The sequence below is a fragment of the Streptomyces diversicolor genome, from assembly GCF_057537855.1.
In genome coordinates this window covers 1-57,503 of the sequence record NZ_BAAJXA010000032.1, presented here as the reverse complement: position 1 = coordinate 57,503, position 57,503 = coordinate 1, and the positions used below count along the sequence as shown (strand labels likewise).

Genomic DNA, 57,503 nt, shown 5'->3' with positions numbered 1-57,503 from the left:
CGCCAACCGCATCCGGTCGGACGCGGCGACGCAGGCGGACACGCTGATCACCGAGGCGCGCAGCGAGGCCGAGCGGCTTCAGGCGGAGACCGTCGCCGAGGCCGACCGGCTGCGCGCGGACACGGCCGCGGAGGCCGAGCGGGTGCGGGCCGAGTCCGTCGCCAGGGCGGAGAAGCTGATCGCGGACGCGAGCGGGGACGCGGAGCGGCTGCGCGCCGAGGCCGCCGAGACCGTCGGCTCCGCGCAGCAGCACGCCGAGCGGATCCGCTCCGAGTCCGAGCGGGTCAGGGCGCGGGCGGAGGCGGAGGCCGAGCGGCTGGTGTCCACGGCGCGCGAGGAGGCCGACCGGACGCTGGACGAGGCCCGCAAGGACGCCAACAAGCGGCGGTCCGAGGCGGCCGAGCAGGTCGACACGCTCATCACGGAGACCACGGCGGAGGCCGACAAGCTGCTCACCGAGGCGCAGCAGCAGGCCCACAAGACCACCGCGGACGCCGAGGCGCAGGCCGACACGATGGTGGGCGCGGCCCGTCAGGAGGCCGACCGGCTGGTGTCGGAGGCGACGGTCGAGGGCAACTCGATGGTGGAGAAGGCCCGTACGGACGCGGACGAGCTGCTGGTCGGCGCCCGCCGGGACGCCACCGCGATCCGGGAGCGCGCGGAGGAGCTGCGCGTGCGTCTGACCAACGAGATCGAAGAGCTGCACGAGCGGGCCCGCCGCGAGGCCGCCGAGACGATGAAGTCGACCGGTGACCGCTGCGACGCGCTCATCAAGGCCGCCGAGGAGCAGCTGGCCAAGGCGCAGGCGAAGGCCAAGGAGATCGTCTCGGAGGCCAACTCCGAGGCGGGCAAGGTCCGTATCGCCGCCGTCAAGAAGGCCGAGGGGCTGCTCAAGGAGGCCGAGCAGAAGAAGGCCACGCTCGTCAAGGAGGCCGAGGAGCTGAAGGCCGAGGCGATCCGCGAGGCCCGGCGCACGGTCGAGGAGGGCAAGCGCGAACTTGAGATCCTGGTGCGCCGCCGCGAGGACATCAATGCGGAGATCTCCCGTGTCCAGGACGTCCTGGAGGCGTTGGAGTCCTTCGAGGCCCCGTCGTCCGGCAAGGACTCAGGGGTCAAGGCGGGCGCCACGGTCGGCGCTCCCCGATCGGGTGGCAAGTCGTCAGAAGGCTAGCGGGCCAGGAGCGTTCCGGTATGTTGTGGGCTCTTTGCCCAGGTCTTTGGCAAGCCGTCTGCCGGTTCGCCACTCAAAAGGGGTGTCATTCTCCAGATCAAACACGCATCCGCTCGATGACACACCGCTTCGGCCCCTAGGATTCCCCCTATCACCTCACCGGTCTCTTTCGACAGGAACCCCATGAGCGACACTTCCCCCTACGGCTTCGAGCTTGTGCGGCGTGGGTACGACCGCGCTCAGGTGGACGAACGGATCTCCAAACTCGTCTCCGACCGTGACAGCGCGCTCGCCCGCATCACCGCTCTGGAAAAGCGCATCGAGGAACTTCACCTCGAAACGCAGAACGCCCAGGCACAGGTCAGCGACGCCGAGCCGTCGTACGCAGGTCTCGGCGCGCGGGTCGAGAAGATCCTCCGCCTCGCCGAGGAAGAGGCCAAGGATCTGCGCGAGGAGGCCCGCCGGGCGGCCGAGCAGCACCGCGAGCTGGCCGAGTCGGCGGCCCAGCAGGTGCGCAACGACGCGGAGTCGTTCGCGGCCGAGCGCAAGGCCAAGGCCGAGGACGAGGGCGTCCGGATCGTCGAGAAGGCCAAGAGTGACGCCTCGCAGCTGCGTGCCGACGCGCAGAAGGACGCGCAGTCCAAGCGCGAGGAGGCGGACGCCCTCTTCGAGGAGACCCGTGCGAAGGCCGCGCAGGCCGCCGCCGACTTCGAGACGAACCTGGCCAAGCGCCGCGAGCAGTCCGAGCGGGACCTGGCGTCGCGTCAGCAGAAGGCCGAGAAGCGCCTCGCCGAGATCGAGCACCGGGCGGAGCAGCTGCGCCTGGAGGCCGAGAAGCTGCGCACGGACGCCGAGCGCCGCGCCCGCCAGACGGTGGAGACGGCCCAGCGCCAGGCCGAGGACATCGTGGCCGACGCCAACGCCAAGGCCGACCGCATCCGCTCGGAATCCGAGCGCGAGCTGGCGGCGCTCACCAACCGCCGCGACAGCATCAACGCCCAGCTGACGAACGTCCGCGAGATGCTGGCCACGCTCACGGGCGCCGCGGTGGCCGCGGCCGGCTCCCCCACCGAGGACGAGCCGATCTCCCGCGGTGTGCCGGCCCAGCAGTCCCGGTAACGCACGGCATACACCGGCTGAACAACGCGAAGCCCTCTGTCACTGCGGTGGCGGAGGGCTTCGTCCCGTCTTAGCGTGTCCGCATGATCGAGCTGGAGGGGTTGACCAAACGGTACGGCGACAAGGCCGCGGTGCAGGACCTCACCTTCACCGTGCGGCCGGGGATCGTCACGGGTTTCCTCGGGCCCAACGGCGCCGGCAAGTCCACGACGATGCGGATGATCCTGGGGCTCGACCACCCCACCGCGGGCGACGTCAGGATCGACGGCAAGCACTACGACCAGCTGAAGGATCCGCTGACGTACATAGGGGCGCTGCTGGACGCGAAGGCCCTGCACGGCGGGCGGAGCGCCTACCACCATCTGCTGTGTCTGGCGCAGAGCAACGGGATCCCCACGCGCCGGGTGACCGAGGTGCTGGACACGGTGGGGCTCACGGCGGTGGCCCGGAAGAAGGCCAAGGGGTTCTCGCTCGGCATGGGGCAGCGGCTCGGGATCGCGGGCGCGCTGCTCGGCGATCCGCGGATCCTGATGTTCGACGAGCCGGTCAACGGGCTCGACCCCGAGGGCATCCACTGGATCCGGAACCTGATGAAGTCCCTGGCCGCGCAGGGCCGGACGGTGTTCGTCTCCAGTCATCTGATGAGCGAGATGGCGCTGACGGCCGATCACCTCGTGGTCATCGGACAGGGGCGGCTGCTCGCCGACACCTCCATGGCGGGTTTCATCCAGGAGAACTCGCGCTCCTACGTCCGGATCCGCACCCCGCAGCGCGAACGGCTGCTGGACGTGCTGCACGAGGCAGGGATCGCGGTCGTGCAGGCCGGTGGCGGGGCGCTGGAGGTGGAGGGCGGCAAGGCCGAGCGGATCGGCGAGCTGGCCGCCCGGCACGGGGTCGTGCTGCACGAGCTGAGCCCGCAGCAGGCCTCCCTTGAGGAGGCGTTCATGCAGTTGACGGCGGAGTCGGTGGAGTACCACGCGCACTCCGACGCCACCCCGGTCCCGCGGGACTGGGGTGCCGACTGGAAGGGAGCCTGAGCCATGACGACCGCACAGGTCATCCGGTCCGAGTGGACGAAGATCCGGTCCGTGGCGTCGACGGTGTGGACGCTGTCCCTCGCCGTGGTCGTCACGCTCGCTCTCGGCATGCTGATCTCCGCGCTGTCGCGCAGCCAGTTCGACGACATGTCCGCCCGGGACCGGCTGTCGTTCGACCCGACCTATGTGAGCTTCGCCGGCATGAGCCTCGGTCAGCTCGCGATGATCGTGTTCGGGGTGCTGGTGGTGTCGAACGAGTACAGCACCGGGATGATCCGGGTCTCGCTGGCCGCGGTGCCGCGGCGCGGCACGTTCCTGTTCAGCAAGATCGCGGTGGCCGCCGGTCTTGCGCTCGTGGTGGGCCTGGCGACCAGCTTCGCCGCGTTCTTCCTCGGCCAGGCGATGCTCGGCTCCCACCGGACGCAGCTCGGCGAACCCGGAGTGCTGCGGGCCGTGATCGGCGGCGGGCTCTACATGACCCTGATCGCGGTGTTCTCGATGGGTGTCACCGCGATGCTGCGCTCGCCGATGCTGTCGCTCGGCATCCTGATGCCGTTCTTCTTCCTGATCTCGAACATCCTCGGCAGCGTCAACGCGACGAAGAAGGTCGGCCGGTTCCTGCCCGACCAGGCCGGCAGCCGGATCATGCAGGTGGTCCCCGGGGTCGACGACGACACCCCGTACGGGCCCTGGGGCGGTCTCGGCATCATGGTGCTGTGGGTGCTCGCGGCCGTGATCGGCGGTTACGTCCTGCTGAAGCGGCGGGACGCCTAGTGACCGGTGTCCTTTACCGGGCCATGGGCGGAACCGTCAGCGCCCGGATAAGCTCCTAACTCTTACGGGGGCGTGTGCCCCGCTGTCCTGAAGTGTTCGAGGCATACCTTCCGATGAGGACCGGAGCATGATCGAGGCTGTCGGCCTGACCAAGCGCTACGGCGACAAGACCGCCGTCCACAATCTTTCCTTCCAGGTGCGGCCGGGAGCCGTCACCGGCTTCCTCGGGCCGAACGGCTCGGGCAAGTCGACGACCATGCGGATGATCCTGGGTCTGGACAACCCCACCGCGGGCTCGGTGACGATCGGCGGCTACCCCTACCGCAAGCTGCCCAACGCCGCCCGTCAGGTGGGCGCGCTGCTCGACGCGAAGGCGGTGCACGGCGGCCGGCACGCCCGCAACCATCTGCTGAGCCTGGCCCAGCTGTCCGGTATCCCGGCCCGCCGCGTGGACGAGGTGCTCGGTGTCGTCGGCCTCCAGGACGTGGCCAGAAGGCGCTCCAAGGGCTTCTCGCTCGGCATGGGGCAGCGGCTCGGCATCGCGGGGGCGCTGCTCGGCGACCCGCAGGTGCTGCTGTTCGACGAGCCGGTCAACGGGCTCGACCCCGAGGGCATCCTGTGGGTGCGCAATCTGATGAAGGCGCTCGCCGCGGAGGGGCGGACGGTGTTCGTCTCCAGCCACCTCATGAGCGAGATGGCGCTGACCGCCGACCATCTGATCGTCATCGGGCGGGGGCAGTTGCTCGCCGACATGAGTGTGACGGACTTCATCTCGGCCAACTCGGCCGACTTCGCGCGTGTGCGGACCCCGGACACCGAACCGCAGCTGCGCGAGAAGCTGACCTCCGCGCTCACCGAGGCGGGCGGGCACGTGCTGCCGGAGCAGGACGGCGCGCTGCGCGTGACGGGGCTGCCGCTGCCCCGCATCAGCGAGCTGGCGCACGAGGCCGATGTGCGGCTGTGGGAGCTGTCGCCGCACCAGGCGTCGCTGGAGGAGGCGTACATGCGGATGACGCAGGGCGCCGTGGACTACCGCTCCACCATCGACCAGAAGGCCGGGCTGCAGCAGCCGCTGCCGCCGGGCGCGCAGCCGCCGATGCCGGTGCCGGGCCAGGGCCAGCCGGGCTGGTACGCCCCGCCGCCGCCCCAGCAGGGCGGTCAGCCGTTCGCGGTGCCGCCGGGGCAGCCGGCGCCGGGCGGTGCGCCCGCGGGGCCCTACGGCGGGCAGCAGGCGGGGGCGTACGGCGCCCCGGCGGGCGCGCCGAACCCGTACGGCGCCCCGGCCGCGGTGGCGCCCGGCACGGGGCAGCCCAACCCGTACGCCCAGCCGGCCCCGCAGCCGCCCCAGGCGCCGCCCGCCGCGGGCGCACCGGCCCAGCCGGCCGGCACGCCCGCCCCGGCGGCCGGGGCGCCCGCCCAGCCCGCGGCGCCGGCCGCCGAGCCGGTGCAGTCCGCGGCGCCCGCCGCCGCTCCCGTCTCCGCCGACCCGACCAAGCCCGAGGACGCCCGATGAGCACCCACCAGCCCCCGATGCCCCAGGCGCCGCAGGCGGCCATGGACGCGACCGACTGGCGGCCGGCCCCGGGCGGTTCGTTCCCCGGCTACACCTCGCCGATCCCGGTGGTGCGCACCCATCTCGGACACGCGGTCGCCTCCGAGTGGACGAAGATCAAGTCGGTGCGTTCGACGATGTGGACGCTCGGTGTGTTCGTCCTTCTCGTGATCGGCGTCGGCCTGCTGGCCGGGGCGCTGGTCAGCAGCATGTCCTCGAACATGTCCGGCGAGAACCCGCTGGCGCTCGGCTTCTTCGGGCTGCTGCTCGGCAGCATGTGCATCATCACGCTGGGCGTGCTGACCACCGCGTCGGAGTACGGCACCGGCATGATCCGTACGACGACGACGGCCTGCCCCTCGCGGGTGCGGGTGCTGACGGCGAAGGCGCTCGTGTTCTTCGTCGTCGCCTTCGTCGTCACGCTGGTGGCCACGTCCGTCGTCGCCCTGGCGCAGACGTCCATGCTGGACGGCGTCCCCGGCGCCCGGACCCCGTCCGGCGGGGAGTGGCTGAAGGGCACGGTGGGCGTCAGCCTGTACATCGCGCTGCTCGGGCTGCTCTCGCTGCTCGTCGGCTCGATGATCCGGCACTCGGCGGGCGCGATCACCATCATGATCGGCGCCCTGCTCGCGCCGCTGGTGATCGCCCTGTTCATGTTCTCGTCGTCGCTGGACAAGGTGCGCGAGGCGCTGTTCGAGTACTCGATCCCGAACCAGCTGAGCGTCTTCTACGCCAACTCGCTGAGCAATTCGGGCCCCTCGGGCTGGGACCCGCTGTGGATCGCCCTGGGCGTGACGGCGGTCGCGTTCGGCGCGGCCTGCCTGCTCCTGGAGAAGCGCGACGTCTGACCCCGCTCGCCGCCGCCCGGCACGGATCGTCGTACGCCCTGCCACGACCTCCGGCCGGGAGGCACCCCGGCCCCGCGCCTCGGGCGGAGCACGCGCGTGGGCGACGGGGCCCAGGCGCTCCGCTGGACATGCCGCGCTGTGCCGTCGGTCGTCTACGGCGCCGTCGTGGCTGGTCGCTCCCGCACGTTCTCGGCTTCGCTCGAAGAGGCGGGACCCCCAGCGCGGCTAAGCCGCGTATCAAAACGGCCCCGCGCCCCTTCCGGGCGCTGTCGTACCGCGGCGGACCTCGCTGGACCTGCTTAGAACCGCGGTGCGTTACGGGACCGCTGCGCCCGAGTGGTGCGGCGGTCCTTCGCGTTCCAGCAGGCCTTGTGCCAGTGGCGGCGGTCGTCGACGCCCGCGTGCTCCGGCCAGGCCACCACGTGCGGCAGGCCGGAGGGGATGACCTGGTCGCAGCCGGGGCAGCGGTAGGTCTTGCCCTCGGCGCTGGCCCCGGCGACATGGCGCACGCTCCAGTCCTCGCCCTGCCACTGCTCCGTGGACTGCCAGCCGCCGTAGCGGCCGGCGCGGTCGTCCTCGGCGCTCCGGCCGGAGGAGGTCGCGCCCTTGGGGTCCTTGGGCCGGTTGCGACGCGGGGACACGGGACACCTCACGGGGCTATACAAGATGCAGGGGCTGTGTCCAGCCTACGCGGCCCGCACGGGGGTACGCGAAGGGTTGCCAAAGCACACAAGTCGCCCACCACAGCCCTGCATTCTGCAGACAATCGGCAAATCCCGTCGCCAGGCCGTGTCCTCGGCACGTGTCAGCGGGTTATGCCGGGTGGGGGAGCTCCGCGTCGGAGCCAGGAAAGCAGGAAACACAATGCAGGTTGGAAGTTTTGTGCTGGCCGCCCAGTTCCCTGGGCAGGGCCAGGGGGAGGCGCTGCACCGGGCCGTTCGCTCGACGCAGGTCGCCGAGGAAGCGGGGCTCGACGCGGTCTGGCTGGCCGAGCACCACTTCGTGCCGTACGGCACCTGCCCGTCCGCGATCACCCTGGCGGCGCTGCTGCTGGGCCGCACCAGCCGCCTCCGGGTCGGCACGGCGGTCAGCGTGCTGCCCACGGTCCATCCGGTCGCGCTCGGCGAACAGGCCGCGCTGCTGCACGTGACGAGCGGCGGGCGCTTCACGCTGGGCGTCGGCCGCGGCGGCCCCTGGGTGGACCTGGAGGTGTTCGGCTCGGGGCTCGCCGCGTACGAGCACGGCTTCCCGGAGTCACTCGATCTGCTGGTGCGCTGGCTGCGCGAACCGGCGGTCGCGGCCTCGGGCGAGCGGTTCGCCTTCCGTGAGGTCCCGGTCGTGCCGCGCCCCGCGGAGGCGCTGACGGACGCGCCCGGCCCCGAGGTCGTGGTGGCCTGCACCTCCCCGGCGAGCGTACGGCTGGCGGCCGAGCGCGGGCTGTCGATGCTGCTGGGGATGCACGTCGGGGACGAGGAGAAGGCCGACATGGTCGCCCTGTGGCGGCGGCACGCGCGCGCGGCGGGGCGGTCCGCCGACGAGATCGCCGGTGCCGCCCATGTGTCGGCGGGTGTCTGCCAGATCGCCGACCGGCGCACCGAGGCGGTGGAGACGCTGCTGAAGGCGATGCCCGGTTGGCTGAAACAGGGGCTGGAAGCACATGTGACGGTGGACGGCCGGGTGCGCGCGATGCGCGATCCCCTCGCCTACACCGAACTGCTCTGCGGGCTGCACCCGGTGGGCTCCCCTCAGCTGTGCGCGGACCGGCTCGCGGCGACGGCGGAACGGACGGGCATCTCCCGCTTCGCCCTGCTCGTCGAGGGCTCGGGCGACCTCGCGACGACCGAGGAGAACGTACGGCGGCTGGGCACCGAGGTACTGCCGCGACTGCGCTGACGCGCCGCGCACCCCGTGCCGCGCGCACTCCGCGGGGAGCGGGGAGCCCGCCGAGCGGGGAGCTTGCCGCCCCAGTACTGATGGCACCTCCCGCGGACGGGGCGGCAAGCAGGCGGCTCACACCGTCAGCAGTCCCGGAGTTCGGGCGACTGGTTGAGCAACTGGCTGCGCACCGAGGTGAAACGGGCCAACGTCTCGTCGACCGCGGCGTCCAGCGGGAACACCGCCACCCGATGGCAGTTCTGGAAGGCCAGCCGCACACCGAAGTGCCGCTGCAGCGCGCCGCGTATCGCGTCACTCGCGAGCGCACGCAGCAGCTGACCGCGTGCCTGCTCGTCCGGCGGGGGCGTCTGGTTGTCGGCGAACTCTCCGCCGTCCACCTTCAGCTGGGCCACCAGGGAGCTGATCATCTCCCATGCGTAGGGCAGGGAGGTCCGGACGCAGTCGACGAAATCGGCTTCGTCGACCTCGCCTCGCTCGGCCTGTTCCAGTAGGGCCGGTGAGACGTCGAGCGACATGGGTTCTCCTCTCGCACCCCTGCTGTGCGGGGGTTGCCGGACAGGTCAGGGAGTTCGCGATGACGGACACGCTGAGTACACATGCAGCGACCTCCCGTTCACTACCGTAGGCAACGGTCGGTGACGGCACCAGCAGAATGCGTACATGGGCCGATCGTATTGAGCACACAATCGGCCAGGGATGAACAACTCTTTACACGGCAAGCGGGACGACCCGCCCCGGAGGCGGCCGGCGGGGGCGAGGCGGGGCCGGCGGGCGGATCGCGGGCATCGGGGCGCGTCGAGTAGCGTTGCCGACCATGCGTCTCGTCATTGCCCGGTGCTCCGTCGACTACGCCGGACGGCTCACCGCCCACCTTCCCTCCGCTCCCCGTCTGATCCTGGTCAAGGCGGACGGCAGCGTCTCGATCCACGCGGACGACCGGGCCTACAAGCCCCTCAACTGGATGTCTCCGCCCTGCACGCTCAAGGAGGAGACGGGGGACTCCGACGGCTCCGCGGGCGTCTGGACCGTCATCAACAAGGCGGGCGAGAAGCTGATCATCACGATGGAGGAGGTGCTGCACGACTCCTCGCACGAACTCGGCGTGGACCCCGGCCTGATCAAGGACGGCGTGGAGGCACACCTCCAGGAACTGCTCGCCGACCGCATCGAGACGCTCGGCGAGGGCTACACGCTGATCCGCCGCGAGTACATGACCGCCATCGGGCCGGTCGACATCCTGTGCCGGGACGCGGCGGGACAGACCGTCGCCGTCGAGATCAAGCGGCGCGGCGAGATCGACGGCGTGGAGCAACTAACGCGCTATCTGGAGCTGTTGAACCGCGATCCGCATCTCGCCCCGGTCCGTGGCATCTTCGCCGCCCAGGAGATCAAGCCCCAGGCCCGGGTCCTCGCCACCGACCGCGGCATCGGCTGCCAGGTGCTGGACTACGACGCCCTGCGGGGCATCGAGGACGACAAGCTGCGGCTGTTCTGACGGGCACGCGCGAGCGTGCGGCGGGCCGGATCCGGGGCGGCGGATCCGGCCCGCGGCACGTCAGATGACCGACCCCGGGCCACCCGGCGACCCCGTACCGCCCGGGGCGCTCGCCGAACTACGCGCCCCCGCCGGCGCACCGGGGGCAACACCACCCACCGCATCGGACGCCGACGGCAAGCACTCCGACAACTCCCAAGCCCACCACTCGAAAGGCAACACGGTCACACAACAGCGCACGACAGACCGAACCCGGCCCGCCGCGCCTCAGATGACCGACCCCGGGCCACCCGGCGACCCCGTACCGTCCGGGGCGCTCGCCGAACTGCTCGCCGAGGCCGGCGCGCTGGAGGCGGGACCGCTGGCCGAGTCGGAGGTGGACGGCGAGGACTCCGGCGGCTGTGAGGTCGGCGACTCGGAGGGCGGCGGCTGCGAGGCCGACGGTGTCGTGGGCGGTGTGGACGCCGGCGGCCTGGACGTCGGCGGTTTCGACGTCGACGGCTCACCGGCGGGCGGCTTGGACGGGGAACCCGACGCGCCGTCATCGCCCGGCCGCCGCGTCCCGGTCGGGTCGTCCGACGGCCCGGTCGTGGCCGCGGACGAGGGCGGTGTCGGGTCGTCGGAGGTGCCGAACGTGCCGTCGGGGCCCGGGTCGGTGGGCCTGCTGGTCGCCGTGCCGGTGTCGCCGCTGTCGATCTTGGGCGTGTCCACGCCCGGAGCGCCGTCGTCGGCGCCCTGCCCGGCCGACGGGTTGACGTCGGCCTTGCCGGACGGGTCGTCGGCGCTGTCGTGGGACGTCATGCCGAGCGTCACCACCGTGCCGAGCACGGCTGCGAGCAGCGCGCCGGAACCGGCGGCCACCAGGTTGCGCCGGGCCAGCCGGCGCAGCCCGCCCCGCGGCCCCGGCGCGAACGCCGGACCCGGGGCGGCGATCCGGCGGGTGACGACCGTGTCACCCGCCGGCGGGAGAGCGGCGGCGAAGCCCGCGGGGACACCGCCGCGCGGCGGGGCGGGCTCGTCGCGGCGGCCGGCAGATGCCTCCTCGCCCGGACCGGAACCGCCCCCGAGCGCACCGCCCCCGGACGCACCGCCCCCGGGTGCATCGCCCGCGCGGTCGGCGACCAGGGCGAGGGCGCGGCGGCCGGCCACGGCGCCCCGCTTGTCGGCGAGGGCGCCGTGCAGACCGATGGACGCCTCCAGTTCGGCGCGGGCCCGGTCCAGTTGACCGCCGCACAGCGCGAGGACGCCCAACTCATGGTGGAAGTACGCCTGTTCGGCCACGTCCCCGGCGATCCTGGCGGCCTCGGCGCCGGATCGCAGCGCCCGTTCCCAGGCGCCCCAGTGCAGCCCTGAGGCGAAGGCGGGCGCGGCCGTGCGGGCGAGCCCGACGGCGGGGCTCTCCTCGTCCTCGGCGTCCGGCGGGGTCCGCGGCACGAGAACGGCCAGGGCGGCGAGCACGGCGTCGGCCTCGGCGCACACCCGCTCGGGCGTGACGGAGGGGTGACCGGCCCACCACGCGTAGTGCCGGGCGGCCGTCAGGGCCTCGGCGGCCAGGTCGTCGGCGTACCCGGCGGCCTCCAACTGGGTCTGGACGCCCGCCGCGAGGCGGTAGCGGGAGCCGACCGGTGAGACCAGTCCGCAGGTCGCGAGTTCACCGAGCGCGGCGTCCGCGTGGGTGTCGCCGACCAGGGCGGGCAGATGCGCCTGGTGCGGCACCTCGCCGCCGAGGGCGACGGCGAGCCGCAGGGTGGCGCGTGCCGAAGCGCTCAGCCGGGAGGCGAGCAGCGGCGCGGGCGCCGCCGCCTCGCCGAGCGACGGCAGGGGCACCTCCTCGCCGTCCTCGGCGTCCGCGTCGAAGGACGCGGGACCGCCGCCCGGTTCGGAGGACGCCGCAGCCGCGGACGCGGGCCGTACGTCCTCGAAGACCCCGAACTCGTCCACGGCGCCCGCGCTGGCCCGCAGCCGGTCGCGCTGTCGCAGCAGGGCGCCGGCCTGGACGAAGCGCAGGGGCAGCCCTTCGGACTCGAACCAGAGGTCGCCCGCCCAGTTGGCCTCCTCCTCGGTGAGGACCCGGCCCGCGGCGCGCTCCAGCAGCTGGACGCCGCCGGCCCGGTCCAGGCCGCCGAGGAAGACCTCCTCGACGGTGGAGTCGGCGGACGGCGCGGGCACCTCGGGGGTGGCGCCGATCAGGAACGCGCACTCGGGGGTGGCCGCGATCAGCTCGTCGAGGGCGGCACCGCCGAACTCGATGTCGTCGAGGACGACGACGGCGCCGATCTCGGCGACCAGGCCGAGCAGTTCGTCCCGCTCGGGCCGGTGCCCGGGCGCGTCGTACACGGCGTGGAAGAGGTCGTACAGCACCTCGCCCGCCGTGCGGTGGAAGCCGCTCAGCCGGACCACGCCGTCGGGGGCGAGGTCCGCGCAGTCCTCGGCGACGAGGTCGAGCAGAGCGGTACGGCCGGACCCGGAGGGCCCGGTGAGGCGTACGGAGCGGCCGCGGGCGAGCAGCCGCACCAGGCGGTCGCGCTCGTCCTGCCGTTCCAGCAGCGGCAGCGCGGGCCCCGCGGGTCCCGGCGGCACGGGCGGCCGTGCGGCGCGCTCGGACTCGGCGCGCTCGGCCGCGGTGAACTTCACGGGCCGGCCGGGCCGCTGTCCGGGCGGGCAGGGCTCTATCTCGCTGCCGTCGACGGGATTGACCGTGAGCAGGAGGTCACCGGAGACGAGCCGCACCGTGCGGGCGAGTGCGGGTGTGCTCTGGCCGAAGTCCGGTGTGAGGGATTCCCGGGGCGGACGCGGGCGCGGCGGGTGGCCGGTGCCTTCGTGGCCGTGGTCCTCGGGTCCCGGGTTGATCGGGTCCATGGGTTCAAGCCCCCCAAAAGCGTCGTGTGCCCCTGTCCGGCCCCTGCCGGCCTGCTGCACACCGCGCTGTCGCCTCTGGTCCGGGCCCGCTTGAGGGTCGCATGGCAGCGGGCGACCGAACCTTAAACCTTGGCACAGTATCTACGACAGGCCGGGGTACCGGTGGGCCCGAGACGTCACGGTCCAGTGAGGATTGCGCACGACGTGCGGTTCCAGGGGCTGCGCCCCGGTCTTTCCCCCGCCCGGTGCACGCCGGGTCGCGGTGTCACACCCGGGGCGTGGACTCGACGCCGATGCCGCCCTCGATGGCCAGGATCCGGTGCAGCCGGGTGGCGACGAGCAGCCGCTGCATCTGGGGCGGTACGCAGCGCAGCACCAGGCGGCGACCGCAGCGGCCGGCCCGCCGGTGCACCCCCATGATCACCCCGAGCCCGGTGGCGTCCCAGGAGTCGAGTTCGGACAGGTCGAGGACCAGGTCGCCGACGCCGTCGTCGACGGCCGAGTGCAGGACCGTACGGGCGTCCGCCGCGCTGCGGACGTCGAGGCGGCCCCCGACGACCAGCTCGGCGTGGTCGCCCCTGATGTGCATATTGCGCTCCCCGTGAGTGCTGCGGCGTACTCCGTGACGGTGCTGTGCACCGTCTGACTGCTTCAGCGGCGACCAGGTTGCCGTCTGTCAGCGAACCGAGACCGAATTCACCCCTGAGGGTGATACCTCAGGGGTCGGTGCGGTCTCGGCGGGGCTGCCCGATCCGAGGTCGGCCGGACGGTCAGCCGGAGGTCGGCCGGAAGGTCAGTAGGTGTAGAAGCCCTGCCCGCTCTTGCGTCCGATGTCACCGGCGTCAACCATCCGGCGCATCAGCTCCGGCGGCGCGAACTTCTCGTCCTGCGACTCGGTGTAGATGTTGCTGGTGGCGTGCAGCAGGATGTCGACGCCGGTGAGGTCCGCCGTGGCGAGCGGGCCCATGGCGTGGCCGAAGCCCAGCTTGCAGGCCAGGTCGATGTCCTCGGCGGTGGCGACGCCCGACTCGTAGAGCTTGGTCGCCTCGACGACGAGCGCCGAGATCAGCCGGGTGGTGACAAAGCCGGCCACGTCCCGGTTGACGACGATGCAGGTCTTGCCCACGGACTCGGCGAACTCCCGTGCGGTGGCGAGGGTTTCGTCGCTGGTCTTGTAACCGCGGACGAGTTCGACGAGTTGCATCATCGGCACGGGTGAGAAGAAGTGCACGCCGACGACCCGTTCCGGGCGTTCGGTCACCGCCGCGATCTTGGTGATGGGGATGGCGGAGGTGTTGGAGGCGAGCACGGTCTGCGGGCGCACCAGCTTGTCGAGCGCACGGAAGATCTCGTGCTTGACGTCCAGCTTCTCGAAGACGGCCTCGACGACGACGTCGGCGTCGGCCGCGGCGTCCAGGTCGGTGGTGGCGGTGATGCGGGCGAGCGCGGCGTCGGCGTCGTGCGCCTCCATCGTGCCCTTGCCCACGAACTTGTCGTACGAGGCCCTGATCGCGTCGGTGCCACGCCGCACCGCCTCGTCGGTGACGTCACGCAGGACCACGTCCCAGCCCGCCTGCGCGGAGACCTGGGCGATGCCGGACCCCATGAGACCGGCCCCGATGACGGCGAGCTTCCCTGCCACTCCGACTCCCCTTACGCGCTGTTCGGATTGCCTCTTCGGCGGACCCTAGCAGTGCCCGTACGGGGCTGTGCGGCCGGTGATCGGCGATCCTCCTCACAGTCCGGAACGGGACGATTCCGGCTCCCGCGCCTCCCGCACGTCCGTGCCGGAGAGAGGCCGGCGGGCCCGGGGCCGTCCGCCGCGCGCCAGGCACGCCCTCGGCACGCCCTCGGCATGCGCGGTGGCAGCGTCTAGATTGGCCACATGGTCAATCTGACGCGCATCTACACCAGGACCGGCGACCAGGGCACCACGAACCTCGGTGACATGAGCCGGGTCGCCAAGACCGACCTGAGGATCGCCGCGTACGCCGACGCCAACGAGGCGAACGCGGTGCTGGGCACGGCGATCGCGCTGGGCGGTCTCGACGCGGAGGTCGTCGAGGTCCTGACCCGGGTGCAGAACGACCTGTTCGACGTGGGCGCCGACCTGTCGACCCCGGTGGTGGACAAGCCCGAGTTCCCGCCGCTGCGGATCGAGCAGTTCTACGTCGACCGGCTGGAGGCCGACTGCGACCGCTTCAACGAGCGGCTGACGAAACTGCGCTCCTTCATCCTGCCCGGCGGCACCCCCGGCGCCGCCCTCCTCCACCATGCCTGCACGGTCGTCCGCCGCGCGGAGCGCTCGACCTGGGCGGCCCTTGAGGCGCACGGCGACACCATGAACCCGCTCACCGCGACCTATCTCAACCGGCTGTCCGACCTGCTGTTCATCCTGGCCCGCACGGCGAACCAGGAGACCGGCGACGTGCTGTGGGTGCCGGGCGGGGAACGCTGAGCGCTCCGCTGGGTGCGCCGCGCTGTGCCGCGTGTGCCGCTGTGCCGCGTGTGCCGCGCTGTGCCGTCGGTCGTCTGCGGCACCGTCGTGGCTGGTCGCGCAGTTCCCCGCGCCCCTTCGGGGCGCTGATTCAGCGCGGCTCGGCGGGTGCCCGCTTGGGGAACAGGGTGTAGCTGGCGGCGATCACCACGTTGATGCCGATCAGCCACACCATCCTCAGCTGCCAGTCCCGCAGCGATCCGGTCCCGCCGTCGGAGCCGACGTACCAGATCGCGGCCTGCAACAGCGCGATGGCGACCGCGGAGGCGAGGATCCAGCGGCCCGCGGTCCGCCACTCGTGGACGGCGCGCGCCATGCCGTACCTGGGCGGCTTCACCGGCGGCGGCCCGCCCGCGAAGCGATGGGCGACCCGGGCGTCGACCCACTTGATCGTGGCGTGCCCGAGGCCCACCGTGAAGCCGATGTAGACGGCCGCGAGACCGTGCCGCCAGTCCGGTTCCGCCCCGTTCTTGAGGTCGATCGCCGTGACGGTGAACAGCACGACCTCCAGCAGCGGCTCGCACAGCAGCAGTGCCAGGCCGGTGCGCGGCATCCGCAGCAGGTACCGGAAGGCCAGCCCGGCCGCCAGCAGCACCCAGAACGCCACCTCACAGGCGATGATCAATCCGACGATCACGGTTCGCTCCCCTCGCTCACCGCTCCAGGATCCCGTCCGGGGCCGCCCGTTTCGTCGTCGCCTGCGATGAACTCGCGGTACATCGAAAGATGCAGTCACGGACCCTTCCCCGGGAGCAGGCGGGCCGCCCGCGGGCCGTGTTGGATGGAGCCATGGCTCCGACCCCGCCCCTGCCGCACCGCGACGACCTGCGCATCGCGGTGGGCGGTTGGCTGGGCGGGCTGCTGCTGTGGGCGGTGGGCATCTTCCCCAGGACCGTCTCGGACGACCTGGTGGTGTGGCCCGGGCACTGGGCGCCCCTGGTACCGCTGGCCGTGACGGCGGCCTGCGAGCCGCTGCGCCGCACCCGGCCCGGCCTGGGCCTGCTGATCGGCACGGCCGCGGTGGTCGCGGACCTGCTGACCCGGGGCAGCGTCGCCACAATCGTGCTCTACACGGACCTGGTGTACGCGGCGGTCCTGTACGGCACGCCCGCCGCCGCCCGCCGCATCCCCTGGATCACCGGACTCCTGACGGTGCTCGGCGGTGTGGTGCCGACGGCGCTCTGGCGCGATCCGCAGGGGATGCTCATCGGCGTCGGTGTGGGCGTCGTCGCCTTCGCGCCGGCCGCGACCGGCTGGGTGGTGCGCAACCACCGGGACGCGGCCGAGGCGGCGCGGCTGCGCGCCGAACAGACCGCGCTGCTCGCCGAGATGGACCGCGCCCAGGCCGTGACCGCGGAACGGGCGCGGATGGCACGCGAGTTGCACGACCTGGTGGCCAACCATCTGTCCGCCATCGCCATCCACTCCACCGCCGCGCTGTCGATCGACGACCCCGGCACCTCCAGGGAGGCGCTGGGGGTGATCCGGGAGAACAGCGTCGAGGGTCTCGCCGAGATGCGCCGGCTGATCCGGATCCTGCGGGACCACGACGACGGCGAGCCGTTCGCCACCCCCACGCTGGACGGCCTGGGCACCCTGGTCGACGGGGCCCGCGCCAACGGCCTCGACGTCACGCTGGACACCGGCCACGGCCGGGTCCCGGCCCCCGTGGAACTGGCCGCCTACCGGATCGTGCAGGAGTCCCTGACCAACGCGCTCAAGCACGCGGGTCCCGGCCGGGTCACGGTCCGCCTCGTCCAGCAGGGCGGCGTCCTGGACGTGCGGGTGAGCAGCCCGTACGGCCGTCCACAGGGCCCGCGGGCGCCCGGCTCCGGCGCCGGACTGATCGGAATGCGGGAACGGGCCGTGCTGCTGGGCGGCGGCTTCGATGCCGGACCCGAGGGCGCCGTGTGGACCGTGCGCGCCACCCTTCCCCTGACCGAAGGAGACCTCGAATGATCCGTGTTCTGGTCGCCGAGGACCAGTCGGCCGTCCGCGCCGGGCTGGTGCTCATCCTGCGCAGCGCGCCCGACATCGAGGTGGTGGGCGAGGCGGCGGACGGCGAGCGGGCGGTGGAGCTGGCCCGGGAGCTGCGGCCCGACCTGGTGCTGATGGACGTTCAGATGCCCCGCAAGGACGGGGTGTCGGCGACCCGTGAGGTCGTCGGGGAGCGACTGGCCGATGTGCTGGTGCTGACCACGTTCGACCTCGACGAGTATGTGTTCGGGGCGCTGCGGGCCGGGGCCGCCGGGTTCCTGCTGAAGAACACCGAGGCGAGGGATCTGCTGACGGCGGTGCGCACGGTGGCGCGCGGGGAGGGGATCGTCGCTCCCGCGGTCACCCGGCGGCTGATCGCCGAGTTCGCCGCAGGACCGGTGCGCGGTTCGACGGCCGATCCGGCGGTGCTTGAGGCGCTGACGCGGCGGGAACGTGAGGTCCTGTCGTGCCTGGGTGAGGGGCTGTCCAACGCGGCGATCGCGGAGCGGCTGGCCATGGCCGAGGCGACCGTGAAGACCCACGTCAGCCGTCTGCTGGCCAAGCTTGAGCTGCGCAGCCGGGTGCAAGCCGCGGTGCTGGCGCAGGAGTTGGGGATCTGACCGACCGCACGCGTAGTGGTCCAGACCTATTGACCCGTGGTCCAGACCTTTCTATTCTCGCGGCACTGTGGGCGTGAAGGCTCAGTCACACCCCGACACCCCGGTCACCGGTTCTGGCGCCCTGGTGGCCGACAACAGAAGAGGAGGCGCGCGATGCGCTTCAGACACAGAGCCGCGGCAGGGTTCGCGACCCTGTTGCTCCCCCTCGCCGGACTGGTCGGCCTCGCCGGTCCCGCCCAGGCGGCCGACACCGCCACGGCCACCTACACCAAGACCCAGGACTGGGGAACCGGTTTCGAGGGCAAGTGGACCGTCAAGAACACCGGTACCACGACCATCAACTCCTGGACCGTCGAGTGGGACTTCCCCTCCGGTACGTCCGTCACCTCCGCCTGGGACGCGGACGTCACATCGTCCGGCACCCACTGGACCGCCAAGAACAAGTCGTACAACGGCACCCTCGCCCCGGGCGCCTCGGTCTCCTTCGGCTTCAACGGCGCGGGCTCCGGCTCCCCCGCCAACTGCAAGCTGAACGGTGGCAGTTGTGACGGCACCACGGTACCGGGCGACAACCCGCCGTCCGCACCGGGCACCCCGACGGCCTCCGGCATCACCGACACCTCGGTGAAGCTGTCCTGGTCGGCGGCCACCGACGACAAGGGCATCAAGAACTACGACGTCCTGCGCGACGGCGCCAAGGTCGCCACCGTGACGACCCCCTCGTACACGGACACCGGCCTGAGCGCGGGCACCGACTACTCGTACACCGTCCGGGCCCGCGACACCGCCGACCAGACCGGCCCGGTCAGCGGCGCGGTCGCCGTGCGCACCACCGGCGGCACCACTCCCCCGCCCACCGGCGACAAGGTCAAGCTCGGCTACTTCACCGAGTGGGGCATCTACGGCCGCAACTACCAGGTCAAGAACCTGGTGACATCCGGCTCCGCGGCCAAGATCACGCACATCAACTACGCCTTCGGCAACGTCACCGGCGGCAAGTGCGCGATCGGCGACTCCTTCGCCGACTACGAGAAGGCCTTCACCGCCGACCAGTCGGTCAGCGGCGTCGCCGACACCTGGGACCAGCCGCTGCGCGGCAACTTCAACCAGCTGCGGCAGCTGAAGGCCAAGTACCCGAACCTCAAGGTGCTGTGGTCCTTCGGCGGCTGGACCTGGTCCGGCGGCTTCACCGAGGCCGCCAAGAACCCGGCGGCCTTCGCGCAGTCCTGCTACGACCTGGTCGAGGACCCGCGCTGGGCCGACGTCTTCGACGGCATCGACATCGACTGGGAGTACCCGAACGCCTGCGGCCTGAGCTGCGACAGCAGCGGGCGTGACGCCTTCAAGAACCTGATGTCGGCGGTGCGGGCCAAGTTCGGCGCCAAGAACCTGGTCACCGCGGCCACCACGGCCGACGGCTCCTCCGGCGGCAAGATCGACGCCACCGACTACGCGGGCGCCGCGCAGTACGTCGACTGGTACAACGTGATGACGTACGACTTCTTCGGCGCCTGGGCGGCGCAGGGCCCGACGGCCCCGCACTCCCCGCTCACCTCCTACAGCGGCATCCCGACCGCCGGCTTCACCGCCGCCGACGCGATGGCCAAGTACAAGGCGCAGGGCGTACCCGCGAAGAAGCTGCTCCTCGGCATCGGCTTCTACGGACGCGGCTGGACCGGGGTCACCCAGGACGCCCCCGGCGGCACGGCCACCGGACCGGCGGCCGGCACCTATGAACAGGGCATCGAGGACTACAAGGTGCTCAAGACGTCCTGCCCGGCCACCGGCACCGTCGCGGGCACGGCGTACGCGAAGTGCGGCAGCAACTGGTGGTCGTACGACACCCCGGCGACCATCGCCACGAAGATGGCGTGGGTCAAGACACAGGGTCTCGGCGGCACGTTCATGTGGGAGTTCAGCGGTGACACCGGCAACGGTGAGCTGGTGAGCGCCATCAACAGCGGCCTGTCGTAAGGCCGCTCGCACGAAGATTCGCCGGAACAGGGGGCAGTGAGCGGCATTGACGCTCTCCCGGGACCCCGGGAGCCGGGCCCCCACCGAAGCCCCACCCGACGGGTGAATGCGGCTAGGCCACATTCACCCGTTGGCCGGGCGGTGCCGCCTCAAGCCAGGCGAGGAAACCGGTCAGCGCGTCTTCGCTCATGGCCAGTTCCAGGCGGGTGCCGCGATGGGCACAGGCCAGGATCACCGCGTCGGAGAGCAGGGCCAGTTCCTCCTCGCCCTCCGGGACCCGGCGGCCGGCCACCTCGATCGCGGAACGCTCCAGGACCCGCCGCGGGCGGTAGGCGTAGGAGAAGACGCGGTACCACTCGATGCGGTCGCCGTTGTAGCGGGCGACGCCGTAGCTCCATCCCTTGCCGCTGGTGTCGGGTTTCTCCGGCACGTCCCAGCGCAGCGAACAGTCGAACGTCCCCCCGGAGCGCTGGATGAGCCGGCGGCGCAGTCCGAACAGGAACAGCCCCACCACCACGAGCGCTACCACGACTCCGCACACAGTCAGAGCGAGGACCATCGGCACCGACCTCCTCGTCTCCTAGGTAACGGAACGGAAAAATCACCCACATCTGCCTCAGCCGCGGCCGGTACCGGATTGCTCCGGTACCGGCCGCGGCTGAGTGACGTCATCGCACGACGCTCCCCCAGAGCCTAGAGGACTGGGAGGCGTCCTCGGTCAGCGCGTCGTCGCCGCACGCAGGCGGACGTCCGCACGCCGCTCGGCGACGGCATCGCCTTCCGCCTTGGCGCGCTCCAGCTCCCGCTCCACGCGCTGGACATCGATCTCGTCCGACAGTTCGGCGATCTCGGCAAGCAGCGACAGCTTGTCGTCCGCGAACGAGATGAAACCGCCGTGCACCGCGGCGACGACCGTTCCACCATCACTCGTACGGATGGTCACCGGGCCCGACTCCAGCACACCGAGCAGCGGCTGGTGACCGGGCATGACGCCGATGTCGCCGGACGTGGTGCGCGCGACGACCAGGGTGGCCTCACCGGACCAGACCTTACGGTCGGCGGCGACCAGCTCGACGTGCAGCTCAGCAGCCAAGGGGGGCTCCTCGGGTCACCACCCGGCCAGGGCGCCGGGTGTGGGGTCAATTCTAATGGGCTCTCATGGGCGTGGAGAGAGGGGCTGGACCCCACCCCCGCAAGGGTTGGATCCGCGCCCCTCTCGGACGAGCACGGGGCTCAGGAGACGCCCAGCTCCTTGGCGTTGGCCTTCAGGTCCTCCAGGCCACCGCACATGAAGAACGCCTGCTCGGGGAAGTGGTCGTACTCACCGTCGCAGATCGCGTTGAACGCGGCGATCGACTCGTCGAGCGGCACGTCCGAACCGTCCACGCCGGTGAACTGCTTGGCGACGTGGGTGTTCTGGGACAGGAAGCGCTCCACCCGGCGGGCCCGGTGGACGACCAGCTTGTCCTCCTCGCCCAGCTCGTCGATGCCGAGGATCGCGATGATGTCCTGGAGGTCCTTGTACTTCTGCAGGATCGTCTTGACGCGCATCGCGGCGCCGTAGTGGTCCTGCGAGATGTAGCGCGGGTCCAGGATCCGGGACGTGGAGTCCAGCGGGTCCACGGCCGGGTAGATGCCCTTCTCGGAGATCGGACGGGAGAGCACCGTCGTCGCGTCGAGGTGGGCGAAGGTGGTGGCCGGGGCCGGGTCGGTCAGGTCGTCGGCGGGGACGTAGATCGCCTGCATCGAGGTGATCGAGTGACCGCGGGTCGAGGTGATGCGCTCCTGCAGGAGACCCATCTCGTCGGCCAGGTTCGGCTGGTAGCCCACCGCGGACGGCATGCGGCCGAGCAGCGTGGAGACCTCGGAACCGGCCTGCGTGAAGCGGAAGATGTTGTCGATGAAGAACAGCACGTCCTGCTTCTGGACGTCACGGAAGTACTCGGCCATGGTGAGGCCGGCCAGCGCGACGCGCAGACGGGTGCCCGGGGGCTCGTCCATCTGACCGAAGACCAGGGCGGTCTTGTCGATGACGCCCGAGTCGGTCATCTCCTCGATGAGGTCGTTGCCCTCACGGGTGCGCTCACCGACACCGGCGAACACGGAGACACCGTCGTGGTTGTTGGCGACACGGTAGATCATCTCCTGGATGAGCACCGTCTTGCCGACGCCGGCGCCGCCGAACAGGCCGATCTTGCCGCCCTTGACGTACGGGGTGAGCAGGTCGATGACCTTGACGCCCGTCTCGAACATCTCGGTCTTCGACTCAAGCTCGTCGAAGTTCGGGGCCTTGCGGTGGATCGGCCAGCGCTCGCCGTCGTAGGTCTCGTCGACGTTCAGCACCTCACCGAGGGTGTTGAACACCTTGCCCTTGGTGAAGTCGCCGACCGGCACGGTGATCGGCGCGCCGGTGTCGACGACCGGGGACTGGCGGACCAGGCCGTCGGTGGGCTGCATGGAGATCGCGCGGACCAGGCCGTCACCCAGGTGCTGGGCGACCTCCAGGGTCAGCGTCTTCTTCTCGCCGGCGTTGGCCGGGTCGGCCACCTCGACGTGCAGGGCCTGGTAGATGTCCGGCATCGCGTCGACGGGGAACTCCACGTCGACGACCGGGCCGATGACCCGGGCGACGCGGCCCGTAGCCGTCGCGGTCTCAACAGTGGTGGTCATTTATCGGTCACTCCCCGCGGTCGCGTCGGCCAGGGCGCTGGCGCCACCGACGATCTCGCTGATTTCCTGGGTGATTTCGGCCTGGCGGGCCTGGTTGGCAAGCCGGGTGAGGTTCTCGATGAGCTCGCCCGCGTTGTCGGTGGCCGACTTCATCGCGCGCCGCGTGGCGGCGTGCTTCGAAGCGGCCGACTGGAGGAGCGCGTTGTAGATACGGCTCTCCACGTAGCGCGGCAGCAGGGCGTCGAGGACGTCCTCCGCCGAGGGCTCGAAGTCGTACAGCGGAAGGATCTCGCCCGTGGGCCGCTGCTCCGCCACCTCGTCGAGGCGCAGCGGCAGCAGCCGGGCGTCCAGCGCCGTCTGCGTCATCATCGACACGAACTCGGTGAAGACCATGTGGAGTTCATCCACACCGCCGTTCGCCGTGTCCTGCTCGATGGCCTTGATCAGGGGCTCCGCGACCTTCTTGGCGTCCGCGTACGTCGGCTCGTCGGTGAAGCCGGTCCACGACTCCGCGACCTTGCGCTCACGGAAGTTGTAGTGGGCCAGCCCGCGACGGCCGACGATGTACGTGTCGACCTGCTTGCCCTCGCGCTCCAGGCGCTCGGTCAGCTGCTCCGCCGCCTTGATGGCGTTGGAGTTGAAGGCGCCGGCCAGGCCGCGGTCGCTCGTCAGGAGCAGGACCGCGGCACGGCTCGGGTTCTCCGCCTCCGTGGTGAGCGGGTGCTTGGTGTTCGAACCGGTGCCGACCGCCGTGACCGCGCGGGTCAGTTCCTGCGCGTACGGCGTGGAGGCCGCCACCTTGCGCTGCGCCTTGACGACGCGCGAGGCGGCGATCATCTCCATCGCCTTGGTGATCTTCTTGGTCGCGGTGACGGATCGGATGCGACGCTTGTAGACCCGGAGCTGGGCTCCCATGAGTCAGGTCCCTTCCTTACGTCACTTGGCGGCAGCGGCCGGAGCGTCCTCGCCGAGCAGCTTGCCGTCGGAGGTCTCGAACTGCTTCTTGAAGTCCGCGATCGCGTCGGCCACGGCCGTCAGCGTGTCGTCGGACATCTTGCCGCCCTCCTTGATGGAGGTCATGAGGCCCTGCTCCTTGCGGTGCAGGTACTCAAGCAGCTCCTTCTCGAAGCGGCGGATGTCGGCGACCGGCACGTCGTCCATCCGGCCGGTGGTGCCGGCCCAGACGGAGACGACCTGGTCCTCGGTGGCCATCGGCTGGTACTGGTCCTGCTTCAGCAGCTCGACCATGCGCTGACCGCGCTCCAGCTGGGCCTTGGACGCGGCGTCCAGGTCGGAACCGAAGGCGGCGAACGCCTCCAGCTCACGGAACTGGGCGAGGTCCACGCGGAGCCGGCCGGAGACCTGCTTCATCGCCTTGTGCTGGGCGGAGCCACCGACGCGGGAGACCGAGATACCGACGTTCAGGGCTGGCCGCTGACCGGCGTTGAACAGGTCGGACTCCAGGAAGCACTGGCCGTCGGTGATGGAGATGACGTTGGTCGGGATGAACGCCGACACGTCGTTGGCCTTGGTCTCGACGATCGGCAGGCCGGTCATCGAGCCGGCTCCCATGTCGTCGGAGAGCTTGGCGCAGCGCTCAAGGAGACGGGAGTGCAGGTAGAAGACGTCACCCGGGTAGGCCTCGCGGCCCGGCGGGCGGCGCAGCAGCAGGGACACGGCACGGTAGGCGTCGGCCTGCTTCGAGAGGTCGTCGAAGATGATCAGGACGTGCTTGCCCTGGTACATCCAGTGCTGGCCGATGGCCGAGCCGGTGTAGGGCGCCAGGTACTTGAAGCCGGCCGGGTCGGACGCCGGGGCGGCGACGATGGTCGTGTACTCCAGCGCGCCGTTCTCCTCCAGCGCGCGGCGGACCGACGCGATGGTGGAGCCCTTCTGGCCGATGGCGACGTAGATGCAGCGGACCTGCTTGTTCGGGTCGCCGGAGCGCCAGTTGTCGCGCTGGTTGATGATCGTGTCGACGGCCAGGGCGGTCTTGCCGGTCTGGCGGTCACCGATGATCAGCTGGCGCTGGCCGCGGCCGATCGGGGTCATCGCGTCGACGGCCTTGTAGCCCGTCTCCATCGGCTCGTGCACCGACTTGCGCTGCATGACCGTGGGGGCCTGCAGTTCGAGGGCACGGCGGCCGTCGGTGTCGATCTCGCCGAGACCGTCGATCGGGTTGCCGAGCGGGTCGACGACGCGGCCGAGGTAGCCCTCGCCGACCGCGACGGAAAGGACCTCACCGGTGCGCTGCACCGGCTGACCCTCCTCGATGCCGCTGAACTCACCGAGGACGATGGCACCGATCTCGCGCTCTTCCAGGTTCAGCGCGAGGCCGAGGGTGCCGTCCTCGAACTTCAGCAGTTCGTTGGCCATGGCCGAGGGCAGGCCCTCGACCTTCGCGATGCCGTCGCCGGCAAGGGTGACCGTACCGACCTCCTCGCGCGAGGCCGCGTCCGGCTTGTACGACTGGACGAAGTTCTCCAGCGCGTCCCGGATCTCCTCCGGCCGGATCGTGAGCTCCGCCATCTGGGTTCCCTGCTCTCCTTGTTGGGCCCGAAGTTTCACTTGGGGGGATGGGGACTCCCCCCGTCTGGAGGTGAATCCTCTGCACGGCCCAACCAGGGCCGCCATCAGTACGTACTGCTTCTTGAGTTGCTGCTAGCCCGCCATGCGGCGGGCGGCGTCCTCCAGCCGGTCCGCGATCGAGCCGTTGATGACCTCGTCGCCGACCTGCACCCGGATACCGCCGACGACCGCCGGATCCACATCGAGGTTGAGGTGCATCGTGCGGCCGTAGAGCTTCGCCAGGGCGGCGCCCAGGCGCCGCTTCTGGGTGTCGCTCAGCGGTACCGCCGAGGTGACGACGGCGACCGTGCGGTCCCGTCGCTCGGCGGCGAGCTTGGACAGGGATTCGATTCCCGCTTCCAGGCTACGTCCACGCGGCGCGGTCACAAGGCGCGTCACCAGACGCTCGGTGGTCGCGTCGGCCCGGCCCCCGAGCAGCCGGTGCAGCAGCTCGGTCTTGGCCGAGGTGCCGGCGCCGCGGTTGGTGAGCGCGGCGCGCAGCTCGGTGCTGGAGGAGATGATCCGGCCGAACCGGAACAGCTCGTCCTCCACGCTGTCGAGCCGGCCCACCCGCTGCGCGGCCGTGAGGTCGGCCACATCGGCCAGCTCCTCCAGCGCGTCCACCAGGTCGCGCGGCTGCGACCAGCGGGAGCGCACCATACCGGACACCAGGTCCGCGGCCGGGCCGCTGATCTGGCCGCCGACCAGGCGCCGGACCAGCTCGGCCTTGGCCTCGCCGGGCTGCGCCGGGTCGGTGAGGACCCGACGCAGCGACACCTCGCGGTCGAGCAGCGCGGTGACGGCCGCCAGCTCGTCGGCGAGCCGCGCCGCGTCCACGGACGTGGCGTCCGTCAGCGCGTCAAGACGCTCACGTGCGGCTGTCAGTGCCTCGCGGCTCGCTCCGTTCATCGCGCCGCCTCGGCCTTCTGGTCGAGCTCGTCGAGGAAGCGGTCGATGACGCGGCTCTGCCGGGCGTGGTCCTCAAGGGACTCGCCGACGAGCTTGCCGGCCAGTTCGGTGGCGAGCTTGCCGACGTCCTGGCGCAGCGCGGCCGAGGCGGCCTTGCGGTCGGCCTCGATCTGGGTGTGACCGGCGGCGACGATCTCCTCACGCTGCCGCTGGCCCTCGGCGCGCATCTCGGCGATGAGCGCGGCACCCTGCTCCTGCGCCTCCTGGCGCAGCCGCGCGGCCTCGTGCCGGGCCTCGGCGAGCTGGGCCTTGTACTGCTCAAGGACGCTCTGGGCTTCGGTCTGCGCGGCCTCGGCCTTCTCGATACCGCCCTCGATGGCCTCGCGGCGCTGCTCCAGAACCTTGTTGATGTTCGGAAGGAGCTTCCAGGCGAGGAAGCCGAAGACGATGACGAAGGCGAGCAGGCCGATGACGAGCTCGGGGATCGGCGGGACGAGGGGGTTCTCCTTGCCCTCGGCCGCCAGAATGAGCATCGGGCTCATGTCAGTGCCTTTCGTCTAGGGGGCTGTCGCTGATCGGTCGGCCGATCAGGTGCCGTAGACGAACGGCATGACCAGGCCGATGAGGGCGAGCGCCTCACAGAAGGCGAAGCCGAGGATCTGGTTGGCGCGGATCAGGCCGGCCGCCTCGGGCTGGCGGGCCAGGGCCTGGGTGCCGTTGCCGAAGATGATGCCGACGCCGACGCCGGGGCCGATGGCGGCCAGGCCGTAACCGATGGAACCGAGCGAGCCGGAGACGGCGGCAAGGGTCTGGGACATGCCAGTTCTTCCTTCTTCTTTACGGACCGGTGGGGGTTGGCCACCGGACGATCAGGGGGGTGGTACGGGCGCTCAGTGGTGCTCGGCGAGGGCGCCCTGGATGTAGGTGCACGTCAGCAGCACGAACACGTACGCCTGCAGTGCCTGGATGAACAGCTCGAAGGCCGTCATCACGATGGTCATGAGGAAGCTGACGCCGGCGTAGGCGATGCCGATGCCGTTCAGCAGGTACCAGCTGGCGATCGTGAAGAGCAGCAGCAGGGTGTGGCCCGCGAACATGTTCGCGAAGAGCCGGACCGCGTGGGTGAAGGGCCGCACCAGCAGGTTCGAGAAGAACTCGATGGTCATGGCGAGCGGCAGCACCGCGCCCAGCGACTTGTCGTAGCCCGTGACGTTCTTGAAGAAGCCGACGAAGCCGTGCCGCTTGAAGGTCAGCGAGACCCACAGGACGTAGACGATCAGGGCCAGCACCGCCGGGTAGGCGATGATCGCCGTCACCGGGAACTGGGCGACCGGGACGATCGACCAGAGGTTCATCATCCAGATGAAGAAGAACAGCGAGACGATCAGCGGGACGTACTTCTCGCCCTCCTTCTTGCCGATCGTCTCGTACACGACGCCGCGCCGGATGAAGTCGTAGCCCGACTCGGCCACCATCTGGAGCTTGCCGGGCACGACCTTCGGCCGGCGGAAGGCGGCCCAGAAGAATCCGACGATGATGATCGAGCCGAGCAGGGCCAGCAGCATCGTCTTGTTGAAGTACACGTTGCTGTCGCCGTTGCCCCAGAGGGGCTCGAACAGGAACGAGTGCAGGCCCGGAGCGGGGAAGCCACAGCCGTCAAAGATGTGGCAGTCGGTCTCGAAGGCGAGCACCTGCGTCGGGTCAGCACTCACCGCGGGCTCCTTCTGCGTGGCGCATGGGTACGGCAACCTCGTTGTGTCGGCGCGGCGCACGGCCGCGGTTCGGCACCGGACTGGTGTTACGGATGTGGGGGCGGCTGGGGGACATCTCGCCTCGCGATTGAGCAGGCGTCAGCTCGGATGCCCGCGCCCGCGATGCCGCAGTTGGCACCGGACGATAGCAGCATCTCTCATGCGCCTTTATCCCGGGCCTACCTCTCACGACGAGTGCCCGGTCTTCTCGGCCCTGTCACCGCTCGCGGGGGCGGCCGAACCGGGTTCGACGTAGAGGATCTTGGACTTCATGTGCGCACGCGTCTGGGCCGCGATCCAGGTGAGGGTGGCGAGGACGAGCGTGAGCGCGAAGGCCCGGGGGTTGAACAGCGTGGTGTTCTTGAACGCCGCGACGAACACGAACAGCAGCAGGATCTGCGCCGCGTAGAGCATCAGGCCCATGGCCTGGAACAGGTGCGGGAGCGATGCGGCGGTGCGCTGCAGGGCGTAGAGGCCCAGTCCCATGAACAGGATCACCACCAGCGTCGCGACGACCGCCCCGATGGCTCCCTTGCCGCCCGCGACCACCGCGCTGACGACGGCGGCGAGCGCGCCGACGGCAGCCGTGGGCACGGCGGCCTGGGCCAGGGTCCGGACGTCATTGGACGGCATGGCGGCAACTCCGCTTTTCACAGGGGGCGAGGGGTGTCGTCATGGACGAGCGTAGCCCCGGGCTGAGTGGGCGGGACCTCACACCAATGGACTGTGGCACTGGGGCCCGTCGGCCGTGTCCGGGGTTCTCGTGAACCGTATCACAAACTATTTGATGAGGTCTTTACCTGGTAGGTGTGCTCGCTGTCACACATGAGGGTGACAGTGCGCGTATGTGCAAAATCCCCGCCCAGTTGTCTGGTATTGGGGCCTTTGCTCCCCCACGACTTGGCAATGCTCTCGTCAGATTCTTACCTTGGGCGTCAGCGGGACGTACCCGCGTTGCGCCCGTCCAGCAGACGCGAACGAGGGCCGACGGCGCTCGCCCCGTTGACCCCGGCGGTCACCGGAGTGCGCAGTTCCTCCTCAACCGGCGCCGCGCCCGGGCAGGTTGCCACAGCCTCCGGCGCCCGCCTGCGCCGGTAGCGCGGCGGCACGAAGTGCTCGGCCCAGCGCGGGGCGCGGGGCGTGAACCGCGGCAGCAGGAGCAGCACCAGGCCGATCGCGCTGAGGAAGACCACACCGAGCACGATCCACATCGACGCGGAGTTCACGGAGTAGGCCAGCGCCCCGAAGGCGATCAGCGCCGACCAGAAGTACATGATCAGCACCGCCCGGCTGTGCGAGTGGCCGATCTCCAGGAGCCGGTGGTGCAGATGCCCGCGGTCGGCGGCGAACGGCGACTGGCCGCGCCAGGTACGGCGCACGATCGCCAGCACCAGGTCGGCGGCCGGCACCGCGATGATCGTCAGCGGCAGCAGCAGCGGGATGTACACGGGCACCGTCTGGTGCACCGCCGCCTTCTCGGAGCCGGTGAACAGGGCCAGCGCGTCCGGGTCGACCTGCCCCGTGACGGAGATCGCACCCGCGGCCAGCACCAGGCCGATCAGCATCGAGCCGGAGTCACCCATGAAGATCCGCGCGGGGTGCATGTTGTGCGGCAGAAAGCCCAGGCACATGCCCATCAGGATGGCCGCGAACAGCGTGGCCGGGGCGGCGGCCTCGATGCCGTACGAGTACCAGATCCGGTAGGCGTACAGGAAGAACGCCGCGGCGGCGATGCACACCATGCCCGACGCGAGGCCGTCCAGACCGTCCACGAAGTTCACCGCGTTGATCGTGATGACGACCAGCGCCACCGTCAGCAGCGTGCCCTGCCACGGGGTCAGCGCCACATTGCCGACACCCGGGATGGGCAGCCACAGGATGGTCAGACCCTGCATGACCATCACGCCCGCCGCGATCATCTGCCCGCCCAGCTTGATCAGGGCGTCGATCTCGAACTTGTCGTCCAGGACACCGATCAGCCAGATCAGCGCGGCCCCGGACAGCAGCGCCCGCGGCTCGTTGGACTTGGTGAAGACCTCGTTGAGGTTGGTCAGATGGTCGGCCGCCAGCAGGCCCGCGCACAGGCCGAAGAACATGGCGATCCCGCCGAGGCGCGGAGTGGGCTCCCGGTGCACGTCACGCGCCCGGATCTCCGGCATCGCCCCGGCCACGATCGCGAACTTCCGTACCGGCCCTGTCAGCAGGTACGTCACCGCGGCCGTGATGCAGAGCGTCAGCAGGTATTCACGCACAGGCTTCCCCACAGGTCTCGCTGGCCATCACAGCCCCACACCCTAGCGAGGGACGCATATGTATGGGGACTTCCGGGTAGCGACGATGGTTGCACGCGTGGCTGTGCAGCAGGTGCACGACCCCGCGCCTACCCGCATTCGACCGGGATACGGCGGAAATCCGCTTCAGCCGGGATACGGCGGAAATCGACCGGCCAGCTCGCGCGCCTGCGCACGGGCCCCGACCGGGTCCACCGCACCGCGCAGCACCCCCGCGAGCAGCGCCCCGATCCGGTCCAGCTCCGCCTCCCGCATGCCCTGCGTGGTCAGCGCGGCGGTGCCAAGACGCAGCCCGCGCGCCTCCCCGTGGGGCAGCGCACAGCAGTCGAGGACCAGCCCGGCGGCGGCGAGCCGGCCCCGCGCCGCCTTGCCGTCGACACCGAGCGGCGCCGGATCGGCGGTGATCAGATGGGTGTCCGTGCCGCCGGTGGTCACCACAAGACCCTCGGCGGCCAGCCGGGCCGCCAGCACCCGCGCGTTGGCCACCACCTGCCGGGCGTACGCGGCAAAGGCCGGCCGCGCCGCCTCACCGAAGGCCACGGCCTTCGCGGCGACGGCGTTCATCTGGGCCCCGGCCTGCGTGAACGGGAACACGGCCCGGTCGACGCGCTCGGCCAGTTCGGCCCCGCACAGGATCATCCCGCCGCGCGGCCCGCGCAGCACCTTGTGCGTGGTGGCGCACACGATGTCGGCGTACGGCACCGGGCTGGGCGCCACTCCCCCGGCGACGAGCCCGATCGGATGGGCGGCGTCCGCGATGAGGTACGCGCCGACCTCGTCGGCCACCTCGCGGAAGAACGCGTAGTCCAGGTGGCGCGGGTAGGCGATCGAACCGCACACGATCGCCTTGGGCCGGTGCGAGCGGGCCAGCGCCCGCACCTGGTCCCGGTCGATGAGCCCGGTCTCCGCGTCCACCCCGTAGCCCACGAAGTCGAACCAGCGGCCGGAGAAGTTGGCCGGCGAGCCGTGCGTGAGATGGCCGCCGTAGGACAGCCCGAGGGCGAGGACGGTGTCGCCCGGCCGCAGCAGGGCGGCGTACGCGGCGAGCACGGCGGAGGAGCCGGAGTGCGGCTGGACGTTGGCGTGCGCGGCCCCGAACAGCTCCCTGGCCCGGTCGACGGCAAGCCGCTCGGCGACGTCCGCCAGCTCGCAGCCGCCGTGGTAGCGGGCGCCCGGATAGCCCTCCGCGTACTTGTTGGCGAGCGGCGAGCCGAGCGCCGCCAGCACGGCCGGGGACGCGTAGTTCTCGGCCGCGCTCAGCTGCAGCGTGGTCGACTGCCGGGCCAGCTCGCCCAGCAGGATCTCGGCCAGCTCGGGGTCCTGCCCGCGCAGCACATCGGCCTCTACGAGGGTGTGGGTGACCGACATGACGGACTCCCGGGCGGTCGACGGTGACGTAGGTCCACTGTAGGCCGGGGCCGGAAGGGGTGCGCGGTCGGCTACATCCGTGCGGGGACCCCGGTGAGGGCCGTGACCACCGGGTCAAGTGCCTCGTGTATCTCGTCGCCGACGGACCGGAAGAAGGTCAGGGGCGCGCCGTACGGGTCGTAGACCTCGTCGGCCTCGGCCGTGGGCGCCAGCAGCCAGCCGCGCAGCGCCGCGGCCGCCCGGACCAGCGCGCGGGCCCGCGCGACCAGGCCGTCCTCCAGCGGCGGCAGCGTCGTCGGGTCTATCGCCCTGACCAGCCGGGTGAACTCCTTCAGCGTGAAGGTCCGCAGCCCGGCCGAATGGCCCATGGAGATGACCTGGGCCCGGTGGTCGCGGGTGGCGGTCAGCACCAGGTCGGCCGTGATCACATGCTCGTCGAGGAGTTCCCGGCCGGTGAAGCCGGAGGCGTCCGCGCCGAACTCGGCCAGCACGGCCTCCGCGTTGGCCTCCATCGGCGCGCCCTCATGACCCCAGGTGCCCGCGCTCTCCACGATCAGCCCGCCGCCCAGGATGCCCAGCCGCTCCCTCACGAAATGGCGGGTCAGCCGCTCGGTGATGGGCGAGCGGCACACGTTGCCGGTGCTGACGTGGAGGATGCGGAAGGTGTCGCGCGGGAATCCGAAGGTCGTCGTCTCCTCCGCGCTGCTGTCCCCGTTTCCTATGCCACGCATGGGGGTCCCCCCTGGTCGAGCGCAGCCGAGACCTCGGGGGATTCAGGGGCCGTCAATTCGCCACCTCAAGGTCGGGTACGACCTTTCGCAGCTCGTCCGGAGTGAGCGCGCCCTCGCGCAGCAGCACCGGCACGTCACCCGTGACGTCCACGATGGACGACGGCACGTTGGCGGGGGTCGGGCCGCCGTCGAGGTAGACGGACACGGAGTCCCCGAGCATCTGCTGGGCGGCGTCACAGTCCTCCGGCGCCGGGTGGCCGGTGAGGTTCGCCGACGACACGGCCATCGGGCCGACCTCGGTCAGCAGCTCGATGGCGACCGGGTGCAGCGGCATCCGCACGGCCACCGTGCCCCGGGTGTCGCCGAGGTCCCACTGGAGCGACGGCTGGTGCCGGGCGATCAGCGTGAGGGCGCCCGGCCAGAACGCGTCGACCAGCTCCCAGGCCATCTCGGAGAAGTCCGTGACGAGGCCGTGCAGGGTGTTCGGGGAACCGATGAGGACGGGCGTGGGCATGTTGCGGCCCCGGCCCTTGGCCTCCAGCAGGTCGGCCACGGCCTCCGCGGAGAACGCGTCGGCGCCGATGCCGTAGACGGTGTCGGTCGGCAGCACCACGAGTTCGCCCCGGCGGACGGCGGACGCGGCCTCACGCAGACCCGTCGTACGGTCGGTGGCGTCATTGGTGTCGTATCGCCGTGCCATGTCTAGCGGTCTCCTTCTGTTGTCGCTCGGTTCGCCTCCGCAATGCCCTGGGCCGGCCCGCCCGGCCGGGCCGCCGCGCGCGTCGGCGTCACGGCAGGGCCCTGCGGGCGGTCGCGAACCGGGGGCGGTTGTTGAGATCGGGATGGTCGGCCGCGTCGGCCCAGCCCCGCTCCTCGGTGAAGATCCACGGCACCTGGCCGCCCTGGGTGTCGGCGTGCTCGATGACCACGACGCCGCCGGGCCGCAGCAGCCGGTGCGCGGTGCGCTCCAGGCCACGGATCAGATCGAGGCCGTCCTCGCCGGAGAACAGCGCCAGCTCCGGGTCGTAGTCGCGGGCCTCGGGGGCGACGTACTCCCACTCGGTGAGCGGAATGTACGGCGGGTTGGAGATGACCAGGTCGACCTGGCCGTCGAGGTCCGGGAAGGCGTCCAGGGCGTTGCCCTGGCGCAGATCCACCCTGGAGCCCGCCATGTTCTTGCGGGTCCACCGGAGGGCTTCCTCGGACAGCTCGACGGCGTGCACGCGCGAGCGCGGCACCTCCTGGGCGAGGGCCAGCGCGATGGCGCCGGAGCCGGTGCACAGGTCGACGATGAGCGGTTCGACCACGTCCATGGCGCGCACGGCGTCTATGGCCCAGCCGACCACCGACTCGGTCTCCGGCCGCGGCACGAAGACCCCGGGTCCGACCTGAAGCTCCAGATACCGGAAGTAGGCGCGCCCGGTGATGTGCTGAAGCGGCTCGCGCTGCTCGCGGCGGGCGACGACCTCCCAGTAGCGGGCGTCGAAGTCGGAGTCCTTCACGGAGTGCAGCTCGCCCCGCTTCACACCGTGCACGAACGCGGCGAGTTCCTCCGCGTCGTTGCGGGGCGAGGGCACGCCGGCGTCCGCCAGCCGCTGGGTGGCCTGGGCCACCTCCGCGAGCAGCACGCTGCGGGAGGTCGGGGGTCGCCCCCCAAAAGGTTGCTGCACGCTCGTCCTCCGGTGTTCGCTACGTCGCCCAGTCGTCCTGGGCGCCTCAGGCCGCGGCCAGCTTCGCCGCCGAGTCCGCGTCGACACATGCCTGGATCACCGCGTCGAGTTCGCCGTCCAGGACCTGGTCCAGGTTGTACGCCTTGAAGCCGACACGGTGGTCCGAGATGCGGTTCTCCGGGAAGTTGTACGTACGGATCTTCTCGGAGCGGTCGACGGTACGGACCTGGCTGCGCCGGGCGTCGGCGGCTTCCTTCTCCGCCTCCTCCTGCGCCATGGCGAGCAGCCTGGAGCGCAGGATACGCAGTGCCTGCTCCTTGTTCTGCAACTGGCTCTTCTCGTTCTGGCAGGAAGCGACGACTCCGGTCGGGATGTGCGTGATGCGCACGGCGGAGTCGGTGGTGTTGACGGACTGGCCGCCCGGTCCTGAGGACCGGTAGACGTCGATACGGAGGTCATTGGGGTTGATCTCCACGTCCACCTCCTCGGCCTCGGGGGTGACGAGGACACCGGCCGCCGAGGTGTGGATCCGGCCCTGCGACTCGGTGGCGGGCACCCGCTGCACCCGGTGCACCCCGCCCTCGTACTTCAGCCGGGCCCATACGCCCTGCCCCGGCTCGGTCTGCCCACGGGACTTCACCGCGACCTGGACGTCCTTGTAGCCGCCCAGCTCGGACTCGGTGGAGTCGATGATCTCGGTCTTCCAGCCGACGCGCTCGGCGTAGCGCAGATACATGCGCAGCAGGTCACCGGCGAACAGGGCCGACTCGTCGCCGCCCGCGCCCGCCTTGATCTCCAGGATGACGTCCTTGTCGTCGCTGGGGTCACGCGGGATCAGCAGGAAGCGCAGCTTCTCGGTCAGTTCCTCGCGCTGCTTCTCCAGCTCCTTGACCTCGGCGGCGAACTCCGGGTCGTCCGCGGCCAGTTCACGGGCCGTGTCGATGTCGTCGCCGAACTGCTTCCAGGAGCGGTAGGCGGCGACGATCGGAGTCAGCTCGGCGTAGCGCTTGTTGAGCCGGCGCGCGTTGGCCTGGTCGGCGTGCACCGACGGATCGGCGAGCCGCTTCTCCAGGTCGGCGTGCTCACCGACGAGTTCCTCGACGGCCTCGAACATCTTGGGGCTCCTGTACTGCTCGGAAAAGGGGAAGGCGGGCGACCAAAAACGCCGGTCCCGGGCGTGCCCCGGTGAGGGGCACGGCCGTGGACCGGCGCATGGGGGCTCGCTACTTCTTGGAGCCGGCGGCAGCCTTGCCGAAGCGGGCCTCGAAGCGGGCCACACGGCCACCGGTGTCGAGGATCTTCTGCTTGCCCGTGTAGAACGGGTGGCACTCGGAGCAGACCTCGGCCCGGATGGTGCCGGAGTCGATGGTGCTGCGGGTGGTGAACGACGCGCCACAGGTGCAGCTGACCTGCGTTTCGACGTACGCGGGGTGGATGTCGCGCTTCAAGGTGTCTCCTAGGTTTCGGGAGGGCGCCGGGTCGCTGCCGCGGGGTGCGGGGCGTGAACCGGAGCCGACGTCCCAGTCTGCCAGGACTGGGGCCATCCCCCAAAACCGGGGACGCGGCCCTTCTATTCCGCCATGCCGCTCCGCTGGTTCCGCCGGGCGCCCAAGGGGGTGCCACCTTGGCGCCGTGGGCGGGTGCCGGTTCGATGGAGCTGGGCGCGCAGTTCCCCGCGCCCCTGGGGGGCGGGCGTGGTCATTCGCTGGGCGGCCGAGTGGGGGCGCCCAGCAGAGTGCCACTGTCTCGCCGTGGGCGGGTGACGGTTCATTGTGGCTGGGCGCGCAGTTCCCCGCGCCCCTGGGGGGCGGGCGTGGGCCTTCGTCGGGCGGCCGCGTGGGGGCGCAACGGGGTGCCGCCTTGGCGCCGTGGGCGAGCATCGGTTCGGTGGGGCTGGCGCGCCCAAGGGGGTGCCACTGTCTCATCGCGGGCGAGTGCCGGTTCGATGGGGCTGATCGCGCAGTTCCCCGCGCCCCTGGGCAGCGGGCGTGGGTCTCGTCTCTTGTGGGGTGCTGGGGGTTCAGGGGGTGGTGATGACCTTGTTGGCTTTGCCTGTTGCTGTTTGGTGGGTGGCTGACTTCGGGATCGGGGTGTCGTTCTTCAGGGCCGTCCAGACCAGCTGGGACCTGGTCTTGTCGAGGATGACCCGGTTGGGGTCGGCGGGGTCGTACTGGACCGGCATCGTGACCATGGTCATGTGCGACGCGCTGATGCCCTTGAGCCCGTTCGCGAAGCTGACGAGCGAGTTGACCGAGCCGAGGTCGGAGTCGGTGGTGACGGCCTTGGTGGCGGCGTCGGCGAGACCGTACAGCTTCGTCGGGTCGCTGAGGACACCGATCTGCTTGACCTGCTCGGCCAGCGCCTTGACGAACGCCTGCTGGAGCTGGATGCGGCCGAGGTCGGAGCCGTCGCCGACGCCGTGCCGGGTGCGGACCAGGCCGAGCGCCTGCTCACCGGTCAGCTGGTGGGTGCCGGCGGTCAGGTCGAGATGGCTCTGCGGATCGTTGATGTCCTGGGTGGTGGTGACCGTGACCCCGCCCAGTTCGTCGATGAGCTTCTGGAAGCCGCTGAAGTCGACCTCCAGATAGTGGTCCATGCGAAGGCCGGTGAGGGATTCGACGGTCTTGACCGCGCAGGCGGCGCCGCCGGTGGAGTAGGCGGAGTTGAACATCACGCCGTTCGCGGCCGGGTGGCTGCCGCCGTCGGTGTCGGTGCACTCGGGCCGGTCGACCAGCGTGTCGCGGGGCACGGAGACCACGCCGGCCGTCTTGTGGCCCTCGTAGATGTGCACGATCATCGCCGTGTCGGAGCGTGCGCTGCCGTCGTCGGCGCCGCCGCCGAGCTTCTTGTTGGAGCCGGAACGCGAGTCCGAGCCGAGGACCAGGATGTTCTCGGAGCCGTTGTCGGCCTTCGTCGGCCGGTCGGTGCCCAGGGCCTGGTTGATGTCGACGCTCTTGATGTTGCCGTTGAGCTTGAAGTACACGTACCCGGCGCCCGTGCCGCCCAGCACCACGATGCCCGCGGCCGTCCAGGCCGTGATCAGCAGGGCCTTGCTGCGCTTGCGCGTCCTGCGATGGCGGGACCGCTTGGTGCCGGACTCGGGTATGCCGGGCCCCGGCGTGCTCTCGGCGGACATGTGCTCCTCGGTCCTGGTCGGGTGCTTCGGTTACCCCCTGCTTCCGGGGACGGTCACGATGCCTGTCGCACCATCGTCGCTCCGCCTGGTCAGACGGCGAAACCGGGGACAGGGTTGCATGACGTGCTGTGCCCGCCCTGTGCGCGGGCGGGCACAGCGAGTGGCGACCCGAGCCGGCCGGGACCGGCTCACCTGGGCTTTCAGCCCCAGATGTCGTACTGCTGGTAACCGGTGCCGAGCGAGACCCTTGTGGTGAAGATCTCGCTGGTGCCCTTGCCACTGCCCTTGTACAGGTACAGCGTGCCGCTCTTGGTACGGGCCAGGAAGTCGGCCTTGCCGTCGCCGGTGAAGTCGCCGACGGCGTCGAAGGCGTCGAAGCCGGTCCAGGCGCTGCGGACCTTGACCCGGGCGGAGAACGCCCCGCTGCCGGCCTTGCCGGTGCCCCTGTACAGGTACAGGTCCCCGGTGCTGCTCTTGCGGGCCAGCAGATCGGCCTTGCCGTCACCGTTGAAGTCGCCGTGGCCGCGGACCATGTTGTACTGGTTCCAGCCCGTGCCGACCTTCACGCGCGAGCCGAAGGTGCCGTTGCCCTTGCCCGGGTAGATCCACAGGGTCCCGCCGGAGTCGACGGACAGCACGTCGGGCAGGTAGTCGCCGGTGACATCACCGGGCGTGATGATCCGGGTACGGGTCTTCCAGCCGGTGAAGATCTTCGTCTGCGCCCAGGAGCCGCTGGCGATCACGTAGTGCATCCAGTAGACGTCGCCGGTGCCGCTGTCGCGGACCACCAGGTCCTGGATGCCGTCACGGTTGAGGTCGGTCTGCAGGACGACGTTGACGCCGTTCCAGTTGCCCCAGGAGACGCGGGCGCCGAACGAGGACCCCTTGGAGTCCTTCTCGTAGCCGGTCTTGGTGGCGGCGGCGCGCACCCAGACATCGGCCTTGCCGTCGGTGTGGCTGAGGTTGGCGTCGTCGACCTGCGCGTAGGCGGCGCCGACGTAGGTGCTGACCTTGCTGAAGACGCTGTAGGCGCCCTTGGCGACGCAGTCCGTCACGCCCCAGGAGACGACGCCCACGATCCGGCCGCCGACCACGAGCGGGCCTCCGGAGTCGCCGTTGCAGGCGGAGGTGGTGCCGGTGTCGCTGCCGGTGGCGGGCTTGCCCGCGCACACCATGTGGCCCTTGACGAAGTCGGCGCCGTAGGCGCGGGCGCAGGTGGTGTCCGACTGGACGGGCAGTGTGGCCGTCTTCAGCGTCGGCGAGATGTCGTCGGAGGTGGAGCTGGTGCGGCCCCAGCCGTACACCTTGGCGCTGGTGCCCGACGCGTACGAGGCGGTGTCGCCGGACGTCGTCATCCGGATCGGCGTGGCCTTGACCGGGGCGCCCAGGGTGAGCACCGCGATGTCGTTGTCGAGCGTGCTGGCGCTGTACGACGCGTGGTTCCACTGGCGCAGTACGCCGGTGACGGTGCCGCCGTGTAGGTCCGTGTCGCCGGATGCGTCGCTGGTCGGCAGTTGGGCGGTGCCGGTGACGATGGCGCCGTTGGCCTTCCAGTTGTAGCCCTTGACGCAGTGCGCGGCGGTCAGGATCTTCGTCGGCGAGACGACCGCGCCGCCGCAGAAGAAGCCGATGTCGTCGGTCTCGGCGGCGGTGCCCCGGTCGTCGTAGTACCAGAGCTGGGCCATCCACGGGGCCGAGGTGATGGTGGTCTGGCTGCCGCCGATGATCTTCGGGTCGATGCCGGTGGCGCGGGTGTCCGCGCTCAGCGACGCCTTCCTGACCGGCCGGCCCGCGGTGTCGTCGCCGGCGAGGGCGCCCGCGACGCGCTGCTCCAGCGTGGCGAGCGAGGGTGTGGCGAGGGCCGGCTCGACGGTCGGGGTCGGCAGGGCGGTGGCCGCGCCCGCGGAGGTGGTCAGCAGCGTGGCGGCGAGGGCGGCGGCTACGCCGACGGCGGCGACGGGCAGCCCGATGCGTATCCGGCGTCTGTGACGGCCGCCGGACAGGGTGGTAAGCAAGGAAGTCCCCCCAGCTGAACAAGCGTTGGAAGGGGTGCAAGACAGCACACCCGTTCCTATCAGCGCCAAAAGGCCGACCCTCGTCACTCATCGACGAGAGCCGACCCAAAGGAGCCCCAAAGGGGCGCGGGGAACTGCGCGCCAAGCCACAGCTCACCCGCACCCAACCCACAAGGGGCGCGGGGAACTGCGCGACCAGCCACAACCCACCCGCAGCCGACCCACAACAGTCAGCCCCTCAAGGGGCGCGGGGAACTGCGCGACCAGCCACACCCCACCCGCGCCCAACCAACGACAGTCAGCCCCCAGGGGCGCGGGGAACTGCGCGACCAACCACAACCCACCCGCAGCCGACCCACAACAGCCACCCCCACAAGGGGCGCGGGGAACTGCGCGACCAGCCACAACCCACCCGCAGTCGCCCGAACCACAGACGACCAACGGCGCCACCGCCCCCGGCCAAACCCAGCGGAGCGGCTAGTCGCCGTTACCAGGCGCCGGCGTCGTCTTCTGGATCTGCATCAGGAACTCGACGTTCGACTTGGTCTGCTTCATCTTGTCGAGCAGCAGCTCGATCGCCTGCTGCTGGTCGAGCGCGTGCAGCACCCGCCGCAGCTTCCAGACGATGGACAGCTCCTCGTTGCCGAGCAGGATCTCTTCCTTGCGCGTACCGGACGCGTCGACGTCCACCGCCGGGAAGATCCGCTTGTCGGCGAGCTTCCGGTCGAGCTTCAGCTCCATGTTGCCGGTGCCCTTGAACTCCTCGAAGATCACCTCGTCCATGCGGGACCCGGTGTCCACCAGTGCGGTGGCGAGGATGGTCAGCGAGCCGCCGTCCTCGATGTTGCGGGCCGCACCGAAGAACCGCTTCGGCGGGTACAGGGCGGTCGAGTCGACACCACCGGACAGGATGCGGCCGGAGGCCGGCGCGGCCAGGTTGTAGGCGCGGCCGAGACGCGTGATCGAGTCGAGCAGCACGACGACGTCATGGCCCAGTTCCACCAGCCGCTTGGCCCGCTCGATGGCCAGCTCGGCGACCGTGGTGTGGTCCTCGGCCGGGCGGTCGAAGGTCGAGGAGATGACCTCGCCCTTGACCGACCGCTGCATGTCGGTGACCTCTTCCGGACGCTCGTCGACGAGGACGACCATCAGGTGGCACTCGGGGTTGTTGTGGGTGATCGCGTTGGCGATCGCCTGCATGATCATGGTCTTGCCGGTCTTCGGCGGGGCCACGATCAGACCGCGCTGGCCCTTGCCGATGGGCGAGACGAGGTCGATGATCCGGGTGGTGAGGACGCCGGGGTCGGTCTCCAGGCGGAGCCTGTCCTGCGGGTACAGCGGGGTCAGCTTGTTGAACTCCGGTCGGCCGCGCCCGTGTTCGGGAGCCATGCCGTTGACGGAGTCCAGGCGGACCAGCGCGTTGAACTTCTCGCGCCGCTCGCCTTCCTTGGGCTGGCGGACCGCGCCGGTGATGTGGTCGCCCTTGCGCAGGCCGTTCTTGCGGACCTGGGCGAGGGAGACGTACACGTCGTTCGGACCCGGAAGGTAACCGGACGTACGGATGAAGGCGTAGTTGTCGAGGATGTCCAGGATGCCCGCGACGGGGATCAGGACGTCGTCCTCGGCGAGCTGCGGCTCGGCGATCTCGTCACGGCCGCGGCGCCCACGCCGGTCACGGTAGCGTCCGCGCCGACCCCGGCGCCCGCCCTCGAAGTCGTCGTCGTCCTGCTGCTGCCGGTCCTGGCGGCCGCCCTGCTGGTTCTGCTGCCGGCCGCCCTGGCCCTGGCCCTGCTGCTCGTCGCCCTTGCCCCGGCGGTCGCGGTCCCGGTCCCGCCCGCGCTCGCGGCGGTCGCGGCGGCCGCGGCCCTCGCCCTCGCCGCCGTCGCCCTTGGCCTCGCCCTGCGCGGAGCCGCCGGCCTGCTCGGCCGATGTCACGGGCTTGGCGGCCGGCGTCTCGGCCCTGGTCTCGGTCTTCGCCTCGGCGACGACGGTCTCGGGGCTGCCCGCCTCGGCGGTGGCGCGGCGCCGCCTGCGCTCGGCGGGGGCGCCGTCATCGGTGCCCGTCTGCTCGGCGGGGGCCGAGACCTTGGGAGAGGGCTGGCCGGGGATCTCGATCTGCTGCTGGGCCACGGCCTTGTCGGCGGGCGCCTCGGCCTTGGCCTCGGTTTTCTTGTCCGCCTCCTCGCCCGTACGGGTCCGGGAGGTGGCCCGGCGCTTCGGCTTGGTCTCGGTGGCGTCCGCCTTGGCCGCGGGGGCACTTGCCCCGGCGGGGGCGCCCCCGGCCTGCGCCTCCTTGATGACCTCGATCAGCTGGCTCTTGCGCATGCGCGCCGTGCCCCTGATGCCGAGGCCGGATGCGACCTGCTGCAACTCGGCCAGCACCATGCCCTCAAGGCCGGTACCGCGGCGCCGCCGGGAGCCGGCACCGCTGGCAGGCGCGGAGGCGTCCGTGGCGGGCGCGGCAGCGGTCTCCTCGACACGTGCGCCCATCAGATCGGTGGTGTCGCTCACGAAGGGTCCTTCCCTGGAGCGGACGTCGGCCTGTCTGGCTCGGCGACCGGTTGTGCTGTCCGGCTTCGGCCCTTGCTGTGTGGACCGTGCCGGGGCGGTGGTCCGCCAAAGCGGCGGAAGAGATTTCTGGTGATGGCGCTTCCTTGAGCCGTGGCACCCAGTGTCACGTGGCGTGGTCGCACCGATTCCGGAGCGTGCCCGGCGATCCGCTCAATGCCCTAGTGCGGCGTACTGCCCAGGTACGACGTACAGGACACGAAGTGGCTTGGGAGGCTCCCGGAAGAATGTCTGTCCCGGACGGGGACACGAAGCACCTCGCCATGGTGGGGTCGGGTGCAGACTTGAGGTTAACACTACCGGATCCAACAAACATTCCCCCTCTCCAAATCCGGCAACCGGGTGTCAGGTCGCAAGCGGCAGCACGCTCGCTCCCTGGAGGTCAAGGCCCAGCCGGTTGGCGGCCCAGCCGACGCCCGCCAGGGCCTGCACCTTGTCGGCGGTGCCGGCGTCGGCCAGCGCCATGACGGTGGGTCCGGCGCCGGAGATCACCGCGGGGATCCCGTCGGCGCGCAGCCGCTCCACCAGCGCGGCGCTCTCCGGCATCGCCGGTGCGCGGTACTCCTGGTGGAGGCGGTCCTCGGTGGCGGGCAGCAGCAGCTCGGGGCGCCTGGTCAGGGCCTCGACGAGCAGGGCGGCACGGCCCGCGTTGGCGGCGGCGTCGACGTGCGGCACGGTGCGCGGCAGCAGGCCGCGCGCGGTCTCGGTGAGAACCGGCTTCCCGGGCACGAAAACCACCGGAACGATGGAATTGTCGGGCTCCATCCTGATGGCCCGGGCGGCGCCCTCCTCGGTCCAGGACAGGGTGAAGCCGCCGAGCAGACACGCCGCCACATTGTCGGGGTGGCCCTCGATCTCGGTGGCCAGTTCCAGCAGGGCGGGGTCGTCGAGCCGGGCCTCGCCGCCTATGGTCACCGCCCGCGCGGCGACGATGCCCGCGCAGATGGCGGCGGAGGAGGAGCCGAGACCCCGGCCGTGCGGAATGCGGTTGGCGCAGACGATCTCCAGGCCCCGCGGCTGCCCGCCCAGCAGGTCGAAGGCGGTGCGCAGGGAGCGTACGAGGAGGTGGTTCTCGTCACGTGCGAGCGTCTCGCTGCCCTCGCCCGCGATGTCGATGTGCAGTCCGGAGTCGGCGACCCGGACGACCACGTCGTCGTAGAGCCCCAGCGCGAGGCCGAGGGCGTCGAAGCCCGGGCCGAGGTTGGCGCTGGTGGCGGGAACGCGCACCCGGACGGCGGCGGCGCGGAACGCTGGACCGGCCATCGCTCGATGACTCTCCTTGAGCTGCGTGCTTGTCGAATGACATTCGATGCGTACGTAGGTGACCTCGGGCCGCGGAGACGACGCGGCACCGCTGTATGCGTGGCATATGCGGCAGGCGGGTTCTGTACAGCCTATCGAAGGAAGGTTCTGCGGCGACATAGGGCGCACGGGAGGCGCACGATGCGTGTCGCAAGCCCCCCGTGCACCCCTCCTAGGGAGTCCCCGGGTCAGGTCCTGGGGAGTCCCCGGGTCAGGACGCCGGAAAGGCGGCCCGGCCGACCCGTCCGAAAGGGGTGCCGGTCCGGCCGCCGAGGCCGTCAGGCCAGACCCAGCCGCTGGGCCGCGGAGGCCGCGTCGACCGGGACCGTGACCGGCTGCGGGGCGCCCGCGACGGCCCAGTCGGGGTCCTTGAGGCCGTTTCCGGTGACCGTGCAGACGATGCGCTGACCGGGGTCGACCCGGCCCTGCTCGGCGGCCTTCAGCAGGCCGGCCACCGACGCGGCGGACGCGGGCTCCACGAAGACGCCCTCCTGCGCCGCCAACAGCCGGTAGGCGCGCAGGATCTCACGGTCCGTCACCTCGTCGATGAGGCCGCCCGACTCGTCCCGGGCCCGCAGCGCGTACTGCCAGGAGGCGGGGTTGCCGATGCGGATGGCGGTGGCGATGGTCGAGGGGTCCTTGACGATCTCGCCGCGTACGATCGGGGCGCTGCCCGAGGCCTGGAAGCCCCACATCCGCGGGGTCCCGGCCGCCACCCCGCCGGCGGCGTACTCCTGGTAACCCTTCCAGTACGCGGTGATGTTGCCCGCGTTGCCGACCGGCAGCACATGGATGTCCGGGGCGTCGCCCAGCATGTCCACGATTTCGAAGGCGGCCGTCTTCTGCCCCTCGATACGCACCGGGTTGACCGAATTGACCAGCGCCACCGGGTAGTTGTCGCTCAGGTTACGGGCGAGCGTGAGGCAGTCGTCGAAGTTGCCGTCGACCTGGAGGATCTTCGCGCCGTGCACCAGCGCCTGCCCCATCTTGCCGAGCGCGATCTTGCCCTGCGGGACCAGCACGGCCGAGACCATCCCGGCCCGCACCGCGTACGCGGCGGCCGAGGCGGAGGTGTTGCCGGTGGATGCGCAGATGACCGCCTGGGCCCCCTCCTCCTTGGCCTTGCTGATGGCCATGGTCATGCCGCGGTCCTTGAAGGACCCCGTCGGGTTGGCACCCTCCACCTTCAGGTGGACCTCGCAGCCCGTGCGCTCGGAGAGCACCTGCGCGGGCACGAGGGGCGTGCCGCCCTCACGGAGCGTCACGACCGGCGTGCTGTCGGATACCGGCAGCCGGTCCCGGTACTCCTCGATGATTCCGCGCCACTGGTGGGTCATTGCTGGTTACTCTCCTTCAACCCGCATGATGCTGGCGACACCCCGCACGGTGTCGAGCTTGCGCAGCGCCTCGACGGTCCCCGACAGGGACGCGTCCGACGCACGATGGGTGACGACAACGAGCGACGCTTCCCCGCCCTCCCGTCGCCCACCACCACCCTGTTCGATGGCGACTGCGTCGCCGCCGCTCTGATTTCTGCCCTGCTGCCGAACCGTATCGATGGAAACACCGTGCTCGGCGAACACGGTGGCGACCTGGGCGAGAACACCCGGTTTATCGGCTACGTCGAGGCTGATGTGGTAGCGCGTGACGACCTCGCCCATGGGCGAGACGGGCAGCGCCGCGTACGCCGACTCGCCGGGCCCCGTGGCTCCGCCCAGCCGGTTGCGGCAGACGGCCACCAGGTCACCGAGGACCGCGGACGCGGTGGGCGCGCCGCCCGCGCCGGGACCGTAGAACATCAGCTGCCCGGCGGCGTCCGACTCCACGAACACGGCGTTGTACGCGCCGCGCACGGAAGCGAGCGGGTGGGTCAGCGGAATCATCGCGGGGTGCACGCGCGCGGTGACCGACCCGCCGTCCTCGGCGCGCTCGCAGATGGCGAGCAGTTTGATGGTGCAGCCCATCTGTTTGGCCGAGGCGAAGTCGGCGGCGGTGACCTCGGTCATGCCCTCGCGGTAGACGTCGTCGAGGCGCACGCGCGTGTGGAAGGCGATCCCGGCGAGGATGGCGGCCTTGGCCGCGGCGTCGAAGCCCTCGACATCGGCGGTCGGATCGGCCTCCGCGTACCCGAGGGCGGTGGCCTCGTCCAGCGCCTCCTGGTAGCCGGCCCCCGTGGAATCCATCTTGTCGAGGATGAAGTTGGTCGTGCCGTTGACGATGCCGAGCACGCGGTTGACCTTGTCCCCCGCGAGCGACTCGCGCAGCGGCCGGATCAGCGGGATGGCACCGGCGACGGCGGCCTCGTAGTACAGGTCCTCGCCGTTCTCCTCGGCCGCGGCGTGCAGGGCGGCGCCGTCCTGGGCGAGCAGCGCCTTGTTGGCGGAGACGACGGAGGCGCCGTGCTCGAAGGCCGTGGTGATGAGGGTGCGGGCGGGCTCGATGCCGCCGATCACCTCCACGACGACGTCGATGTCCCCGCGCTTGACCAGGGCGGTGGCATCGGTGGTGACCAGGGCCGGGTCGATGCCCTGGCGCACCCGGTCGGGACGGCGCACGGCCACGCCCGCCAGTTCCACCGGCGCTCCGACGCGGGCGGCGAGGTCGGCGGCGTGCGTCGTCATGATGCGCGCCACCTCTGAGCCGACAACCCCACAGCCCAGCAGCGCCACCTTCAGCGGACGCGTACGCATCATCCGACCTCGTTTCCTCATACCGTCTACGGTGGGACCAGTCTCACTCACCGGACGGCGGTTTCTCCCCTTCGTCCGGATCGTGAGACGTCGATTTCATTGTGCCGAGCCGGAAAACCGGAGATCTTCCGGCCCCGCGGACGCCGTCGTCGTCCGCTGCCCTCGCCCGCTGCCGTCGTCGGACCACCAGTGTCCCGCGACGCGACGGCGGGCCACCTGAAGCCGGACTCACCCGACGTCGAGCCGCAGCAGGTCCTCCTCCGTCTCGCGCCGCACGATCACCCGGGCCGCACCGTCGCGCACCGCGACCACCGGCGGCCTGAGCGCGTGGTTGTAGTTGCTGGCCATGGACCGGCAGTAGGCGCCGGTCGCCGGGACCGCGATGAGGTCACCGGGTGCCAGGTCGGCCGGCAGGAACGCGTCCTTGACCACGATGTCCCCGCTCTCGCAGTGCTTGCCGACGACCCGGCACAGCATCGGCCCGGCATCCGAAGCCCGGGAGACGAGCGCCACGCTGTACTCGGCGTCGTACAGCGCGGTCCGGATGTTGTCGGACATGCCGCCGTCGACGGAGACGTACGTCCGCAGCCCGTCGAGCGGCTTGACCGTGCCGACCTCGTACAGCGTGAACGCGGTCGGTCCGACGATGGCGCGGCCGGGCTCCACGGAGATGCGCGGGGTGCGCAGCCGGGCGGCCTCACAGGCGCGGGAGACGATCTCGGTGAGCGCCTTGGCGATCTCGTGCGGCTCACGCGGGTCGTCGCCGCTGGTGTACGCGATCCCGAGCCCGCCGCCCAGGTCGATCTCCGGCAGTTCCACGCCGTGCTCGTCCCGGATGTCCTGGAGCAGGCCGACCACCCGGTGGGCGGCGACCTCGAAGCCGGACATGTCGAAGATCTGCGACCCGATGTGGGAGTGGATCCCGATGACCTCAAGCCCGTCGAGCTGCAACGCCCGCCGCACCGCCTCCGCGGCCTGCCCGCCGGCCAGCGGGATGCCGAACTTCTGGTCCTCGTGCGCGGTGGCGATGAACTCGTGGGTGTGGGCCTCGACGCCCACGGTGACCCGGATCTGGACCTTCTGCCGCTTCCCCAGGGACTGCGCGATGTGCGCGACCCGCACGATCTCCTGGAACGAGTCGAGGACGATCCGGCCGACGCCCGCCCGCACGGCCCGTTCGATCTCCTCGGCGGACTTGTTGTTGCCGTGGAAGGCGATCCGCTCGGCCGGCATGCCCGCCGAGAGCGCGGTGGCCAGCTCGCCCCCGGAGCACACGTCCAGGTTGAGCCCCTCCTCGTGCAGCCAGCGCACCACGGCCCGCGACAGGAACGCCTTCCCGGCGTAGAAGACGTCGGCGTCGTGCCCGAAGGCGGTGCGCCAGGCCCGCGCCCGGGTGCGGAAGTCCTCCTCGTCGAGGACGTACGCGGGCGTGCCGAACTCCTCGGCGAGCCGCTTGACGTCGATGCCGCCCACGGTGACGACGCCGTCGGCGCCGCGGCCGACGGTGTGCGCCCACACCTTGGGGTCGAGCGCGTTCAGGTCGGCGGGCGGGGCGGAGTAGTGGCCCTCCGGGAGGACGTCGGCGTGACGGGGCCCGGCGGGATGTGCGGAACGACTCATGGCAGTGGCTCTCTGACTCTCAGGCTCTCAAGGCTTGCTCCGGTGCTCTCCGGGGTCTTCACCGGGGCACTCAGAGGTGGTCGGGGGCATCGATGCCGAGCAGGGACAGGCCGCCGGCCAGCACCGTCCCGACGGCTTCGGCGAGCGCGAGCCGGGCGCGGTGGGCGGCCGAGGGTTTCTCGTCGCCGTGCGGCAGAACGGTCAGCAGAAACGGCAGCGCGGCATCGGCGACGGCGACGAGGTGCCGCGCGATCCGGTCCGGACCACGGTGCAGGGCCGCGGCGCGGAGGATACGGGGGTAATCGGCGAGGACGACGAGAAGCGGGCGTACGGCTGCGGCCGGGGGGTGGGGGGCGAGGATGCCGCGGGGGGGTGTGGCGGGGGGGTGGGTCGAGGCGACCGTACTGGTGGTTGTGCTGCCGGCTCCTGCAGGTGTGGCTGTGCCGGCGGCCATGGCTGGTGTGATGGCCGTATGTGTGACCGTCGGGCCGGCCGGGGCAGCCGTCGGGCCGGTCAGGTCGTCGCCGAAGATCCGGTTCTCGCCGGGGGTCAGGTCGTCGCCGGGTTCGGCGGTGAAGCCGAGGCGGGCGGCGTTGCGGGTGAGGGCCCGGGTGCGGGCGTACGCGTAACGGACCCGGAAGAGGGGATTGCCCTCACGCTGCACCAGATGGTCGGCGGTGATCCGGGGCCGGTCGTGCGGGGCGGGGTACAGCAGCGCCCAGCGGGCGGCGTCGGGTCCGAGCGGTGCGGGGTCCTCCGGGGCCGGCACGGGACGCAGGTTCACCGGCTCACCGTGCTCGATCTCTACCCGGCCGCCCTGGGCCGCCACGATCCGCACCAGCGCGTCGGCGACGACCTCGGCCCGCGCCTCGTACGGCACCCGCAACGCGACGATCTGCCCGGCGAGCGCGTCACCGTGACCGTAGGCGGTCCCCCGGTCCCGGATCTCGCGCACGAGCGCACCGACGGATGCCGCGCCCGGCTCAAGGCTGATGTTGATGAACCCGGGGCCGGTGACGACGACGTCCCCGATCCCCTCGGCGCCGACGAGATACGGCCGCAGAATCTCGGCGACCCGCCGAGCGGGCTTCCCGGCCGACCGGGCGAGCTGCAGGGCGACGTTGGTGGCGTAGTCCCCGCACCCCCCAGGCCCTGGCACGGTGACCACGACCCGCTCAGGCAGGGTCACGCTCAGTTCTCCCCCGTCCACAGCACGACGCACCGCGTCCAGCACGGTACGGGAGAGCTCGACGGGGGTCACGGGACAAGCGTAGGGGAGGAGCGGGGTGCCCAGGCGAACAGGTTCGACCAGGACCGCGATACGCACACCGCCGCCGAGCACGAGGCGACGCCGAAAGGCCCGAAGACGCGCGGCTCCAGAGCCCAGGCCCCCGGAACGCCGAGGCGACACAACGCCCCACACCCACCGATCTCCCGCCCCCGAGCTGTCAGGCACCCAGGAGGGGCCGCGGGAAACGCCACAACGCACCCACACCCACACCCACACCCACCGAACACCCGAAACGCCCCGAGCCAATAGGCACCTCGGGCTGGCGGGCCGACGGGCGCCGGGGCGACGGGCCGACGGGCCGACGGGCCCGGGGTCGACGGGACAGCGAGGCGGCCGGACGGCGAGGCGCGGGGCGACGGGGCGGCCGGGCGGCGAGGATACGAGCCAGCGAAACGGCGAGCCGACGGCCGGCCGGCGGCGGGACGGCGAGGCGACGGTCGGCCGGGCGGGCGACGGGGCCACGGGGCGACGAGCCAGCCGAACGGCGAGGATACAAGCCGGCGGAGCGGCGGGCCGACGGGCGAGGGAAGGCGAGCCATCGGGGCGACAGACCGGCCGACCGGCGGGACAACGGGCCGACGGCCGGCGAGGCGACGGCCGACCGGGCGGACGGGCGGACAACGAGCCAGCCGGACGGCGACGAAGCGAGCCGGCGGAGCAACGGGACGGCGAGGCGGCCCACCTCACCTCATGTCCAGGCCCTCTCTTGCTCATGCCTTCTCGTACTCATGCCCTCGCCGCGCTCTCGACTCCCCGCCCAGCCCCCGCAGGCCAAGGGCGCCCGAACCGTTCCATCCACTCCGCGTCGCACTCACACCAATCCACGCACGTACCCACCCACTGGTCGACCGCCGCGCTGGCCGGAGAACTCAGAGAACTCGGAGAACTAGGAATCAGCCGGAGAACTCGGAGTCAGGGGTACGCGCCCCTTCCCCGACATCCCCCGCTTCCAGACCGCCCTCAAGCGCAGGACCACCCACCCCACCGATTTCCGCCTTGGCATCGACGTCCCCACCAAGATCACCACCGCGGGAACCACCCACACCCCCGCCACCCACCTGCCGCCCGGCCCCCTCACGCCCCCGCTCAAGCAGGCGCCGTACGAGCCGTACGAGCTCGGCGGGCTCGAAGGGCTTGGCGAGAAAGGCATCGACACCGACGTCGAGCCCGCCCTCGACCTCGTTCTGCGTACAGGCGCTGACGATGGCAAGCGGAAGATCATGCGTCCGCGGATCGGCCCGCAACTGCGCGGCGGTACGCAACCCGTCCAACCGGGGCATCACGACGTCCAGGGTCACGACGTCGGGCCGCACCTGATGAACCACATCCAGACACTCGGCACCGTCGGCCGCGGTCACGACCTCGATACCCTCCAGTTCGAGATTGACCCTGATCAGCTGTCGGATGACCTTGTTGTCGTCCACAACAAGCACCCGCCCCGAAGCGCCTGGCACACCACGAGAGTAGGTCGGGACCGGCCACCGCGTCCGGCTTTTCCCCACTTCCACCCGTCCGAGGGAGCCCCCACCGCCCCACCCACGGCAAACCCGTTCCTGATCACCCCGAAAGACCTGCTAGTGTTCTACCCGTCGCAACGAGCAACAGCTCCACACCCGACACGCCCCCGTAGCTCAGGGGATAGAGCAACGGCCTCCGGAGCCGTGTGCGCAGGTTCGAATCCTGCCGGGGGCACTTTGATTGAGGTGCCTAAAGACCCCGTGATCAGCGTGTTTGCTGAGTGCGGGGTCTTGTTGTTTGTGCAGCCGAATGCGGCTCGATGCAGCCCCATGACAGTGATCACGTAATGACGACGTAATGATCTTGATGGGCTTTCTGGCAGCTCAACGGCCGTTTCCGGCGCCTTGAGCGTAGCGCTGCGACACACCTCCGACACGGCGAAAGCCCCGGATCGCTCCGGGGCTTTCGCATGCTTCACCGTTCAGAAGCGGTTACGCAAGGTGGCCACCCAGTAGCCATGGCGGACCATCTCTGCTTCATCCGCCCCACCAACGACGAACCTCAGCGACGAGCCTTCAGCGATCGAGTCGAAGAGTGCGTCTGACCGTTCAACGACACGATCAGTGAATCGGTCCGGCAAGGGATCACCATCCCGCAACTGCGCCCGCGGTCGGCCAGGCTTAGGAATGATCGCGGCGTACCGACCGTCGTCCGTCTCAACGAACTCCGTCCATGGGTAGTACGTGGTGGAGTCGGCGCCTCCCTGCTGATGGAAGACGATGGCACGAAGGCGATCGTCCCGCCCCCAGGCCGCACGGCGAGCCCAAGCGACTCTCACACGATGCTTCCCCTGCTCACCCGCCGCCTCGTACCAACGAGTCCGATGGAAATCCTCAATGCCGCTACCGGGCCACCGGTAGGTCCATTCCCCGGTCTTCTCCTGAGCGGTGACCGACACCGAATCAGCAGCCGGGGTATGCCGCCGTTCGCCGTCACCGCGGCCAGCATGAGCGTCGATGATCTCATCTACCGCCCTGTGCAACTCTGCCCTGATCGCTTCGAGATCCACTCCCGCCTCTCCCTCCCTCACCGCGCCATGGCGCGGATCGAACCGCAACTTCACTTACCAAGTAGCGATTACATTTTCCAAGTATCGCTCTTCACTTGGCAAGTGGAAGAGCGATACTTGGCAGTCAAAGAGCTGGGTGTGCGGCCAGAGCACTCCAAGGCTGGTGCCTGTGAGCTCAGCGAGCCGTGTCACCTTCCAAGGTCGTCCTCTTTTCCTAGGCCCTCCAGGATCCGGTCATTCATCTCCTGCGCCTGGCCGTCGATGCACTTGGCGTAGATCATCAGAAGGACATCCACCGAGTGGCCGGCGCGAGCCGCCACCTCCGGGGCGGGAACGCCCGAGTTGAGCCACTGGGAGACGCCCGCGTGCCGGAGGTCGTATGGGCGAGACGCCAGGACGGCAGCGACCTGTTCGGGCGGGAACGCAAGAGCACGGGCTTGCTTCCAGGCGCGCGAGTACGACGAAGCGGCGATCACGTTGCCCCGCTCGCTGGAGAACAACCGGCCGTCGTCCGCCGGACCGAACTCCTTGATGTGGTCCTGGAGCATCCGCACGAGCGGGGGCGGTATCGGCACGATACGTACCTCGCCGTCGGCCCGCTGCTTCAGTCCGCGCCGGTCGTGCGCCTCGCCGGAATCAGTCCACGCCTTCCCGGCAGTGGGACGGGTCTCGGCCAGGTCGATTCGGCCCCAGCCCTTTTCCGGGAGCGTGCAGTCCGAGAGGCGGAGCCCGAGCGCCTCACCAGGGCGCATGGCCGCGTAGTACAGGCAGCCGAAGAACGCCCGTAACCGCCGGCCGCTCGCCCGGTCGTAGCCACCGACGTAGGTGAGCGCGGTGTGCAGCTCCCGAGCCTACCGGGGGTTGACCACTACCCGACGGTCAACCTCCTGCACGGCTCGCTTCCCCCTCTTACGTCGCACTCGGCTCAGCGGGTTCGAGGGCAGCGCCTCCAGCTCAACCCCGTATTCGAGGACGTTGAAGACCACCGCACGCCGCCGACAGTACGTCTGCGTCGCCGCAGGCTTGCCGTCGAGCTTCCGCGTGAGTGCGTCGATCAGGTCGTGGACGCGGGTTATCTCTTGGAGTTCGGCGACCGGCAGCGACGCTTTCTCGATCCATTTCACTGCTGCCGCGATCTCCTCGGGCCGATCACGCTCCCTCCGAGGCGGAGGCAGGACGTACGAACGCAGTGCCCGCCGCAGATCGGCCGGGGCAGGACGCCCACGGACCGACTTGACCAGCGCGGGCATCACCGTTGCCAGGGCATCGGTCATGCTGTCTCGCTGCTTCGCCGACGCCTCGGGCCACCGGGCATCGATGTACTTCAGCACCAGCTCCAGCAGGGACAGAGCAGCCTTACCCCCGCGCAGGGAGTCGGGCAGACCGGTCACCGTGTCGAAGGGCTCGCCCTTGTCCGCCGCCCGAAGCAGCTTCGCCCGGAAGCGATCAGCGAGTGCCTTGGTCTTGTGCGACTCGTGAAACGGCTCGCCGTCCACGGACCACCGGACGAGGTACGTCGGTTTCTTCGCGGAGCGATTGATGCTCAGCTTCCAGATGACGACCTTGTACGACTTCACGACGCAGCCCCCTCCGCCCGCTCCTCCAACCAGTCGTTCAGCACGTCCCGCCGAACCCGGAGCTCCCCGTTCGGGAGCCGTATGCAGGGCGGAGCGAGCCACAGTTCCCGCCAGCGGTAGAAGGTGCGCCGCGAGATGCCGCCCAGTTCGTCGAGCACCTGGCGGACGGTGAGCAGTTCGGCAGACTTCACGCGGCTGTCACGCGCCATGGAGACCACCGCCCTCCCGCACCGAAGCGGCCAGGAGCGCCGCCGCCGGCGAGTAGCCGCGTCCCGCATAACGCCACTGGCCGACCGTGACAGTCGGACCTTCGACCAGACCGAGCGACGCCCGTTGCTGCTCCGCACGGTGATCGGCGCGCGCCTGCCGGAGCGCGGTCAGCGTTGTGGAGTAGCGGCGTGACTTGGTGGAGAAGTGCCCGCCGTACCCGAGCATGTGAGCCCACCGACGCAGCCCGAGCGGCTCGAACTCCGGCAGACCACCGAGCCACCAGCACGTACCGATCATGCGCAGCACGTGTGCACGCACCGGCAGCATGACCATGTCCCGCGCGTGGTAGATCCGGCCGTCCACCGCGCCGGCGGACTCGCCTCCCTTCGTGGCGTACTTGGCGATGTAGCCCGCCACGGCCGCCGCGGAGGCAGGCCGCTCCCCCGCCCTCCGCCCGTTCGAGGCCACCGGCCGTACGTCGACCTGCGTACCGAAGCGGAGCTCCCGCGGTCCAACGACGTCCGTGCCCGGAGCGGCCAGCCGCACCCGACCGGCCACCTCCCGAACAGCGTCGATCAGCAGCGGCACGGTTACGCATCCCGGCGGGGACGAGTCGGGCCCCTCCGGGCCGTCGAGGCGGATGACACCATGGAAGTGGACCAACCCACGCCGCTGGTACTCGGCGACCTTGGCGTACGAGAGCCGAGCGACTTCCCCGAACTCCGTCCGAGACAGCCCGGCACGCCGAGCAACCTCACGCCGCAGCTCCAGCCCGAACCGATGCCAGAGCCGACCGGCGAAGGCGTGCCAGAGCACAGCGCCCGCGTAGTCGTAGCAGCGCGGACAGAGCGGCTCGCCCAGGCGGAGATCGTCCGTCGAGTGACGCTCAAGGCATCCAATCGGCCGACCATGGGGACACGATTCCCCCGCCCGGCGGGGGCGACAGGGCCGTACACGCCCGTCGTGTTCCCGCCGCGTGTGAACCGGGCCGAAGCTGGGAGCGGTGAGCGTGGCGAACACGCGCGGGTAGCCGCTCACGGCCTCCGTGACGTTCTTGCCGCCGACAAGCCCGGCCCGGACGAGTTGGTACGTGTCCGCCCGGTACAGGGCCGAGCAGGCCGGGCAGACTGTCGCGCGCCGGTTGCCGCACGCGCCGAGCAGGCAGCCGCCGTAGACGTCCGACCCGTATGAGAGCAGGGCCGCGCCCGTGGTCATGTCGTAGACGGTGGCCGCGCCGACGAGGTGAATCGGGTTCGTGCAGCCGCCGAGGCGGACGATGTTCCGCCTCCAGGCCGCGAAGTCCGCCTCTGTGGCCCTGGCGACCAGGGCAGCAGCGTTCGTCGTGAGGGTCATGGTCATCGGCGACCACCCCCACCGCCGAACTCATGCGCCATCACGGCCGAGTGCCCTCGGGCCGAGTCTTGGCGCTGAAGCGGAACGTCGGATCCGTGAGCCAGAGTGCCGCCGCGTGCGCGGGGCACAGGCGTTGCTCGGTGTCGTCGAGCCCGACGAGGACGACCTGTTCCCGTCCGGCGCAGGTCGAGACCTCCGAGTCTCGCTGCCTGACTTCGCAATCGGGCAGCGGGGATTTGCGCGAATGATGCGCGCTGGTCAAAGTGTGAGTGCTCCTTTCACTGCTCATGTGGCGGCTGGAGTGGGTTCCTGACGGGGTCGGGTTTGGCGACTTCGCGCCCCGTCGGGAGCCCGTCGTACGGGCGATCACTGCCGCTCCTCAGGCGGTGTAGCGACGACGACATACGCGATAGGTCCGAACTCGCGGCGTGCGTCGAAGTAGCCCCGGCCGAGGTCCTCCGTCGGCACGCCGAGCGGAGCAGCGACGGACGCCACTCCCTCTCGCCGACCGGCGGAGTCGGACGCGTCGACCAGGACGGCGACGGATGCACGACGCGGCACGACGACCGCAGGGTTGGCTGTCAGGAAGTCGATCAGCTCCCGCAGACCGGCCAGGAACGCGGCACGGTCACCGGAGCGGATGACGTAGTCGGACACGGGATGTACCTCTCTCGGGTCAATGGGTCTTCTCAGAAGCGGAGTTGACCGAGGAAGCCGTTCACGCCGTCGAGGAAGGCCTGAGCGAACGGCGCGGCCACGGTCTGGAGAGCAGGAAGCCGAAGGCCCCGCAGAACAGTGCGTCGACCCACCGCAAGTACCGGATGCGGAGAAGGAACCAGATCAGCAGGCCGAGCAGCAGGACGGCGGACATGGACACGAGCACGGCAGGCCCCTTTCACGCCGCGTCGACGTGCAGTTCGGACAGGACGGGGGTCAGGTGCGCGTACTCGGCGGCGACGGCTTCCGCTTCTGCCTCAGTGATCAGGTGCGAGCGGGCCCGCTCCCAGCCGTCGCCGGAGGCGAGGACGGCCGTACCGGCCTGTTCCGGAGTGATGGCCTGAGCCGCCTTGAGCGCATCGGGGTTGAGATCACCGAGCGCCATCTCGGCCGTACCGGGATCGGCCACGCGATGGCACACCCGGCCGCCGAGCTGTGCCCGCAGTGCGGTGACGCCGGGCCCCAGGTCGGAACCGACACGTTGGCCGGCGACGACGAAAAACACCCCGAGCGCTGCGCCGAGTTGGGCCAGCCGGATCAGCGCCGTACCGGCCGCCTGAGCTTCGTCCTTCTCGTTGCGGCTCGCGACGAGGAACAGTTCCGCGAGCTCATCGACGATCACGACAACCGGGACGGGACGTTCCTTGTCCGGCAGACCCCAGATGTTGCGGACCCGAGCCGCCCGGCAGACGGTCATGCGGTCGAGAGTCAGGTCCACGAGCGCGGCCAGCAGTCGGACCGCCTGTTCACGGTTGGTCGCGAGAGCGGACAACCGCGGCTCGTAGAGGGACAGTTCCACTGCCGTCTACGCCGACGCACAGCCGCAGAGGCTACGGCCACGGAGGGCCCACATGCCGCCGAAGAACACACAGCCGAAGTACCGACAGATCGCCGACTACCTGCGCGATGGCATCCTGGACGGCACCTTCCCGGCCGGCCAACCGCTCCCGTCCGAGGAGTCGTTGGCGAAGCAGTTCGGCGTGACGCGCCCCACAGTCCGCCAGGGCCTTGCCGAACTACGGGCCTCCGGTCTCGTCGAGGCCATCATGGGCCGCGGCACCTTTGCCCGCTCCCCCCACAGCCGCCCCAGCCACACGCGCCCGCGCGGCGTACGCCGAGCGCCCGACGGCCGCTACGTCGAGGCCGACGGCATCCGCTGGACCGACGCCGAACCGCCTGTAGCCACCCGCACCGACGCCCCGTTGGCCCTGGCCGACCTACTCCGCATCCCACCGGGCGAGCCGATGTTCACATACGACGCCCTACAGACGGCAGACCACGGCCACCTCCGCCAACTCCACCGGACGTACGTACCGTTCTCCGTCTTGATCGACACCAAGTACGAGGAGGAAGCCCCGCCGCCGGCGCCGGAGCTCTACAGCGCACTCACCGAGCTGGGCCACGAACTCCGCTTCACGGAGTACGTCCGCGCCCGCATGCCCCTACCGGACCAAGCCCAGGCCCTCCGACTCGCGGACGGGGTCCCACTTCTGCACGTCCTCCGCGTGACGCTCACGGAGGCGGACAGGCCCTTGGCCCTGGAGGAATTCCACCTGCCGGGTGACGAACTGGAGCTGTCGTTTCGGCTGTAGGCGGACCCGGGTTGGCTCAGACTTTCCTCACGTGATCAAGACCCGCGCACGGCGCGGGCGCGCCGCCTCTGCGGCGCGGCCTGCCTCCTGTCTTCGCCCCGGCTGGCCGCGCCCGGCGGCGCGCTGCGTGTATGCGGGCAAGGGCGGGACATCATCCGCGGGGCCAAGAAGAATGCCTCCGGCGGGGGATCGGCCGACACCGGGATGGAGGGGGCGCCGTCGCCGACTGCGGGCCCATAGTGGCGTGCGTGGGGGCTTGCTGTTGAAAGGTAGGCCTTCTGTCAGTGCATATGGTTAGCATGCATGGCGTGGCAACGTCGAGACCCAAAATTCCGAGCGAGCTACGCCGACGAGTACTCATTGAAGCTGGCCATCGCTGCGCGATTCCGACTTGCAAATCCACGCCTGTCGAGATCGCGCACATCATCCCGTGGGCGAAAGCGCGAAAGCATGAGTTCAAAAATCTAATTGCGCTATGCCCGACGTGTCATACCCGTTTCGACGACCCGCATGGCCCTATTGATCGAAAGGCCATGCGTCAATACAAGGCGAACTTGAATCCCCTCCTGACGATCAGCCTTGCCAATCGAAACGGGCAAGCCAACCTGCTTGCTGCTTACCAGGAGCTGAGGGGGAGGTTCGCGGAGTGGCTTCCGGCCGAGGTGGAGTATGCGGCAATCAAGTCTCGTCGATCCTCATCACGCGAGAAAATCGAAAAAAGCAAGTCGGATGCAGTGGATAAGCTCGCATGGGCGATCGGCGCTGTAGCCGACTTCCAATCGTCCTGGGGCGAGTCAGAAGTTTCCGATCTGGCTGGAGCAATCTTTTACCATGTGGCCGACTGGTGTGATGAAGTCGAGAACGCACCGTTCCCTCTCCCGACAGACTTGAAGCGGCGGGATATTTTAGAGGAGATTTCAGAAGCTTCGACAGACCTTCACCTGATGGTATGTGAAGAGCTTTCGATGTAGAGCACGCCACCCCAAATGAACGGTTGGCTGTATGGGCAACAACCCAGCCGACTCGGTCATTGAGACTCCGCCACCCTCTCGACTGCGTGCGCCACCCACCACGGCCCTTAACCGCCTAGAAGTCAGGTAGCTTGTCCCGTCGATGCAATCGGGCCTT

The 57,503-nt window shown here is 70.5% G+C and carries 52 protein-coding genes, 1 tRNA gene and 2 pseudogenes (1 of these 55 running past the window's edge); 15 read left to right on the top strand and 40 right to left on the bottom strand.

The features are described from left to right. The 6 genes from scy to AC27LF_RS31670 all read left to right on the top strand — a co-directional run. Positions 1-1,171, top strand: the end of a protein-coding gene (scy, locus tag AC27LF_RS31695) for a polarized growth protein Scy (RefSeq protein ID WP_479657340.1). Its footprint begins 2,711 nt before the window's first position; 1,171 of the gene's 3,882 nt are visible here — the last part of the coding sequence; its start codon lies off the left edge, out of view; the stop codon is at positions 1,169-1,171. Positions 1,172-1,354: 183 nt separating this feature from the next. Then, positions 1,355-2,290, top strand: a complete 936-nt coding sequence (locus AC27LF_RS31690; RefSeq protein WP_479657341.1) for a coiled-coil domain-containing protein — start codon at positions 1,355-1,357, stop codon at positions 2,288-2,290. A gap of 83 nt (positions 2,291-2,373) precedes the next feature. After that, a complete protein-coding gene (locus tag AC27LF_RS31685) occupies positions 2,374-3,327 on the top strand; it encodes an ABC transporter ATP-binding protein (RefSeq protein ID WP_479657342.1) in 954 nt (317 codons plus the stop codon). 3 nt (positions 3,328-3,330) lie between these two features. Next, complete coding sequence (locus AC27LF_RS31680; RefSeq protein ID WP_479657343.1) at positions 3,331-4,101, top strand: ABC transporter permease; 771 nt, start codon at positions 3,331-3,333, stop codon at positions 4,099-4,101. Positions 4,102-4,228: 127 nt separating this feature from the next. After that, positions 4,229-5,614 carry an ABC transporter ATP-binding protein gene (locus tag AC27LF_RS31675; RefSeq protein WP_479657344.1) on the top strand — a complete coding sequence of 462 codons (1,386 nt, stop codon included), beginning with the start codon at positions 4,229-4,231 and terminating at the stop codon, positions 5,612-5,614. Continuing rightward, entirely contained in the window at positions 5,611-6,501 is an 891-nt protein-coding gene (locus tag AC27LF_RS31670) for an ABC transporter permease (RefSeq protein WP_479657345.1), read from the top strand. The genes AC27LF_RS31675 and AC27LF_RS31670 overlap by 4 nt, the downstream gene beginning before the upstream one ends. Before the next feature lie 299 nt (positions 6,502-6,800). Here the strand turns inward: AC27LF_RS31670 and AC27LF_RS31665 are convergent, their stop codons facing one another. Next, the gene (locus tag AC27LF_RS31665; RefSeq protein WP_479657346.1) at positions 6,801-7,142 is read right to left on the bottom strand and encodes an ATP/GTP-binding protein; all 342 of its coding nucleotides are present in this window, start codon (positions 7,140-7,142) and stop codon (positions 6,801-6,803) included. A gap of 223 nt (positions 7,143-7,365) precedes the next feature. Between AC27LF_RS31665 and AC27LF_RS31660 the strand changes: the two genes are divergently transcribed. Continuing rightward, the gene (locus AC27LF_RS31660; protein WP_479657347.1) at positions 7,366-8,394 is read left to right on the top strand and encodes an LLM class flavin-dependent oxidoreductase; all 1,029 of its coding nucleotides are present in this window, start codon (positions 7,366-7,368) and stop codon (positions 8,392-8,394) included. Between the two features lie 125 nt (positions 8,395-8,519). On the opposite strand, the gene AC27LF_RS31655 is transcribed toward AC27LF_RS31660, so the two are convergent. Continuing rightward, positions 8,520-8,912: an SCO5389 family protein gene (locus AC27LF_RS31655; RefSeq protein WP_404026052.1), complete on the bottom strand. Its 393-nt coding sequence runs from the start codon at positions 8,910-8,912 to the stop codon at positions 8,520-8,522. Between the two features lie 299 nt (positions 8,913-9,211). Between AC27LF_RS31655 and nucS the strand changes: the two genes are divergently transcribed. After that, the gene (nucS, locus tag AC27LF_RS31650; protein ID WP_404026049.1) at positions 9,212-9,892 is read left to right on the top strand and encodes an endonuclease NucS; all 681 of its coding nucleotides are present in this window, start codon (positions 9,212-9,214) and stop codon (positions 9,890-9,892) included. A gap of 267 nt (positions 9,893-10,159) precedes the next feature. Here the strand turns inward: nucS and AC27LF_RS31645 are convergent, their stop codons facing one another. The 3 genes from AC27LF_RS31645 to AC27LF_RS31635 all read right to left on the bottom strand — a co-directional run bounded on the left by AC27LF_RS31645 (position 10,160) and on the right by AC27LF_RS31635 (position 14,393). Continuing rightward, on the bottom strand, positions 10,160-12,751 hold the full coding sequence (locus AC27LF_RS31645) for an ATP-binding protein (protein ID WP_479657348.1): 2,592 nt from the start codon (positions 12,749-12,751) through the stop codon (positions 10,160-10,162). 265 nt (positions 12,752-13,016) lie between these two features. After that, positions 13,017-13,340, bottom strand: coding sequence for an STAS domain-containing protein (locus AC27LF_RS31640; protein WP_479657349.1), 324 nt, complete (start codon positions 13,338-13,340; stop codon positions 13,017-13,019). A gap of 204 nt (positions 13,341-13,544) precedes the next feature. Further along, positions 13,545-14,393, bottom strand: coding sequence for a 3-hydroxyacyl-CoA dehydrogenase family protein (locus AC27LF_RS31635; protein ID WP_479657350.1), 849 nt, complete (start codon positions 14,391-14,393; stop codon positions 13,545-13,547). A gap of 243 nt (positions 14,394-14,636) precedes the next feature. Here AC27LF_RS31635 and AC27LF_RS31630 point away from each other — a divergent pair, with 243 nt between their 5' ends. Then, positions 14,637-15,209: a cob(I)yrinic acid a,c-diamide adenosyltransferase gene (locus AC27LF_RS31630; RefSeq protein ID WP_479657351.1), complete on the top strand. Its 573-nt coding sequence runs from the start codon at positions 14,637-14,639 to the stop codon at positions 15,207-15,209. Between the two features lie 130 nt (positions 15,210-15,339). Here the strand turns inward: AC27LF_RS31630 and AC27LF_RS31625 are convergent, their stop codons facing one another. After that, positions 15,340-15,885, bottom strand: a complete 546-nt coding sequence (locus tag AC27LF_RS31625; RefSeq protein WP_479657352.1) for a hypothetical protein — start codon at positions 15,883-15,885, stop codon at positions 15,340-15,342. 152 nt (positions 15,886-16,037) lie between these two features. Here AC27LF_RS31625 and AC27LF_RS31620 point away from each other — a divergent pair, with 152 nt between their 5' ends. From AC27LF_RS31620 to AC27LF_RS31610, 3 genes are all read left to right on the top strand, one after another. Next, positions 16,038-17,207, top strand: a complete 1,170-nt coding sequence (locus AC27LF_RS31620) for a sensor histidine kinase (RefSeq protein ID WP_479657353.1) — start codon at positions 16,038-16,040, stop codon at positions 17,205-17,207. Beyond that, a complete protein-coding gene (locus AC27LF_RS31615) occupies positions 17,204-17,845 on the top strand; it encodes a response regulator (RefSeq protein ID WP_404026038.1) in 642 nt (213 codons plus the stop codon). The genes AC27LF_RS31620 and AC27LF_RS31615 overlap by 4 nt, the downstream gene beginning before the upstream one ends. 153 nt (positions 17,846-17,998) lie before the next feature. Next, positions 17,999-19,819 (top strand): glycosyl hydrolase family 18 protein, encoded by a 1,821-nt coding sequence (locus AC27LF_RS31610; RefSeq protein WP_479657354.1) that lies wholly within the window; start codon positions 17,999-18,001, stop codon positions 19,817-19,819. Positions 19,820-19,931: 112 nt separating this feature from the next. Here the strand turns inward: AC27LF_RS31610 and AC27LF_RS31605 are convergent, their stop codons facing one another. The 26 genes from AC27LF_RS31605 to AC27LF_RS31480 form a co-directional block, all read right to left on the bottom strand. Then, a complete protein-coding gene (locus AC27LF_RS31605) occupies positions 19,932-20,378 on the bottom strand; it encodes a DUF2550 domain-containing protein (RefSeq protein WP_388718284.1) in 447 nt (148 codons plus the stop codon). A 159-nt stretch (positions 20,379-20,537) separates the two neighbouring features. Continuing rightward, entirely contained in the window at positions 20,538-20,912 is a 375-nt protein-coding gene (locus tag AC27LF_RS31600) for a F0F1 ATP synthase subunit epsilon (RefSeq protein WP_351739899.1), read from the bottom strand. Positions 20,913-21,052: 140 nt separating this feature from the next. Further along, positions 21,053-22,489 carry a F0F1 ATP synthase subunit beta gene (gene atpD, locus AC27LF_RS31595; RefSeq protein WP_479657355.1) on the bottom strand — a complete coding sequence of 479 codons (1,437 nt, stop codon included), beginning with the start codon at positions 22,487-22,489 and terminating at the stop codon, positions 21,053-21,055. After that, positions 22,490-23,404, bottom strand: coding sequence for a F0F1 ATP synthase subunit gamma (locus AC27LF_RS31590; RefSeq protein WP_479657356.1), 915 nt, complete (start codon positions 23,402-23,404; stop codon positions 22,490-22,492). A 21-nt stretch (positions 23,405-23,425) separates the two neighbouring features. Continuing rightward, positions 23,426-25,018, bottom strand: a complete 1,593-nt coding sequence (atpA, locus tag AC27LF_RS31585; protein WP_479657357.1) for a F0F1 ATP synthase subunit alpha — start codon at positions 25,016-25,018, stop codon at positions 23,426-23,428. A 132-nt stretch (positions 25,019-25,150) separates the two neighbouring features. Continuing rightward, a complete protein-coding gene (locus tag AC27LF_RS31580) occupies positions 25,151-25,966 on the bottom strand; it encodes a F0F1 ATP synthase subunit delta (RefSeq protein WP_404026025.1) in 816 nt (271 codons plus the stop codon). Beyond that, a complete protein-coding gene (locus AC27LF_RS31575) occupies positions 25,963-26,508 on the bottom strand; it encodes a F0F1 ATP synthase subunit B (protein ID WP_479657358.1) in 546 nt (181 codons plus the stop codon). Before AC27LF_RS31575 ends, AC27LF_RS31580 begins: the two co-directional genes overlap by 4 nt. A 45-nt stretch (positions 26,509-26,553) precedes the next feature. Continuing rightward, on the bottom strand, positions 26,554-26,784 hold the full coding sequence (gene atpE, locus AC27LF_RS31570) for an ATP synthase F0 subunit C (protein WP_028804225.1): 231 nt from the start codon (positions 26,782-26,784) through the stop codon (positions 26,554-26,556). 72 nt (positions 26,785-26,856) lie between these two features. Further along, a complete protein-coding gene (atpB, locus tag AC27LF_RS31565) occupies positions 26,857-27,678 on the bottom strand; it encodes a F0F1 ATP synthase subunit A (protein WP_479657359.1) in 822 nt (273 codons plus the stop codon). 225 nt (positions 27,679-27,903) lie between these two features. Beyond that, a complete protein-coding gene (locus tag AC27LF_RS31560) occupies positions 27,904-28,350 on the bottom strand; it encodes a Cg1360 family ATP-synthase-associated protein (protein ID WP_479657360.1) in 447 nt (148 codons plus the stop codon). 302 nt (positions 28,351-28,652) lie between these two features. Further along, positions 28,653-29,969, bottom strand: coding sequence for an MraY family glycosyltransferase (locus AC27LF_RS31555; RefSeq protein WP_479657361.1), 1,317 nt, complete (start codon positions 29,967-29,969; stop codon positions 28,653-28,655). A 165-nt stretch (positions 29,970-30,134) separates the two neighbouring features. Next, entirely contained in the window at positions 30,135-31,376 is a 1,242-nt protein-coding gene (locus tag AC27LF_RS31550) for a serine hydroxymethyltransferase (protein ID WP_479657362.1), read from the bottom strand. A gap of 71 nt (positions 31,377-31,447) precedes the next feature. Continuing rightward, entirely contained in the window at positions 31,448-32,107 is a 660-nt protein-coding gene (locus AC27LF_RS31545; protein ID WP_479657363.1) for an arsenate reductase/protein-tyrosine-phosphatase family protein, read from the bottom strand. Positions 32,108-32,159: 52 nt separating this feature from the next. Then, on the bottom strand, positions 32,160-32,807 hold the full coding sequence (locus AC27LF_RS31540) for an L-threonylcarbamoyladenylate synthase (protein WP_479657364.1): 648 nt from the start codon (positions 32,805-32,807) through the stop codon (positions 32,160-32,162). A gap of 88 nt (positions 32,808-32,895) precedes the next feature. Next, the gene (prmC, locus tag AC27LF_RS31535) at positions 32,896-33,735 is read right to left on the bottom strand and encodes a peptide chain release factor N(5)-glutamine methyltransferase (protein ID WP_404026005.1); all 840 of its coding nucleotides are present in this window, start codon (positions 33,733-33,735) and stop codon (positions 32,896-32,898) included. An 88-nt stretch (positions 33,736-33,823) separates the two neighbouring features. Continuing rightward, positions 33,824-34,891 carry a peptide chain release factor 1 gene (gene prfA / locus AC27LF_RS31530; protein ID WP_479657365.1) on the bottom strand — a complete coding sequence of 356 codons (1,068 nt, stop codon included), beginning with the start codon at positions 34,889-34,891 and terminating at the stop codon, positions 33,824-33,826. A 109-nt stretch (positions 34,892-35,000) separates the two neighbouring features. Beyond that, positions 35,001-35,225 carry a 50S ribosomal protein L31 gene (gene rpmE / locus AC27LF_RS31525; protein WP_073948783.1) on the bottom strand — a complete coding sequence of 75 codons (225 nt, stop codon included), beginning with the start codon at positions 35,223-35,225 and terminating at the stop codon, positions 35,001-35,003. A gap of 572 nt (positions 35,226-35,797) precedes the next feature. Continuing rightward, positions 35,798-36,913: an LCP family protein gene (locus AC27LF_RS31520; protein ID WP_479657366.1), complete on the bottom strand. Its 1,116-nt coding sequence runs from the start codon at positions 36,911-36,913 to the stop codon at positions 35,798-35,800. 200 nt (positions 36,914-37,113) lie between these two features. Further along, the gene (locus AC27LF_RS31515; protein ID WP_479657374.1) at positions 37,114-38,889 is read right to left on the bottom strand and encodes a trypsin-like serine protease; all 1,776 of its coding nucleotides are present in this window, start codon (positions 38,887-38,889) and stop codon (positions 37,114-37,116) included. A 516-nt stretch (positions 38,890-39,405) separates the two neighbouring features. Next, positions 39,406-41,439 carry a transcription termination factor Rho gene (gene rho, locus AC27LF_RS31510; RefSeq protein ID WP_479657367.1) on the bottom strand — a complete coding sequence of 678 codons (2,034 nt, stop codon included), beginning with the start codon at positions 41,437-41,439 and terminating at the stop codon, positions 39,406-39,408. Positions 41,440-41,841: 402 nt separating this feature from the next. Beyond that, complete coding sequence (gene thrB, locus AC27LF_RS31505; RefSeq protein WP_404025993.1) at positions 41,842-42,759, bottom strand: homoserine kinase; 918 nt, start codon at positions 42,757-42,759, stop codon at positions 41,842-41,844. A 317-nt stretch (positions 42,760-43,076) separates the two neighbouring features. Further along, entirely contained in the window at positions 43,077-44,135 is a 1,059-nt protein-coding gene (gene thrC / locus AC27LF_RS31500) for a threonine synthase (RefSeq protein ID WP_479657368.1), read from the bottom strand. 6 nt (positions 44,136-44,141) lie between these two features. Beyond that, positions 44,142-45,491: a homoserine dehydrogenase gene (locus AC27LF_RS31495; protein ID WP_479657375.1), complete on the bottom strand. Its 1,350-nt coding sequence runs from the start codon at positions 45,489-45,491 to the stop codon at positions 44,142-44,144. Positions 45,492-45,716: 225 nt separating this feature from the next. After that, positions 45,717-47,108: a diaminopimelate decarboxylase gene (gene lysA, locus AC27LF_RS31490; RefSeq protein ID WP_479657369.1), complete on the bottom strand. Its 1,392-nt coding sequence runs from the start codon at positions 47,106-47,108 to the stop codon at positions 45,717-45,719. Positions 47,109-47,178: 70 nt separating this feature from the next. After that, complete coding sequence (gene nrtL / locus AC27LF_RS31485) at positions 47,179-48,369, bottom strand: ArgS-related anticodon-binding protein NrtL (RefSeq protein WP_479664368.1); 1,191 nt, start codon at positions 48,367-48,369, stop codon at positions 47,179-47,181. A gap of 923 nt (positions 48,370-49,292) precedes the next feature. After that, complete coding sequence (locus AC27LF_RS31480) at positions 49,293-49,907, bottom strand: response regulator (RefSeq protein WP_479662368.1); 615 nt, start codon at positions 49,905-49,907, stop codon at positions 49,293-49,295. A gap of 112 nt (positions 49,908-50,019) precedes the next feature. Here AC27LF_RS31480 and AC27LF_RS31475 point away from each other — a divergent pair. Further along, positions 50,020-50,091 (top strand) — tRNA-Arg (locus AC27LF_RS31475). A gap of 247 nt (positions 50,092-50,338) precedes the next feature. Here the strand turns inward: AC27LF_RS31475 and AC27LF_RS31470 are convergent. The 8 genes and pseudogenes from AC27LF_RS31470 to AC27LF_RS31435 form a co-directional block, all read right to left on the bottom strand. After that, positions 50,339-50,926: a hypothetical protein gene (locus tag AC27LF_RS31470; RefSeq protein WP_479662369.1), complete on the bottom strand. Its 588-nt coding sequence runs from the start codon at positions 50,924-50,926 to the stop codon at positions 50,339-50,341. 188 nt (positions 50,927-51,114) lie between these two features. Further along, positions 51,115-52,503 (bottom strand): annotated as a pseudogene (locus AC27LF_RS31465) (tyrosine-type recombinase/integrase). Next, positions 52,500-52,712, bottom strand: coding sequence for a helix-turn-helix transcriptional regulator (locus AC27LF_RS31460; RefSeq protein ID WP_479662370.1), 213 nt, complete (start codon positions 52,710-52,712; stop codon positions 52,500-52,502). Before AC27LF_RS31460 ends, AC27LF_RS31465 begins: the two are co-directional and overlap by 4 nt. Further along, positions 52,702-54,066: a replication initiator gene (locus AC27LF_RS31455; RefSeq protein ID WP_479662376.1), complete on the bottom strand. Its 1,365-nt coding sequence runs from the start codon at positions 54,064-54,066 to the stop codon at positions 52,702-52,704. The genes AC27LF_RS31460 and AC27LF_RS31455 overlap by 11 nt, the downstream gene beginning before the upstream one ends. 40 nt (positions 54,067-54,106) lie before the next feature. Then, positions 54,107-54,328, bottom strand: coding sequence for a hypothetical protein (locus tag AC27LF_RS31450; protein WP_479662371.1), 222 nt, complete (start codon positions 54,326-54,328; stop codon positions 54,107-54,109). A gap of 104 nt (positions 54,329-54,432) precedes the next feature. Then, positions 54,433-54,723 carry a hypothetical protein gene (locus AC27LF_RS31445; RefSeq protein WP_479662372.1) on the bottom strand — a complete coding sequence of 97 codons (291 nt, stop codon included), beginning with the start codon at positions 54,721-54,723 and terminating at the stop codon, positions 54,433-54,435. 61 nt (positions 54,724-54,784) lie between these two features. Next, on the bottom strand, positions 54,785-54,949 hold the full coding sequence (locus tag AC27LF_RS31440; protein ID WP_479662373.1) for a hypothetical protein: 165 nt from the start codon (positions 54,947-54,949) through the stop codon (positions 54,785-54,787). Between the two features lie 12 nt (positions 54,950-54,961). Continuing rightward, a pseudogene (locus tag AC27LF_RS31435) lies at positions 54,962-55,582 on the bottom strand (FtsK/SpoIIIE domain-containing protein); the annotation flags it as partial. Between the two features lie 52 nt (positions 55,583-55,634). Here AC27LF_RS31435 and AC27LF_RS31430 point away from each other — a divergent pair. Beyond that, on the top strand, positions 55,635-56,375 hold the full coding sequence (locus AC27LF_RS31430) for a GntR family transcriptional regulator (protein WP_479662374.1): 741 nt from the start codon (positions 55,635-55,637) through the stop codon (positions 56,373-56,375). A gap of 308 nt (positions 56,376-56,683) precedes the next feature. Next, entirely contained in the window at positions 56,684-57,346 is a 663-nt protein-coding gene (locus AC27LF_RS31425) for an HNH endonuclease (protein WP_479662375.1), read from the top strand. The last annotated feature ends 157 nt before the right edge of the window (positions 57,347-57,503 follow it).

Coding starts and splice junctions, on each gene's coding strand:
- lysA (WP_479657369.1), bottom strand. CDS start 47,108: ATGAGTCGTTCCGCACATCCCGCCGGGCCCCGTCACGCCGACGTCCTC.
- AC27LF_RS31575 (WP_479657358.1), bottom strand. CDS start 26,508: ATGAGCCCGATGCTCATTCTGGCGGCCGAGGGCAAGGAGAACCCCCTC.
- AC27LF_RS31545 (WP_479657363.1), bottom strand. CDS start 32,107: ATGCGTGGCATAGGAAACGGGGACAGCAGCGCGGAGGAGACGACGACC.
- AC27LF_RS31615 (WP_404026038.1), top strand. CDS start 17,204: ATGATCCGTGTTCTGGTCGCCGAGGACCAGTCGGCCGTCCGCGCCGGG.
- atpE (WP_028804225.1), bottom strand. CDS start 26,784: ATGTCCCAGACCCTTGCCGCCGTCTCCGGCTCGCTCGGTTCCATCGGT.
- AC27LF_RS31680 (WP_479657343.1), top strand. CDS start 3,331: ATGACGACCGCACAGGTCATCCGGTCCGAGTGGACGAAGATCCGGTCC.
- AC27LF_RS31520 (WP_479657366.1), bottom strand. CDS start 36,913: ATGTCCGCCGAGAGCACGCCGGGGCCCGGCATACCCGAGTCCGGCACC.
- AC27LF_RS31670 (WP_479657345.1), top strand. CDS start 5,611: ATGAGCACCCACCAGCCCCCGATGCCCCAGGCGCCGCAGGCGGCCATG.
- AC27LF_RS31455 (WP_479662376.1), bottom strand. CDS start 54,066: ATGACCCTCACGACGAACGCTGCTGCCCTGGTCGCCAGGGCCACAGAG.
- AC27LF_RS31655 (WP_404026052.1), bottom strand. CDS start 8,912: ATGTCGCTCGACGTCTCACCGGCCCTACTGGAACAGGCCGAGCGAGGC.
- AC27LF_RS31460 (WP_479662370.1), bottom strand. CDS start 52,712: ATGGCGCGTGACAGCCGCGTGAAGTCTGCCGAACTGCTCACCGTCCGC.
- prfA (WP_479657365.1), bottom strand. CDS start 34,891: ATGTTCGAGGCCGTCGAGGAACTCGTCGGTGAGCACGCCGACCTGGAG.
- AC27LF_RS31540 (WP_479657364.1), bottom strand. CDS start 32,807: ATGGCACGGCGATACGACACCAATGACGCCACCGACCGTACGACGGGT.
- AC27LF_RS31660 (WP_479657347.1), top strand. CDS start 7,366: ATGCAGGTTGGAAGTTTTGTGCTGGCCGCCCAGTTCCCTGGGCAGGGC.
- AC27LF_RS31605 (WP_388718284.1), bottom strand. CDS start 20,378: ATGGTCCTCGCTCTGACTGTGTGCGGAGTCGTGGTAGCGCTCGTGGTG.
- AC27LF_RS31580 (WP_404026025.1), bottom strand. CDS start 25,966: ATGAACGGAGCGAGCCGCGAGGCACTGACAGCCGCACGTGAGCGTCTT.
- AC27LF_RS31620 (WP_479657353.1), top strand. CDS start 16,038: ATGGCTCCGACCCCGCCCCTGCCGCACCGCGACGACCTGCGCATCGCG.
- AC27LF_RS31685 (WP_479657342.1), top strand. CDS start 2,374: ATGATCGAGCTGGAGGGGTTGACCAAACGGTACGGCGACAAGGCCGCG.
- nucS (WP_404026049.1), top strand. CDS start 9,212: ATGCGTCTCGTCATTGCCCGGTGCTCCGTCGACTACGCCGGACGGCTC.
- atpD (WP_479657355.1), bottom strand. CDS start 22,489: ATGACCACCACTGTTGAGACCGCGACGGCTACGGGCCGCGTCGCCCGG.
- AC27LF_RS31590 (WP_479657356.1), bottom strand. CDS start 23,404: ATGGGAGCCCAGCTCCGGGTCTACAAGCGTCGCATCCGATCCGTCACC.
- thrB (WP_404025993.1), bottom strand. CDS start 42,759: ATGGCCGGTCCAGCGTTCCGCGCCGCCGCCGTCCGGGTGCGCGTTCCC.
- thrC (WP_479657368.1), bottom strand. CDS start 44,135: ATGACCCACCAGTGGCGCGGAATCATCGAGGAGTACCGGGACCGGCTG.
- AC27LF_RS31640 (WP_479657349.1), bottom strand. CDS start 13,340: ATGCACATCAGGGGCGACCACGCCGAGCTGGTCGTCGGGGGCCGCCTC.
- AC27LF_RS31690 (WP_479657341.1), top strand. CDS start 1,355: ATGAGCGACACTTCCCCCTACGGCTTCGAGCTTGTGCGGCGTGGGTAC.
- AC27LF_RS31495 (WP_479657375.1), bottom strand. CDS start 45,491: ATGATGCGTACGCGTCCGCTGAAGGTGGCGCTGCTGGGCTGTGGGGTT.
- AC27LF_RS31610 (WP_479657354.1), top strand. CDS start 17,999: ATGCGCTTCAGACACAGAGCCGCGGCAGGGTTCGCGACCCTGTTGCTC.
- atpA (WP_479657357.1), bottom strand. CDS start 25,018: ATGGCGGAGCTCACGATCCGGCCGGAGGAGATCCGGGACGCGCTGGAG.
- AC27LF_RS31645 (WP_479657348.1), bottom strand. CDS start 12,751: ATGGACCCGATCAACCCGGGACCCGAGGACCACGGCCACGAAGGCACC.
- AC27LF_RS31560 (WP_479657360.1), bottom strand. CDS start 28,350: ATGCCGTCCAATGACGTCCGGACCCTGGCCCAGGCCGCCGTGCCCACG.
- AC27LF_RS31430 (WP_479662374.1), top strand. CDS start 55,635: ATGCCGCCGAAGAACACACAGCCGAAGTACCGACAGATCGCCGACTAC.
- AC27LF_RS31675 (WP_479657344.1), top strand. CDS start 4,229: ATGATCGAGGCTGTCGGCCTGACCAAGCGCTACGGCGACAAGACCGCC.
- AC27LF_RS31630 (WP_479657351.1), top strand. CDS start 14,637: ATGGTCAATCTGACGCGCATCTACACCAGGACCGGCGACCAGGGCACC.
- AC27LF_RS31550 (WP_479657362.1), bottom strand. CDS start 31,376: ATGTCGGTCACCCACACCCTCGTAGAGGCCGATGTGCTGCGCGGGCAG.